Raw genomic sequence first — 55,791 nt, forward strand, 5'->3', positions numbered from 1 at the left:
TTTTCAGCGCCTTGCGATGGGGCTTGCCAGATTTTTAAAGAGCGCATGAGCTGCCTTACGACTCTAGTCCAAAAGTGCCTGAATGGGTACCCACAATGGCTTTTCCTGAAGTAAGCCCTCTCCTGCGGGCAGTGGATTGGGGCCGTAGAAGTATACGGTGGGAGGCGTCGGCAGCGGGTAGATGCGAATGTCGTCCTGTTTGTCGTGGATTTGTGCGCGCAGTTGTTCGACGCTTTGGTCCAGTTCGCGCCGGGTCAGACACGGGGCGAGAAACACGGAATACTGGATGGGCACGGCGATGCCGCTGACCAGGCGGTGCACGCGCCGCCAGCGGCGGGCATCGGCGATGTCGTAGGCGATCAGATAGCCGCGGGCATCGTATTCGGACATATCGAATTCTTGCGCACTCAAAATCCACGTTCGACATGCTCCGCCGCGCTGCGCAGCAGGTCGCTGATGCAGCGATGCAAAAGGCCGGTGATCTGTCCACGTTGATGCTCGAGTTCGTGGAGCGTCCACGGCCCGCCTGAGGACAGCGGACGGGTCTGGTCCGCCGCGCGCGCGTGGAACATGAGCAGGACAAGGCTGCGCAGGTCGGCAGCCAGCGGGGCACATCGGCCATCGTCGAGGATGTAGCGCGCACGGAGTCGTCGCTCCTGGATGCACTCGGCCACAAGACCGGCAATGGCAGCGGACAGCAGGGCGCGTTCCGGCGGCAACGGCGGCACAGACCGCAGGTGGTGGATGAATTGTCGTCGTAGCCGTTCGCGAGCCATGCGTGCTGCGCGTGATGACACGCCAGTCTCAACCTGGCTGAGCGCCAGGGCACGGGCGTGACGTAACCAGTCGTCGTAATAGGTGCCCGATACCGGCAGGGCGAAGAATTCATCGAGCAGGTCAGCGGGAGGGGCCGTAGCGGTCGTTTCAGGGAGGAGTTGTGCCCGTATTTGGCCTTGGTTATCGACAAAAACGATGGGATGGGCCTGAATCAGCGCTGCGCGCAGGGCGCCGGGGTCGAGCACGACGTGGGTCGAGTCCAGAATCAACCGGCTGACGCGGGCAAACGGGCAACGCGCCGGAGATCGATCCTGTAGCTTGACGAGGTAGGCCGTGGCATCAGCAGCAAGGGTAGCCGGCCCGGTGGGGAACAGGTACAGCGGCTGGGCATCGGGCGCACGCCGCACTGGAGCAGGGATGGCGTTCATGTGCCGTGCTCCGCGGTTGCGGTATGGGCACGCAGTATCCGCACCAGGGCGCGTGTGTAGCGACGCAGGCGACGGCTCCACTGAGCCGTGGCGGTTTCGTGGGCCTGGTAGAAGATCGCACGCCCGGCTTTACCGAGCAGGACGGCGCCGCCATCGCGCGAGAAGTGTTCGGCACGAAGCTGGCGCTCGGCAAACAGGCGCCAGACCCAGTGATCCACTTCGGCGCGCACGGGTTCGATGAGGTCGCAGGCCAGAGATTCCCGGCCATAGGCCAGATCGTGGAAGAAACCGAGGGAGGGGTCCAGTCCATGGGCATGGGCAAGACGCACGGCCTCGAAGTGCAGCAGGGTGTATGCGAGGGAAAGCACGGCGTTGACCGGGTCCCGAGGGGGACGGCGGTTGCGCTCCGTAAAGCCAAGTTCGGAGGCAAACAGTTGGGTGTACGCAGCAAAGTAAGCAGCGGCCGCAGCACCTTCGATACCCCGCAGGGTTTGAATTGATCGCGCATCCTCAGCCAGGCTCTGCCGAAGTCGGGCGAGCCGCTCCAGAGCCTGCGTCAGCGGATAGCGCAGATCGCCGCGCAGCGTCAGGGCGTGCCCAAGCACGATGCGGCAGCGCTGGATCTTGGCGCGCACCAATACGCGCGAAAGACGCAGGCAAAAGTCTGCGTCTTCGCAGGCGCGGTATTGAGCCAGTCTCACCGAGGCATCGGCATGCGGCAGTCCCAGCACCAGCGCGGTGCGGCGGGCGTGCCGGGGCGAGAGAATGAGGGTGGCCACCCCGGCTTCGGCCAGCGCTCCAAGCACGGTGCTGTCCAGGCGCACCTTGCTTTGAATCACAGCGCGTTCGAGCAGCGCCACGGGCAGGCGCTGCAGGCGCTCGCCCTGACGCTCGATGATCAGCGTATCCGCTTCGGCACGCAGCTCGAGGTCTTTTTGGTCCAGCCAGAGGGTGGCCATGGCTTCAGCCGAAATAGAAAAACTGCCCGGTCTGCGGCGGCTGGGCGCGCCCCAGGGTGAACACGCGTGCGCGCGGATCCAGATGCATCAGCAGCATGCGATCTTCTGCCGGGTCGAGCAGAACCGTGGAGTCGGCGATCAGTGCCTTGCGTTCGGCCTGGGAGAGCGGGCATTCGTGCACGGACTTCTGCCCGCCCAGCGAGTAAGCGCCAACACACTGTAAGACGCGATGGAGGCGCTCTGGATCGCGCACATCGTAGGCCACGAGGAACAGTTGACGGCTGATCACGATGCGGTCTGCTGTGCGGACTCCGTCTGTGCCACAATGCGGTAGCGGCCCAGGCCAAAGGTTGCGCCGCTACCGGCGTGGATGAGTTGACCCAGCCAGAGGTAAGGCCACAGGGCGGGGAGTTGCGCCCCGCGCAGGTCGAGCCGGCCGGCAAGCCCAAACCACGGCGCGTTGCGCCCGGGGCGTTGCAGGCGTCGCCTGCTCAGTTCGGCGTGCACCGAAATCCGCCGGGCGTCCTGCATGAGCGCGGCGAAGTCGGCGGTCCATTCGACGCCGCCATGGAAGTACGCCATCAAGGAAATACGGCGCAGCAGGTTGCCGAACAGATCGGCAAATTCGAAATGCTGCGGATCGGCATAGCGGCCCTGGTGCTTGACGCGCAGGGGCGCAAGCAGCTCGATGCGGCAGGCCGGCGGCGCCGGCGGAATCTGCGGCTCGATCAGAGGTGCCGGCGAGCGATGATGGGCCAAGGTGCCCCAGTGCGGCTCAGCATCCGCGGAAAAAGCCGTGGCGTGTTCCAGCGCGGCGAGCCGCGGGTGTTTCCGGGCATTGCGCGCAAGCGCCACCGCCGCCTGCTCGAGCGCGGCAATGAAAACGGCCAGAGTGTCATTGGCCTTGCCGATCAGCACGAATTCCACGGCAGCATCGCCGGCAGGATGCAGGACGTAAGGATGCGGCGCGGATTCGTACTTGCGCATGACCACGGCATCCCGCGGCGGCGGGGTGAACCAAAGGTATGCGAACGGGCATTCGTGATAGAGCGGGCAGGCCTTGCAGTTCGCAAGCCCGGTCACGCAGTACTGGCGCTTGAGCGCCGGACCTAGCGCGCGGCGCCAGGCATCGCCCGCGAGATCAGACTTGGCGCTGCCACGCACGACCGCTTCGGAAAAACGCGCCCGATAGCGTGCAAGGCGCAGAGAAATGCGGGTACCGAGGCCTGAGTCTGCCGTGTAGTCCATAAGACCATCCTGTCCGGGAAACCGGAAGTCCGGAGAGAACGGAAAGCTTGCCGAAAAGCGAGGTGCGCGGGGAATGCGCGTAGTCTGCGCCACGACCATCGAGCAACACGGATCGACAGAGGCATCGACATGAACCTGTATACGCAGATCTTCCGCGGCACGCTTGTGGCCTTTGCGCTGGCGCTGCCGATGCTCGCCCAAAGCGCGGGCAAGAAAGAACCGCTGATGCTGTTCGGCACGCCACTCAAGGACGCCACGCGCGCGCAGTTGCGCCAGACGCTGGCCAAGGCGGGCTTGGGTGTCCAGTCTGAAGATGATCGCGAACCCTGCGATCGATACAAGGTCAATGGCCAGCTCAGCGAGGCGAGCGAGTTGCTCGTGTGCTACACCAGAGGCGACAACCGCTTTGCATTCGCCACGTACACGCTGCCCTCGTTCATGGACGTTCAGCAGGTTCAACGGGTGATCGACCGCGTAAGCGCCAAGTACGGGCCGCCTTCCGAGCAGCATGGCACGGTAGCCGTGGGCGCGGTCACTGCGGTGTGGCATATGCCGGGAGGGACAGCGGTGGCAGTCACCCGCGACTGGCCGGACACGACGACAAAGCTCATACTCGCCGACACCGCAGCCACCAACAAGTTTTCCGCGCAAATCGAAGCCGAAGAAAAGAGCGAGCTCGAGCGGCAGGCCCTCAAGGAGGGTAACGCCTACTGAGCCCGGCCAAGCCGCATGATCCGGGCGTTGCCCTCGGCCCGCGCGCGGCGGAAAATCCCCGCCGGGAATCCGCAAGAGCGGACAGGGAGATGGCGCATCCTGCTCCAGAGAAGACCACTACGGGCGGCGCAAAGATTCATCGGCCACAGGCCGGGCAAGAGCCGGAGCGCCCCATCGCACCGCACGAGTATCCCCGGCGCGTGCTTTTGTGCCTGACGGGCCTGTCGCCTGCAGTGGTGACGGAAACGCTCTACGCCCTGCTCAGGCGCACGCCCGCGTTCGTGCCTACCGAGATCGTGCTGCTGACGACGAGCAAGGGCAAAAAACTGGCCGAGGAGGGGCTGGTCGGCGGTGCGCAGGACCGCATCCGCGCGGTGTTTGCCCAAAGTGTCCATGCCAACGCCGGCATGTATCCAGCCTCCGTGCAGATCCGCGTCCTGCCGGGCAGCGACCAGGCGCCACTGGAGGATATTCGCAATGCGGCCGACAGCGTCGCGGTTGGCGATTTCATCGTCGGTTGCGTGCGCGAGCTGGCCAGCGATCCGCGGTGCGCGATCCACGCCTCGCTCGCCGGCGGGCGCAAGACGATGGGCTATTACCTGGGTACGGCGATGGCGCTGTATGGCCGCGCTCAGGATAGCCTGAGCCATGTATTGATCAGCGCCCCCTTCGACACCTTGCCGGAGTTTTATTTTCCGCAACCCGGGTTAAAACTCGCCCTGCCCGGCGGCGGCACGGTGGATACCGGCAGCGCGCAGGTGGATCTGGTGGATCTGCCGTTCGTGCGCATGGGCGCGGATCCAAACGGCACGTCCAGGCGCACCCCACCGAGCTTCTCCGAAACCGTGGCGCGCCGCGCGCGCATGCTGGAGCCACGCCGACTGGAATTCGCACCGGAAGATGGCATGGTGCGTATCGGCCGATCGCGCCTGGAGCTGCACCTGCCGCCGCTGCAGCTTGCGCTGTACTGGCTGATCGCACGCCTCTGGAAGCGTGGGGATCCCATCCAACGCAAGAATCTGCCGCTCGATGAATTCCAGCGCTGCCTCAACGGGTGCAGCGCGCGCCATGCACCCTGCGGCACCGGCGTCCAGGATCCGCAGGATTTGATCAACCAGTTCGACCGCACCCTGGCACGCCTCAACGCTGCACTCGGCCGGATCCTGGACGAGGACTCGCCGTATCATGTGCGCCGACTCGAAAACCGCAGCGGGCGCTACGGTCTGGGGCTAGCCTCGCACGAGATCATCGAGCCGGAAGAGGCTGCTCAGCCGTTTTGATCGGGCTGGATAAGGACTGGATCCGGCATTTCCTTGCGCTCGATTTTCCCGATGATTCGATCCAGGGCCCGGCGCATCGAGGGTTCATCGAGCAGCGTCCGTTGCACCTCGCCGACGGTTCCCCGCGTGCCGTGAGCGAGCTGGTTGCGCAGGTTCTTCAGCAGGAAATAATCATCTTTGTCTTTCCTGCAAGCGGCCGCCTTGAGGGTTTCTTCGTATTCCCTGCGCTTGGCATCCCGCGCATCGAAATCTTCGATGCGGACTCCATGGATGCGGCAAACCGCCGTGATCACCGCTTCGAAGGCATAAAGCGTCGCGCGCAGATAATCGCGCCGCTCCAACGCAAGCCGCGCCAGACGGATCTGCTTTTCGGACTGGCTCTCTCCGTCGAGCCAGGCCAGGCGTTCGTCGATCGCCGGTAGCAGCAAGGCGCCCTCGGGCGCAAGCTGGGCCGTCTTAAGTGCGGAACGCGCGCGCCGCAGCTCACCCGTTGCGGCGGTAAGATTCAAGGTGTTTTCGTAATACGCCGCCTTGCGCAAGTTCTCGCAACTGTGCTCGGCCAATCCTGCCGAGCGCAGCAAGGGTTCGAGAATGCCGTAATCACCGTCTTTTTCGAAGCGGGCGAACGTTTGTATGGCGTCTGCGATTCTCAGCAGCCCAGACAGATCGAGCACCGGCGCATCTCCGGTGTCTGGATCAAAGCTGCCGTACCAGATGCCTTCGATGCGCGCCTTGCGCACCAGTTGCAGATGCAGGGCCGACAGCAAGGCGAGCATCGGCAAATGCCGAAAACCGTGGGTGACATCCAGATGCACGCAGTCTTGCTGGTTCACCTGCTCGGCCATCGCCTGCAGGATACCGGCCTGCTCGCCGAGATCGCGCGCGTAGGGAATGATGCGCAGACAGACCTGGCAGCCCCAGGCGTCGTTGAGCAACGGCGCCATGGCGTCGAGCTGGGACTGCGTCGCTTCCTGACGCTGAACCGCCTCGATAAGCGCCAGCCGCTGCGCCTCGCCCGCTTCGAGCGTGGTGTCCCGCTCGAACAAATGATCCCACATACTGCCCACGGTGCCGAGAACCACCACGCGCTGCGGACGCAGGCGCTGAACCAAAGCCCAACCCAAGAAGGCAACCGACTGCGTCGGTGAGCCGTCGGGGAAACGGTACGTCGTGGTGCGATAGCCTTTTTCGTCTCTGGGAGCGCGGCCCAGGAATGTAATCAATACGATGCCCATGGTTTGCATTACGCCTGGGGACGGCCTCTCAATTCATCCGCAGAGGTTCCAGCGGACCGAAATTCTGATAAGAGCCCTGCTCGAAGTGATAGAGCAGAACCCGTGGACCATTGGACAGTTCGGCACCGGCGATCATCGCCGAGACATCAGGGCCGGCATGAAAGCAGTGAATCACGTCCACGCCAGCATCCTGTAGCCGCCGTACGGCACTGCGCAGATCGCGGGCAAAATCGGCTGTGTGCTCCGGCATGAGCATCGAATCGCGTTTGACCACTTGTCTGCGATCGCTGGGAATCGCGGCCAGCGCCGGGTTGGAGGCGAGATAGCGCTCAACCGCAACGCGGACGTCGCGCCCGGCCAGTTGATCAATGATCAGCACTCCGGGACGCGCGCCCGGTGTTTGGGAGATTTCCCGTAGCCAGCGCCGACGCCGACGCTGGATACCGAACGTCACCTGCCACCATGTCCAGAAAATCGGCACGGCCACAACCAGCCCGACGACGATGCCGATGCGATCGACGAGAGTCCACCAAGATTCAACGCTCACGGAGAGTCCTCGATACCCTGCACAGGCTTCGGGGCATTGACGGAACGCACCTGATATTCCTCCAGCCGTGCCCCGCAGGCCTCGAGCTCCGCGACGGAAAGCTCACGTCCGCGCCAGGCTTCCGGGACATCCAGCGAGAGGTTGAAATACCGCGCGCCCCGGGCGCAGGCCTGGGCGATCAAATGCACCGGCAGCGTGCCGACGATCACATCGCCAGGCCGGATCTCATCGAGCTCCAGATGCGTCACATGCCGCGCATCCGCATATCCGTGCGCGGCGAGCCACTCAACCGCGCCGGAATGTCGGGAAACCAGCCAGGTGGTCATGACGTGCTTCGCAGCTTATTGAGCCCCAGTTTTTTGCGCTCGTCCTTGATATCAACCTGAACCACCTTGGGCAGCCATTCTTCGACCGCATCTGCCGCAGCACATCGGTCCTCGGTGGACCACCCTTGCGCAGCTTGGACAAGCCGGCGGGCGCGGTTGTGTTCCTCGCCATTGGGACGAACGGGCCTACCGCGCAATTGCTCGTAACGCTTTTGCATGTAATCGCAGAAGTCCTGGATGGCGCGCTGGGCCTCGGTCATCGCCGCGCACTGCGCCGCACGCGCCCGTTCATCAGCTTGCACCTTGCGTTCTGCCTCAGCCTCTTGATCACGCTGCATGGCGCCGTAACCCACCGCCGTCTTGGCACCAAACCCAAGCCACGCGAACGCGTGCCCGAACGCAGCTTCGAGCAGAACCTGCCAGCGCGGGCGGCCGTTCGTGATCTCCAGCAGATCGGGCGCATCACTTGTGCGGTTTTGGGTCAGCTGCTTAAGGTGTCGCATATCGCACACGACGTGAAAGGCAAAGCGCGAACCCGGCGGGACGGTAAGAAACGCGATCGGGGTTGGCTGCCCGGAGTCGTGGGGATTGACCGGAATGAGGCTGTCTCGGTGGTCTTTCTTCCACTGGTAATAGTGCGACTGGTGCGGGGTCATGATCTCGACCATAAGACTGTCGCCCTTGATGTCAGGAATGACGTCCCAGAAGGAAAGCACCCCGCGCACGGCGTTTGAGTCGCCCGAGAGCGGCTCGCGGCCAAAGAGGACATCCAGAACAGAAAGCCGGATACGGGATTTGTTTTTGCCCGATCCGATCTCGATTTCGTAAGCAGGCTGGTCAAACCCTCCCCAGCCGCGAGCGTTTTCCCACAGCCCTTGCGCAAGCTCTTGCGCCGCTCGGCGCAGCACGCCTTTGACCCCGCTGCCGGGCAGGTAGGGCAGACCATAGGGCCAGAGGAACGAGAAGCCGTTTTCCAGGGGGTGCTCGTTGCCCAGCCCGGTGGTGAAGGGGGCGGTGGCAGTCGCGTGGAGACAAAGCAGTGACTCGGGCTGACAGAATTGCACAAGCGCTGCCTGCCTCGCGGCGAGAGCAGAGAGCCGGTCTCGATCGGCTTTGCACAAGCATCTCGCATCGGTGAGCGCACTCGTCTTGTTTTCCACTTTGACCTCTCGCTCCTGCCGCGCCTGTCCTCGAACCTCGTAATCAAGATCATAGGTCTGCCAGAGCAGCGCGCGGGTGCGTCGGTTGATCCCCCAGAGCTTGAGGCACATCCCAAACCGCATCCCTGGCGAAGCATCCTTGAAATCCTGGCCCATGTAGGCGGGTACGGCAGCAATCGGCATGGCTAGACCCCTGTGTTACGTTGTCTTACATTCATGCGAAAGGAGATTGGTGCAATGTCCACGACCTTGACGATCCGGCTCGATGACAAGCTCGACGCAGAGCTCACCCGGCTGGCAAAAGAGACCCATCGCACGAAAAGCGATCTCGTGCGCGGTTTTATTCGACAGCAGATGGCCCGGGCTGAGCTGCGCCGCACGCAAGCGCTTCTGCGACCGTATGCCGAGCGTGCGGGATATCTGACCGATGAAGACTTCTTCCACGATTTCTCGTGAGGGTCTTTCTCGACACCAACGTGTGGCTTGCCGCACGTTTCGGGCGCGGGCTGTGCGCCGAGTTGCTGGAACTGCTCGTTGCCAACGAGGCAGAACTCCTCGTCGATGCACAGGTGCTGAGCGAGTTTCGCCGCATCGCGGCAAACAAGTTCGGTGTCCCCGAACCTGTCCTTCGCAAGGCCGAGCGTTTCTTTGCCGAGTTCGTCACGCTCGTGCCCTCTGCCCCGAGGCCGCTGGCCGGAGTCGCCGACCCTGATGACGCGCCCATCGTAGCCGCCGCGCTCGCCGCCAGCGCCGATCTTTTCGTCACCGGTGACAAGGCGCTCATCGCGCTGGGCGCCGTGGAGACCATGCCCATCGTCGAGCCGCGCGCGGCGTACCTCCGGCTGCGCGGGCTGGCTTGATGTCGTGATTCCCATCCCATTCACCCCAGGCGCGCGCTCGCCATCTGCCGCAGCCATTTGAGCCAGGCGAAGGCTTCGGCGGTGATCGTTTGGTAGGTTCGCGGGTCCGCTTTCATCAGCGCTTGCATGAAGGGTTCGAAGTCGGACGACGGGAGTGCGTTCGGGAAGCGGCGCGCAAGCCAGCGCTGGAGGTCTTCGGCCACACGGCCGTAGTGGAGGCCGGCTTCCTTCTGGCCTTTTTCGTGGCAGAACGCGAGAACCTGCATGAGGCCCGAGTTCATGATCAGGGCCGGCATACCTTTGGCAAACTTCGCGTGCTTCTCCGTGTAGTTGGCAGAGGCATTCCATGCATCCTGCGCGCGTCGTTGTTCCAGTGTGGCCATCTCAATCTCCTCCGACGACTTTCGCAACCACCAATCCCCGCCCCGTCGTGGCATCGCCGCCAATCTGCAGCAACCTGCCGCCGATGACGGTCTTGAGCTGGGTCATCACCGCCTCGGCCCGCAGCTCGTTGTCTTTGCCCTGCCCCGTCCGCGTTTGGCTCGTGAGCAACGGCGCAACGAGCAGCGACTCAGGCGGCAGGTTTTCGGTGTAGAACAACCCTCCGTCATCAGCGGTGCCGGTTTCGTCATTGATGCGCACGTGCGGCTCGACCAGCATCGCGTGCTCGGAAAAGTAGGCGAAGTCGGTGTCGGAGAGCACCACGAGGTCGGTCTTGAGTTTTTCGCGGAAGAAGGCGTAGGCCTTGTCTTCCGGCAGCGCGTGTTGGGCAAGCCACGCCCCGATTGCTTTGGCCGCCGCGCTGTCGTTGTCCTTCGCGGTGTATTCGAAGGCTTCGAGGTGCAGTACGGACACGTCTTTTGTTCGTACCGTCGCCAGCGCCGGGTTGGCCAGCAGGCAGTGGCCTTCCTCGACCGCAGGCAGGGCGGGCCAGTCGCATTTCAGGTTGATCAACTTCAACAGCCGCCGCGCGCGCTCGATGGCCGTGGGGCAGGTGGCGTACACATAGCCACCCTTGAGCGAGCGGACGGGCAGCAGAACGGTCTGTGCATCCCCGAAGCTGATGGCCCCTGCGTGCAGCTCTGTGCTGCCGGATTCAGGGCCGAATAGGCGCGTGAGGTGATCCTTGTCTCCACCGAGTGCCTCCCAGGCATGCCGCACCGCACCTTTGATGCCGGAGCCGGCAAAGCAGGGATGCCCGGTGTGGCGCTCGCGCTGGATGGGGTTGTCGATGACCCCGATGGCCTGACCGGCGCCCAAGTGCACGGGGCTGACGGCGTAGAGGAAGACGGCTGCATGCTTCTCAAACATGGTCTAGAATCTCCTGAACTTGGTCATGTTGTGGATCCGCTCGTCATGGAAATAGTCAATATTCACGAGGCGAAGGCCCATCTGTCCGAATACCTCGCCCGCGTGGAAGCCGGCGAGACGATCGTGATCGCGCGGCGCAACAAGCCGGTGGCGGAGCTGCGGCCCGCATCCAAGCCAGCGCCCGAAAAGCGGCGCCCGATCGGGCTGGCGAAGGGATTGATCGAAATCGCGCCTGACGCCTTTGCGCCCATGAGCGAGGAAGAACTGGCGGATTGGTACGAAATCCGGCCCGACGATCCGTTGCACCCGAACTGGAAGGGTTGACGCGCGCGATGTACTTGCTCGATACCTGCACGCTGCTGTGGTGGCTGGCCGAACCGGACCGCTTGCCGCCCAAGGTCCGGGACACCATCAGCGACCCCGCCATCGCCATCGTGGTCAGCGTGGTCACATTGTGGGAGGTTCTGGTCAAGGTGCGCCTCGGCAAAATCCGCATCCGTACCGAAGGCGATGAACCCTATGCCTTTCTGGTGAAGACTCTCGATGCTTCGGGCTTTGAAAGACGCCCCCTGCTGGAGCAGGACTTGCGACACTTGACCCATCTGCCTGTGCTGCACCGCGACCCCTTCGACCGCATGCTGATCTGCCAGGCGATCGAGGGCGCGCTGACGCTGGTGACGCCAGACCCCACCATCCAGCGCTATCCGATCCGAACGCTTTGGGTGTGAATGCATCGTGTTAGCTCCAGAGAGCAAGCGCTGCACGGTTGAAGCCTTCGGCGCGGCGCGGGTTCGTAGCGTGGTCTTCGTCCGTCCACAGGCCGAGATTGACAAGCTCGCGCAGGGCCTGTGCGGTGACGCCTTCGCCGAGTTCCAGCCAGTACACGCTGCCGGTGGGCGCCACGCGCTGTGCGGGCTTGGGCCGCCTGTGCGCAAGGTCCCAGCCGGAGACGACTTCGGCGCGGGGCACGGCGGCGCAGACGATGTGGCCGCGCACGCCGTGCAGTTCGAAGCGCACGCCGCTGTCCGACGCGTCGCCGGTACCGGTGGGCAGCCAGCCGCGCTCGAAGATGCCGGGGCTGACGAGCACCAAGCGGCAGCGGCGCGCTTGGGCGATGGCGTCGTAGTCAGGCTCGGGCCAGTGCAGTTGCACCGAGTGCAAAGCAGCGGCGCGGCCATCGCCGCCCAGCCGCACGGTGCCAGTGGTGGGCGGCTCGGCCCCTGCCACGCGGGCAACGAAGCCCACACCGGGCTTGAGCGCCACCGCCTGCATGGAAAATAGTTTGCCGTCCTCGGCACGGCGGCGCGCAGCGTCCAGCCCCACGCCGACGCGATGATCGAACGACCACAGCGCGCTCGACTTGACCAGGTCTTCGGCTGCCGGCGTTTCGCCGCGCAGGTATTTGCGCCAGCCGGATTCGGTGAGCCAATAGCCGCTTGCAGGCTTGCTGCGCTCGGCTTCGGCCAGCACCGGCAGCAGCGGCAACGGGGCCGAGCTCGCAATCCCCTCGCCCTTCGGGACAGAGGTGGGGGTAAGGGACTTGACTTGGATCGGGCCTTTCTCAGGCTCGCTGATGACCAGATCCGCCGGCGGTTGCATCAAGAGCTCCACCCGGCCATCGGCCGCGCGGCGCGCCACGTGAAAGGCGACCACGCTAAAAGGCCCCGGCTTTTGCGGGCTGCCCAGTGCCGGGTGTTCGACCTGCCCGCGCGCAAACGCCGCCAAATCCACGCCCGCATCGGCCAGCATGCGGCTGCGCAGCGCGCCAGCGGCCACCGACGGCCACGGCGGCACCAGCGCCTCGCCAAAGCTGCCCGGGTCGCCGAAGAGCTTGTTGCCGCGCAGGAACAGGACGTCCAGGGGTTCGAGAAAAAGGGCGCTCATGCTTGGCCTCCGCTGCGGGTCTCACGGGCTAAAAACTCGGCCACAGTCAAAAAGTTCTCCAGCCACTGCCGACCGTTGTGTGGCTGCGCCGCGGCCAGCCGGGCCAGTCGCTGGGCCAGAGAGGCTGCGCGCGGGTCGCTGCCCGACTGCCGCGCAAGTTGGTACGCCAGCAGACGCTCCAGCATCTCCGGGTTGCTTTGGGGCTCGGGCAAGTCGCGCAGCCATTCGAGCGTGTGATAGACGGCGCGGCGCGAGGTGTCCTCCGCGCGCAGGAAGGCGATCAGTTCGTTGAGGAGCGCCACCGGCTCGCCCCATTGGGCCGTGAGGTAGAGGGCCCCGCCCGAGCGCTTGAGCACGGTGATGGAAAACGCATCGCGCCCACCTTCGCCCTTGGCGCGTTTTTCTGCGCTGCGCAGCTCGCGCAGCACGGCCGAAAGTGGAGCCTGGTGGTGGGCGATGATGGCGCCGCAGGAGGCCGTGGCGTGCTCACCCATCATGCGCATGACCTGCAGCCGTTGCCTCTTCTTGAGTGCGGCAAAGCCCTGCTGCAGCGTCAATCCTTGCCATACACCGCCCTCATGGTCAGAATCGACACCGGAATACGCGTGGCGCAGCCGCTGCATGCACGACAGCAGGTCCGCCACCGGCAGCATGGCCAGCACATCGTCGCCACCGGCGTAGATGACGCGCCCCAGGTGTTCTTCTTCCACCACGTGGCGCACGACGGTTTGCGAGAAGTCGTTGAGCGCGCCGGAAATTGCAAGGTGGCGGTTGGGGGAGATGGGGCGCTTTTGATCGCCATACTGCCTGAGGAGCGGTTGCTGGGCGGCGCGTTGATCGAAGCCTTTCTGCACCTGGGGATGGAAGCTCGCGCGGAAGAGGATGGCGGTCTTTTCGTCGCCCGAGAGGATGGCGCCCATCCTGTCGCCGTCCATCATGAGCAGTGCGTAGTAGGTTTCGAGGCGGATTTTGTCCTTGCTGCCACGCCCGTGCGCGAGCGTGGCCTCGACAAGGCGCTTTGCGTTTTCGTAGGCCTTGTCGTCTTCGGCGTCCCGCGCGTCATCGAGCAGCGCAGGGATCCGCTTGGCATCGGCAAGCGCCGGGTTTGCAGCATGACGGCGCACAAGCCGCCGTGGCAGTGCGGCGGTCTCGGCCGGCTTGAGCCGGTTACTCAGACCCTCGGCGGTGAGGCCACCGCGTTCGAGCCACTGATCGAGCTGGTAGGCAAGCGCCATGGTGTGGGTGGAGACGACGAAGCGGCCGATGTCTTTTTTCTCCCCCTTCTCACCCGCCGCCAGTGCCCGGCCCACTTCTTCAGCGAAAACCGTCGGCCACAGGCGTTTGATGGCGGACAGCGCGCCGAGATGTTCGCCTTCTTTGGCCCAGGCGGGCTTGGCCTTGGCCACGCGTGTCCAGAGGGTGTCCTGGCGCTGCCCCGCGGGTTGTGTGAGTTGGCTGCGGTCGGTGGTGAGCCACTCGGCCTCACCGCTCAGGGAATCGCGCCAGCCTTCCTGTTTGATTTGTTCGAAGGGGCGCACCGCCTTGGCTGCGGCCAGCACGCGCTCGGCGAGGTCATACACCGCTGGGTACAGCACGCCCGGGTTGGGGACAAAAAACGTCGTGCCGTCGTTCCAGTCGATTTCTTTTTGCAGCACTTGCCATGCCGGCGTAGCAAGAAAGCCGCAGGGCTGGCCGGGCTCGACGCCGAAAAACGGTGCCATCGCTTCGGACAGACCGCCGATGTCGAGGTCGGTTTGCTTGTCCGGGTTGCCTGGTTTGATCAAGGCAAACGGCACGGATGCCCAGTGCACCTCGGGGAAGCCCGCAAGCTGCGCTTTCATCTGCTCGTAAGGAGTCGTCGTCGCCTCGACGTCGTAGCCTCCCGCGTGCAAGAGGCGCGAGACCACATCGCGCCCGAGGTCGTTCAGCCACTGTCGCACGGCGCGGGTGCAAGCCTCGGCGATGTCCTTGCCCTGTCTGGCGGGCACCACCGCCACGAAACGATTGGGAAGCGCCGCCGAAAACAGCGGATTGGCATCGGCGCCGCCCTGCATCCAGTCGCTGTCCGCGAAGAGGCTGTCCGGCAGGCCCATGCGGTCGCGCAGCCAAAGATCCACCTGCGGGATGCCACGCAGCCGCGGAAACAGAATGGCATCCGGCCCCAGCCGCTCGCACACCGGTTGCATCACCTCCCACGCCAGCCGGGAGAGCAAATGCGAGCCGGCCCACAAGTCGTCCATCTTGCGCGCGGCAGCAATGAAAGGCTGTACCGGCCCGATAGACAGCGCCAGCAAGGCCACCTCGCCCTGCGGGTCGGCGACGAAAGCACCTGCGAATGCCGAAGTCAGATCGAGATGGTCCCAGATCGAATGGTCCGGAATGCGTGTGTCGGCGGGCAGCAGCCCCCATAGGGCACCCAGTTTGCCGTTGTCGGCTTCTTCGGTCAGTTCCGGGCCGAAACGCCAGAACGCCAGCAGCAGCTTGCGCCAGTCGGGGCTGGTTTCCTCTTTTGCACCGAGTGCGGCTACGAGCCGTGAGAAATGATCGAAGCTGCGCTGCTTGATGTCCGCGATATCCGTATCCGACAAACCGCCGTGTTGGCCAAGGTCATACTGCGCGCCGGTCAGCGGATGCACGAGCACCGGATTCTTGGCCCAGCGCACTTGCGCCCAGTTGGCCACCGCCAGGGTTTTCTGCTCACCGGATTTCGTCGTGACGGTGATTTCCTGCAGCGGGAACTGCGGCCTATCGGCCGCCGCGGCCCACCAGTCGGCGCGCTGGATATGCCGGTACATCTCCAGCGGCAAGCCTTTTTTGAAGAGCGTTCTGACCAGCGCTTCGTCGTTGTCGGGGTCGATGTTCTCGGCCAGCCGATCGAAGCCGAGCAGCCGCCGGAGCGCGCGCGAAGTGCCGTTTTCGTGGCCCGCCGGGTCGCGCAGCAGCACCAGCGCCTTCTCCGCCGGATCGTGCAGCCGCGCGGCGAGTTTGGTTTGCCAGAGAAGTTCGTGGGTCATCGACTCACCCCGCCCGGTTCATTTTCGTATCGAGTTCTGCGGCAACCGAACGCCAGGCCAAACGCAGATCCTGGATACTCATTGAAGCTCCACTGTCTTTCGGCAGGGAATGCGGGAACGCAGCGGCCTGCAACACCAAGCCGGCTTTCGTTTTGAGCAGCTTCCAGCGCAGCGGGCTTGGCATGCGCCCGCCACCGGCAAAGCCGAGCGCCTCTCGCAGGTCTTTCTGTCGCTTGAGGCTGCCGCGCACCTCGCGCCGCCAGCGGGCGCTTTGTGCCATCGCTTCGTCCCAGGTTTTGAAGAAGGTGCGGCTTTGCCAAAGCATCAGCCCAACGTCATCGTTGCCCAGTGCTGCGGCCCAATCCCGTTCCAAACAGCTGTCGAGCGGCTGCGCGTATTGGCGTAACTCTTTAATGGTCAGTGCCTCGCAGCCTTCGATGTGCACCGAACCCCAGCCCCCACGTGAGCGACTGCCGAGCGTGGCGAAGCGGTGCATGAGCCGCAGCGTGCGCGCGATCATTTCGCCTTCGTTGTCAGGGTACGCCAGAGCCAGAACTCGAGCTTCTTCCGCTTCCAGCCGGTTGCGATCGGGTAGGCCGTTGCCTCGCTTGATCAGCCCAAACCGGGCGTGACTCGTGTCCAGATTGGCTTTGAGAGGCTCAACGCCAGTCTTGTTGCCTTTGCCCCAGACAGCCTCTGAGGTCTTGGGTACGGTACCCGGCGCTGGCAGCAACCGCAGCCGAACCCTGCTTTGGCGCGCAGCGACATTTTTTCCACGTTCGTCAAGGTCGCCCTCCAGCCACGCATGCCCGAACAGCAACCCCTCCTCCCGCCGCATGTCCGCAACGTTGATGTCGTAGCCACGATCGGCGGCATAGGCCACGCGCCACCACTCGCGCAGGGCGTGCTTGATCGGCGGCGTACGCCAGCGGGCGTTTTGTTCGGCATCACCCAAGAAGGCGGGTGTCAGAAATCGCAGGGTGTATTCCGCAGTCTGCATGGAGACATTACGAGTGGAAGCGGTCGAATTCATGGCGTGCACTATCTCCTGCTCGGGTGTCCAAGAACATGTTTGGCAAGCTTTCCGCCACCCAATCTCAAAGCGTGGGCTTTCTGTGGCAGTGAGCGAACAGGCAAAACCACCTGCCCTCCTTGCTAGCCGGCGCTCTGCTCAAACTATCAGCCGGATATGCACTCGTTGAGATCAGAGTGCCAACAACCGCACAGCTCGAACGAAACACGGCCCGGTTCAGGTGGATCAGAAACACCACGGCACGCCGGCACCGCCCGGCACAAGCCCATGCCGTAATCGAACCAGACGGATTCTTGCGAAGAATGGCGCGCGCAAGCCACGCAGGGACAATCGCCGTGGCTCGCGAATGAGGATACCGCTGGTGCCGAAGGAGAGACTCGAACTCTCACGAGGGGTTGCCTCGGCGGATTTTGAGTCCGCTGCGTCTACCGATTCCGCCACTTCGGCGCGGGCGCGCATTATACGGTGCGCAACGGCGCGCACGGGCAGCCACCCATGGCGCGAACCGCCGGTTCAGATCTTGAAATCGATGCGTAGGCCGGCGTGATAGCCGTAGATACGGGCCGAGTTCTGAGCGCGGAAGACCGTGCCGCCGCCGCCGATGCGCAGCTCCCATTCGTCGCCGACGTACAGCGGCAGATCGGCGTTGACACCGAAACTCACCCCGCCCAGCGACTCGGAGGCATTGGCGCGTTCGAGGTCGGTCTGGGCATACCCCACCGACGCGCTGACTTCGATCAAGTCGAACAGCACACCCGTGGGCACGAGATAAATGCCGTAGAAGCGATCGGTGCGGTATTCATCCGCATCGAGCGATTCGCTATCGGTGGTGCCGATGCCGAACTGCACCTCCGCGCCCATTTGGTCAAACAGGCGGATGCCGGCACGCAGACGGTACATGCCCGAATCGAGCTGGTCGCTGCCGAACGCAGTCTTGAGCGCGGTTTTGGAGAACGAGGCTGTGGTCCAGACGTAGTCGGCGCCCAGATACAGCGGTACCGGTTCGTCGGCAGATGCTCCGCCACCGGAGGTTTCAGCGGAACCGCCGACGTCGCTGGCCGCCGTCTCGGTGGCTTCGTCGGTAGCCATCGATGCGTCGGCCGCCGGCTCCGGGACTTCCGACACAGCAGTGTCGGACGATGAGTCGCTGGCCGCATCCGCAGCCGCCGTATCATCCGTGGCGATGCCGCCGGATGCGGCCTCGCTTGGTGTATCCCCGGCCATCTCCCCATCGGTGATCGCGGCGCCGGCAGGGTCTTCGGCATAGGCCCCGTTTCCATCGTCTTGTGCCTGCGCCGATGCCATGACCGCGGTCAGCAGGCATGCCATCCACACCACCGGTCGTTTTTTCATGTGCAGTCTCCCCAATTCGCGGCATGGTTGTGATTCGGCGCAGATGTTTACCGATTTTTCCACGCAAATCCACTTCAGCCGTTATAGTGCCGTGGCCATTTCCGAGCCCCCTATGCATGCCGAGATTCGCTACTGCAATGTCTGTGGTCAGCCGGTCGAGTTTCGCATTCCGCCGGGGGACCATTTGCCACGCCATGTGTGCACGCGCTGCGGACATGTGCAGTACCGCAATCCCAAAGTGATCGTCGGCGTGATCCCCGAGTGGGGGGATGGACGCGTGCTGATGTGCCGGCGCAACATCGAACCGCGGCTGGGATTGTGGACGTTCCCGGCGGGTTTCATGGAGCAAGGAGAAACCAGCGCGGCCGGTGCCGCACGTGAGGCGCGCGAGGAATCGCGCGCGGAGGTCGAAGTCGGGCCACTGCTGATGGTGATCAACGTGCCTTACGTGAGTCAGGTTTACATGATCCACCGCGGGCGCCTGCTGTCACCGCATTTCGGCCCGACGCCGGAAAGTTCGGAGGTCGTGTTGATGGCGGAGTCCGAAATTCCCTGGGACAAGATCGCGTTCCCGACCATCTGGCACGGTCTGCGTGCATTTTTCGAGGATCGTCGCCGCGGCGTGTGGACGACGCACGTGCTCGATCTGACCCAGCGCCCGCGCCCGCCGCGGCAAGCGGAAGTTCCCGGCGATGACCCGGTCGGCGATGCCTGACACAGGCAAGACCCCGCCGCGCGCAAGACAGGCGGAGACAACGCGTACAGGGGGATGCGCGCCCTCCATTCGGCGGAGATCGGTCCTGGCGATGATCGTTTAAACTACGGCGCCCGCCATGCCTCGATCACGAGTGTGTCATGACTTTCGTCGTCACCGAGAACTGCATCAAGTGCAAGTACACTGACTGTGTGGAAGTCTGCCCGGTGGATTGTTTCCACGAGGGGCCGAATTTTCTCGTGATCGATCCGGAAGAGTGCATTGACTGCACGCTGTGCGAGCCGGAATGCCCGGCCGAGGCGATTTTCGCCGAGGATGACTTGCCGCCCGAGCAGGCGCATTTCAAGGAACTCAATGCCGAGCTCAGCAAGCAGTGGCCGGTGATCACCGAGCGCAAGGAGCCGCCAGCAGACGCCAAGGACTGGGACGGCAAACCCAATAAACTGGCTTTGCTCGAACGCTGACCCGATCGGGGTAAAGGTACGTGGCACCCACGCAGCGGCGTGATCGCGTCCGGCCCGCTCATTCGCCGAGCTCGACCCAGCGCAGGTCCGGATTCTCAATCAGCGGCAGATACAGCGCCGCGCGCAGCGGCCGTTGCCGGTCGAGCTGGCGTAAGGCCGCGCAGTAGCCGAGGAGCTGCGCGCGGTAGCGTTGCAGTTCCTGGCGCACGAATGCGGCCGCATCCCCGCCCTCGTGCACGCTGGTCTTGAAGTCGACCACCCAGCGCACACCGTCGGCATCGACGAAACTGCGATCGACGACCAACCGGCGCAGCCGCCCGCCGAGCACCGTGCTCAGCGCAAGTTCGCTGACAGCATCGCGATGCGAGGGATCGAGCAGCCAGCGCCCGCGCGCATCGGTGAGGGTATTGCACAGCGCCTCTCGCACCCGTGCCGCGGCGGCGGCCACACGTGCGGCCGGCACACCCTCGCGGCGCAACTCCGCACGCAGGGCGGCGTCGAGGCTCGCGCAACGGGCCGGATCCCAGCGCGCAAGGCCATCCTCGGCGATGAACTGGATCCAGCGGTGAAAGACGATGCCGACACAGCGCGCCGTTTCGCCCGCCCAGTCGAAGCGCAGGGTTTCCCCGGCATCGCTGGCGATGGCCTCGGGCAGCGGCAAGCCCGGCGGCGGCTCAGGCGCTGACCAGTCCAGCAAACGCCGCAGCGGCGGCTCAGGCGGCGGCTCCGCCGCGGCATTTGCCGCCGGTGCACCGGCTGACAAGGCCTGCTGGAAGTCTTCGGCAAGCGCAGGCCACAAGCGGGCCAGCAGGCTACCGGACCGGGGCGGACGAACCTCTCCGCCGTCGGGCGCACGCGTAAGCTCGCCGAGCAAATGCAGATGGCGACGTGCGCGTGTGGTGGCGACATAGAGCAGCCGCGCATCCTCGAGCCGCTGTTTGTCGGCATCGAGAGTGCGCACGAATTCATAGATGGCATCGCGCTCATCGCCCGTGGCATGCACCGGCGCCAGCACGAGACGGACGTTGCCACCAACGTCGCTGAGCTGTGCCCAGATCACCGGTGGCTGTTCATCCACGCGCGTGCTGCGACCCAGCCCCGGCACGATGACGGTGTCGAACTCCAGCCCCTTCGATTTGTGGATGGTCATCAGCGTGACCGTTCCGGCAGCATCCGCATCCGGACTGGCCTTGAGCGCCTCAAGTGCGCGGTCGAGCGCGGCGAGATCATCGAGCTGTGCGCCGGGCGCCAACTGCTGCAGGCAATTAAAGAACGCTGCGGCATCGGCAAGCGCCGCCTCGCTCCCGACACAGGCCGGACCACCGAGCGCAAGCCAGGTGGATTCGACCCAGCGGCGCAGCGGCCATCGCCCCTGCTCGGCGACCGCGGCCTCGAGCACGCGCAGCACCGGAGCAAGGCGCGCGCGCCCATCCTCGCTCAGCCGCGTCCAACACTCATGGTCGCGCAGCGCCGCGAGCACCGGCCGGTGTTGCGGCCATTGCGCATACAGTGCGTGCAGGTCGGCGAGCGTTAAACCGCACCAGGGTGCACGCAGTAGCGCGAGCCAGGCCGTGCGCTCCATCGGATGCAGCAGCGCCCGGGTCAACGCACGCAAATCGTCGATCACCGGCCGCTCGGCCAGGCTTTCGATATCGACCGCGCGGTAAGCGATCCCGGCGGCACGCAGTGCCGGCACGATCTGCTCGAGATGGCCGCGGCTGCGTACGAGAATGGCGATGCTGGCCTGGGCATCGGCCGCATGCTGCGCGCGCACGATCTCGACCACGCGCGCAGCCTCGGCGTTGGCGTCGGCAAAAGCATGCAGCGTCACCGCCGGTGATGCATCGGCGCCACGGGTTGCGATGGCGGCGCTGTAAGGCACCGCGCTGCGATTGGGGTCGGCACGCTGCGGCAGCACGCGCGGAAAAACGGCGTTGACCCAGTCCACGATCCCAGCCTGCGAGCGGAAGTTGCAGCGCAGCGTCAGCGGCTCGAGGCGCAGCGGCCCGATGCCGTCACGCCATGCGCGCAGATACAGGCCGACGTCGGCCTCGCGGAACCGGTAGATGCTCTGCATGGGATCGCCGACGATGAACAGCGTGCGGCCATCGCCCGCGCTCCAGCCGGCGGTCAGCCGTAGCAGCAACTGCCATTGCAGCTCCGAGGTGTCCTGGAATTCGTCGATCAGCAGATGGCGCAGGCGATAATCGAGGCGCAGGGCCAGGTCGCTGGGCTCTGCGGGATCGCCGAGCGCAGCGACCGCCTGCATCGCAACTTCGGCGAAATCCACCTCGCCGCGCGTAGCGAAGACGATCCGCAGATGCGCAGCGGCCAGGCGCAGGGTTTCGAGCAGCGCCTGCAGCACCTCCCACTGCGCGTCCGCGTAGCGCGGCGCCGGCAACCTGCGCACGGCCTGGAGCGCCTCGAGCAGACCCGGGCATTGCGCCAGCTGTTCGATCAGCTCCAGATGCGCCTGCTTGCGCGCTCCGGCGTCGGCAGTGCCAGAAACAAAGCCTTGCCGCTTGTCGACCTTTTGCCGCCAGTTCCCCTGCTGGGTGCACACCAGATCGATCAGCGCAAGCCACTGGTGCAGGTAGGCAGCCCGCGGCTCTGGCCACCCCGCGCGGCGCACCCCGTGCAACGGATGTACCGCATCCCCGGGTGCAAGGACAGAAGCGACATACGCGGCCGATTCGCACCACCGCGCGGCGAGATCCGGCGGCACCAGATCGGCACACCGGTGCAGCGCATCGTCGATGATCCATTCGAGAGTCTCTTGCAGCACGTCGCGCGCGTGGTCGGCGCGGCCATCCTGCGTCACCAGGCGCAGCCACTGGTCGCGCCGCGCCAGCAGGCGCACGAGCTGCTGTTCGAGCACGCCCACGCGGTTGTCGAAGTGGCGCAGCACGCGCGCCAGGACCGGAGCATACGGGGGATCGTGTTCGAGCGATTGGATTAATGTGCGCGCGGCCTCGCGGTACAAAGGCTCGGCGAGTTCGGTGACCGTGATGCGTCCGCCAAAACCCGTGGTCAGCGGCGACTGCTGCGCGATCTGCGCGCACAGGGCATCGATCGTGAGAATACGCAGGCGCTGCGGGTTGTCCTCGAGCCGCCAGTTGCAGCGGCGCGAGCGCTCGAGCACCGCGCGTGCCAGCTCCCAGGTCAAGCGCTTGTGGGCGTCCTCTGGCGGCAGGTCGTCGAGCGCGCGGCGGATCGACGCAAACAGGCGCTGACGCATTTCCGCGGCCGCCTTGCGCGTGAACGTCATCGCGACGACCTCTTCGGGCTCATCGACACGGGCGAGCAGCACCAGCAGGCGCTGGGTGAGCAGCTCGGTCTTGCCCGAGCCGGCCGGCGCCTGGACGATGAAACTGCGCGCGGGATCGAGCGCTGCCGCGCGCTCGGCGGCGTCGGCAATGTCCATACTCATGGCGCGTCCTCGTCCTCGCCGACCGCTATCCCGAACCTCTCGCGGATGCGGCAGGCAGCATGCAGATGGCAGTCGCGGCAGGACTGGCGCGGATGCTTGGGCGTGACGCTGGCGTGCCCGCGCCGGATCTCGTCCGCGAGGTTTTCCAGCTCGCCGCGCCAGCGACCCAGCAGGGCGTCCCAGCTGCCCGCATCGCGCGTGTCGCGGCAGTCGCTGTAACGGCTGATGCCCGGCGCGATGCCATGATCGGCGGCAAGTCCCTCGAACTCGACGGCACCGGCGGCGATCCGCGCGTAGGCAAGAGCTGTAACGCCCGATTCGAGCAGCGCGTAGAGCAGAAGCTGCGGCTCCTCGGGCCGGCCGTCGTGCCAGGGCGGCGGCCTGCGCGCGCCGGTCTTGTAGTCGATGACGAGCCGGGAGCCGTCCTTAAGGCGGTCGATGCGATCAGGGCGAATGCGCAGGCGCAGCCCGGCAAAAGACACGGACGGCGGGTCCGGGTCCGGATCCGGTGAAGGAGTCTCGGCCGCTGCACCTTCGAGCTGCTCGACCGTGAACATCGGCCGCTCTCTCTCGATCTTCATCCACTGCTTGAGCAGCGCGCGCAGACGCTCGGCCTCGAGCCGGTGCAGCATCGGCGGCAGGCGTTGCGGAGCCTGCCGCGCGAGGTGTTCTAGCGCCTCATCGACCGCCGCGCCGATGCGCGCATCCAATTCAGATGGCACCAGCGCAAGAAGCGTGGCCTGGTCGCGCAGATCCCGCCAGAGCGTCTCGAGTGCGCGGTGCACGACAACGCCGCGGTCGATCGGCTTCGGCCCATAACCCGGCTCCTCGAGCGCACGCACGCCAAGCCGATGCGTGGCAAAGGCCCGGAATGGACAGCGCGCCTGGTCGCCGAGCAGGCGGGTGCCACCCGGGATCACCCGCGCTTTGTCAGGCGGTGGTGCATACGCATCGGGCAGGTGAACCTCGCGCCCGCACCGGGCGGCTGCACGCCAAGCCGGCGCAAAGATATCGACAGACCGCGCGGTTGCCTGTGCCGCCTCGGCATGAATCAGCGGGCTTGGCGCCAGCGCCCGATCCTCATCCATTGCCGGCCAGCTGAACACGACCTCGCGCGCGCAGCACCGCCAGCCCTGCGTCACGCGCTCGGCCCAGTGCAGCGCCACCGCGGCGCTGGCCCGCGGCATGCGCACACGGCGCTGCAATTCAAAGGGGATGAACGGATGCGGCCGACCTTGCGCCGGCCAGCGTTCGTCGTCGAGACCGACCACCCACAGTGCATCAAAATCCAGCCCGCGCGCCTCCAGCGCACCGAGCACGTGGATGTTGACCGGCGGGGTCTGCGGCTGGAACACGCGCTGGCGTGCGAGATGCTCGAGCTGGACATACGCCTCCGATGCGCTGATCGCACCGACGATGCCGCCGAACGTGCCGAGTGTACGCAGCAGTTCACGCCAGGCCTGGACTGCCTGATATTCGGCGCTGTCGAGCGGGCGCGCACCGGGCCAGCCGGCCACCTCGAGCCAGACGGAGAAGCGCTCCGCCCAGTCACCGGGATCGGCCTTGCCGTGTGCGCGGCATCGCGCGCAGAGCTGCTGCCAGCGCGCCTGCAGCGCTTCGTCGTGCAGCGTCAGCTGCTGCAGTAACGGCAGATCGACATGCAAATGCCCCTGCTCGCGCAAGCGCCGATCGATGTCGGCGCGGCGCAGATGCTCATCCTCGCTTGCGCCCCAGTACGGCGCGCACAGCAGCATACTGGCCTGGGCCCAGTCCAGCCCCTCGACGCACAGGCGCAGCAAAGCGAGCGCGGTGTGCACGAGCCCGATGTCGGCGAGTTGCGCCCCCAGCGTCAGATTGTAGGGCCGCTCGCCGTGTCGGGCCGGCAGTGCAGCAAGCGCAGGGCAGAGCGTTTCATCGAAGATGCGCAGCACGTCGGCGCGGCGCGCATCCAGATCGGGCACGATGACGCCCAGCCGCGCCTGCGGGTCGGTCCGTGCCCGCTCGGCAACCCACTGGGCAGCAGCGCGCAGCTCTTGATCAGCGGTTGGTGCAACGACGGCCTGTATCTGCGCCGCATGCGCCGGTGGATTCAGGCGCCGCAAGTGCACACCGGCGGCACGCAGCGCCTCGAACAGCCTGTACAACCACGGCAGAGGATCGTCGAAGCCGGCGAGCACGATGTCGGCAGGCACGGGCAGCTCGCCACGCTCGACCTGCTCGATGAGCTGGGCACGCTCTTCGGCGGCATCGATGCGCTGCAACCGCACACAGTGCTGCCGGTACGCCCCGGACCAGGCATTGAAGCGCTCGACATCGGGGCTGCTCGCGGGCAGCGGCAGGGGGAGACGGTAGTCGTGGCACAACTGCCAGGCCTCGGCGGCCAGCCGCGCCGCTTCGGCTTCGCGCAGCAGCGGCGCCTCGTGGCGCGTCTCGGCGACCACGCGTTGCCAGAGCAACTCGGATTCGGCCGCGCTCAGCACCGGCAGCAGCACCTGCCCCGCGAGCACGCGACAAGGACGTACGCGCTCGGCGAGTCTGCGCAGGAAAGCTTCGGGTGTGAGCACATCAGGGGTCGGCCAGACCGTGCAGCCATGCTGTGCCTGCCAGGCGGCATAGCGCTCGTGCAGGTGTTGGGCCAGACGTGCGCTCGCGCACAGTACGACCAGCTGCGGCATGACACCAGAACCGCCTGATGCAAGCTGCGAGAAGAGCGCATCGCGGTCGAGCGTCGGCAGATCGTCGAACATCATCGGCAGACAGGGGATGCCATCGGTGGCTGCAGTATCGCCGCACGCGGGCTCAGAATCCGAGCCCAAAACGACAAGACCCGCATCGAGGCGGGTCTTGTCACCATATCCGTGACTTCAGCCGCGGCTGGCCAGCCGCTCGGCGAGCACCGCGGCCGGCAGATAACCGTTCACGACCTCGCCGTCGGGTAGCACGAGCATCGGCGTGCCGCGCAGGCCGAGCTCGGCGCCGAGCATCCATTCGCGCTCGACGGGGTTGTCGCAATTCGCATCGCCGGTGACCGGCATGCCGGCCTTGGCCTGCGTCAAGGCCTGCTTGCGGTCGGCGGCGCACCAGACCGCTTGCGCCTTGCGGAACGACTCGGTGTCCGGACCGCTGCGCGGGTAGAAAACGTAGCGGATCTCGATGCCGCGCTTGGTGTACTCGTCGATCTCGCGGTGCAGTTTGCGGCAGTAGCCGCAGTCGATGTCGGTGAACACGGTCACCGCATACTTGGCTTTACCGTTCTGCGGTCCGAAGACGATCATGTTGTCTTCGCCCAGGGCCTCGAGCTTGGCGATGCGGTCGCGCTTGCGCTTGTTCTCGGTCAGGCTGACGCCCTTGGTGAGATCGATCAAATCGCCTTCGATCAGATAGCGGCCATCGGCCGTGACATAGCCGAACAGCGCGCCCTGCTGGATTTCGTAGAGCCCTGGCGCATCGGCCGGGCGGATGTCCTCGGCGCGGATGTTCGGCAGCACCACGCGCACGCGCTCGCGGATCGCCTCGATGCCCGCGTCCGCGACGGCACCGGCCTGCGGTGCCTGGCTCGGCTCGACGGTGGGTTTCTTCGGGTCGTATGGTGGGGCACATGCAGCCACGGCACTGGCCAGCACAGCGGCAAGGAGCGGATGGCGGATCGGATTCATGAACGGTCCTGCAAAGAATCGGAAGCGTGATTATGACAGCAGCGTGGGGCGCAGATTCCCTGCCCCGCCGGCGCGCTCAGGCGCGCGGATGATGCCGGGCATGGATCTCGCGCAGACGGGCGCGGGCAACGTGGGTGTAGATCTGGGTCGTCGACAGATCGGCATGGCCCAGCAGCGATTGCAGCACCCGCAGATCTGCACCGTGGTCGAGCAGGTGTGTCGCAAAGGCATGGCGCAGCGTATGCGGAGACAAGGGCGTGCGGATGCCGGCCGCTGCTGCGTAGCGTTTGATCAGGTGCCAGAAATTGTGCCGGGTCATGGCCTGCCCACGCGCGGTGAGAAACAGGGCATCGACGCTGCGGCCGTCGGCGAGCGCCGGACGGGCGCGCTGCACGTAGCGGCGCAACCAGTCGAGCGCGATCTCGCCGATCGGCACCAGACGCTCCTTGCCGCCCTTGCCGACCACCTGCACGACACCGGCGCGCAGATCGACGCTGGCCGCCTTGAGCCCGACCAGTTCGCTGACGCGCAGCCCGCTGGCATACATCAGTTCCAGCATCGCGCGGTCTCGCAATCCGAGATCCGTCGTCGCATCCGGCGCCGCGAGCAGGCGTTCGACCTCCTCCTCCGACAGATGCTTGGGCAGGCGCAGTCCGAGCCTGGGGGAGTCCAGACGCGCGGTCGGATCGTCCTGGCGCTGCTGGTCGGCATGCAGGTGGCGGTAAAACTGGCGCAGTGCCGACAGTAACCGCGCCTGCGACCGCGGCGCGAGGACGCGGGCAGCGAGATAGGCCTTGATCTCGACCTCTCCGGCCGTGGTCAGCGCAGTGCCGCGCACACGCAGCCAGCGCGCGAACAAGCGCAGGTCGGAGCGGTAGCTCGCCTGGGTATTGGCCGACAAGCCTCGCTCCAGCCACAAGCGATCGAGGAAGCGCTCGATCGCCGCATCATCCTCGGCGGACGGCCGCTCAGCCAGGGCATGGGGTAAATCCAGTGATTTCACGACAGGGGAGCTTACACGGCAGCCGGCGTTCCCGTGTGCATGACCGCACCGTGATAATACGCATATGCTCAGACGCCTGTTCGATGCGCTCTATGCGCCGCTCGCCACCCTCATCGTCGTCCCGGTCACCGTGCTTGTCTGTCTCATCGTCATTGCCGGACCGACGCTTCCGATCCGTCGCGAACTCGGCCGCGCCGGCGTGCGGCTGATGCTGGCGAGCATCGGCGTGCCGCTGCGGGTGCGTGGCCGCGAGCATCTGCCGCAAGGTCCGTGCATCGTCGTCGCCAACCACGCCAGCTATCTCGACGGGCTGGTGCTGACTGCGGCATTGCCGCGCACGTTCAGCTTCGTCGTCCAGGACGGCGCCGCGAACTGGCCGTTGATCGGCCTGACCCTGCGGCGCATGGGCGTGATCTTCGTCAACCGCGCATCGGCCCTGCAGAGCGCCCGCCTGACCCGGCAGCTGATCCGCCGCCTGCACGATGGCGAGCCACTCGCGATCTTCGCCGAGGGCACGTTCAGGGCAGAGCCCGGTTTGCTGCCGTTCAAGAACGGGGCCTTTCTGATCGCGGCGCGCACGCACACGCCGGTGGTGCCGGCCGGCATCCGCGGAACACGCCGGCTCTACGGCGGCGACCGCCGCCTGCCGCGCTGGAGTGCGGTCGAGATCGTATTCCGGCCACCTTTGCGCGCCACTGGCAGCGACCGCGAAGCGGCGCTACGCCTGCGCGACCTCACCCGCCAGCACGTCCTGGCACTGTGCGGAGAACCCGACCGGCATCTGGCGCCATCGGCGGCGGACGCCGACCTCTGAATCGGCTATCCTGCGCGCCCCGCGCATCGATCCGGACGGACCTGTGCGCGGCACGCCCACCGCAGCAGATCCACGGATGATTCTCAGCAGACGCCGTTCCCGCGGCTGGACCAACTGGTCCGGCACCGTGCGCTGCGAACCCTCGCACTGCGCACACCCGGTCACTGTCGAGCAAATCCAGGCCGAAGTGCTGCGCACCGCCGAGGAAGGCCAGCGTCTGCGGGTGATCGGCAGCGGCCATTCGTTCTCGCCGCTGTGCTGGACCGACGAGAACCACCTCGCGCTGGACCGCTTCACCGGAATCGAGTCCACCGACTTCGAACGCAAGCGCGTCTGGGTGCGTGCCGGCACCCGGCTCGGCCGTCTCGTCGAACATCTGGCCGACCGCGGTCTTGCGCTCGCAACCGTGCCCAGCCATCGCGGGATCACACTCGGCGGCGCGTTGGCGACCGGCACCCACGGGTCGGGGGCACACTTGGGCAATCTGGCCGCGCAGGTCACCGGGCTGCGTCTGATCTGCGCCGATGGCGCCGTGCGCACGGTCTCCTCCGATCAGGATCCCGACCTCTTCCATGCCGCCGCCGTATCGCTGGGCGCACTGGGCGTGATCACGCATGCCGAGCTGCAATGCGTCGATGATCACCGGCTTGCCGTCACCTGCGAGGCGATGACACTGGCGGAAATGCTCGAACGTCTCGATCAACTCCAGCGCGACCATCGCCACTGCGAGTTTCTCTGGTTTGTTCACACCGATACCGTCGTGCTGCGCCGTTTTGACGTGACGGATGCACTGCCGACGCTGCTTGCGCCGGTCAAACACGTGCTGCGCCGTGGCGCCCATGCGTTGATGTTCCGCGGCATGGCCGAGACCACGCGCCGGCTGCCCGCCCTGACCGGCGCGTTCGACCGTCTGACGGCGCGCATGATCCACGGCTGCACCGACGTACTGCATGCGCGCGATGTCGACTCGGATCTCTGGTGCGGCCGCTTCCAGCAGCTCGAATACGCGCTGCCGGCCACCGATCTCGCGCCGGTGCTGCGCGCATTGGCGATGCTGATCAAGGCGCTTGGCATCCGCGTGCATTTTCCGTTACAGGTGCGCTTCGTCGCCGCCGATGCGCATTGGCTGTCACCGCACTACGCGCGTAACAGCGCCTGCGTGGCCGTCCCCGCCTATCCGGACATGCGCTTTGACGATTACTTCGCTCCGATCGCCGAACTCTTCGAACGTCACGACGGCCGCCCGCACTGGGGCATGATCCACGAGCTATCCGCCGAGCAACTGCGCAGCCTGTATCCGCGCTTCGACGACTTCCGCGCGCTGCGGCGGCGCTGCGATCCGCGCGGGGTGTTCTTGAACCCCTACCTCGCCACGCTCTTTGACGAACGCCTACGCTGATGTCGCCAACGCCGCTACCGCCGCGACTGCGCTACGCACACGATCTTGCGCACGGTGGCTTCGTGCACGATGCCGCACAGGCACGGGCCGTCGAGGCCCTGCAACGGATCTATGACGCGCTGGCGGCGTCGCCGCCGCGGCGCCGTTTCGGCCTGGGCCCACGGCGCTGGACGCCGGTACGCGGCCTGTATCTGTGGGGCGGGGTCGGCCGCGGCAAGACTTATCTGATGGACGCGTTCTGCGAGTCGCTGCCGGCGCAGACACGACTGCGCACGCATTTTCACCGCTTCATGCTCGACGTGCACGAGCGCCGCCGCCGCTACCCGGACGCACGCGATCCGCTCAAACTCGTCGCCGCCGAATACGCACGCACGATACGTGTGCTCTGCTTCGACGAGTTCTTCGTCTCCGACATCGCCGACGCGATGATTCTCGCGCGTCTGTTCGAGAACCTGTTCGCCCACGGATTGACGCTGGTTGCGACCAGCAACATCCCGCCGCAACGGCTCTACGAGAACGGCCTGCAGCGCGCCAATTTCCTGCCGTTCATCGATGTGCTCCAGCGCCACGTCGATGTGCTCAATGTCGATGGCGGTATCGATTACCGCCTGCGCACACTGACCCGCGCCGAGATCTATCACAGCCCCTGTGACGCGCAGGCCGAGGCCAACCTGGAGCGCTGGTTCGCCGAGCTCGCACCGGAACCGGGCCGTCCGAACGAGGCGCTGTGCATCCACGGCCGCATCATCCGCAGCCGCCGGCTCGCCGACGGCGTGGCGTGGTTCGACTTCGCACAGCTCTGCGAGGGCCCGCGCGGAGCCGCCGACTACATCGAGATCGCACGCACCCACCATACGGTGCTGCTGTCGCGCGTCCCGCAGATGACGGTCCTGCACGAGGACGCGGCACGCCGCTTCATCACGCTGGTCGATGAGTTCTACGACCGCGGCGTCAAACTGATCATCGCCGCCGACGTGCCGCAGTCCGCGCTCTATGTCGGCGAGAAGTCGCGTTTTGAGTTCCAGCGCACGCAGTCACGGCTCACCGAGATGCAGTCGCAGGAATACCTGGCGCGGCCCCATCTGCCTTGATGCGCGCGATGCGCACCGGCGCGCGGGCGATCGTCGGTCACGGCAGTTGACGCGCGCGCTCGATGATGCGGGTGGTCGAGTAACCCTCGTGAAAATCGAGCACGACGACACGGCCGCCATGGGCAGTGACGATGTCGTGTCCGGCGATCTGTTCGATCCGGTAGTCCCCACCCTTGACCAACACGTCGGGGAGCACGCGCCCGATCAGCCGGGCTGGCGTGTCCTCGGAAAACGGCACCACCCAATCGACGCTGCGCAGGCCGGCGAGCACGCGCATGCGGTCGGCACAGGTGTTGAGCGGTCGCGTCGGGCCTTTGAGCCGGCGCACCGAATCATCATCGTTGACCGCGACGATCAGCACATCGCCGAGCCGGCGCGCCGCCTCCAGATAGCGGACATGACCGGCATGCAGCACGTCGAAACAGCCGTTGGTCATGACCACGGTCTCGCCGCGCGCGCGCGCAGCCGCTACCAGCCTCAGCAGCGTGTCTTCGTCGACGACGCCGGTGTCGGCATGCGGGTGATGCAGCGCTGCCTCGAGTTCCGCAGCGCTGACCGTGGCCGTGCCGAGCTTGCCGACGACGATGCCGGCAGCGACATTCGCAAGCCGGCAGGCCTGTGGCAATTCGACACCGGCGGCGAGCGCCGCGGCGAGCGTCGCGATGACGGTATCGCCGGCGCCGGTCACGTCGAAGACTTCACGGGCCTCGGCCGGCAGGTGCAGCGGTGGCTGCGCAGCGCGCAGCAGGCTCATGCCTTTTTCGCTGCGCGTCAGCAGCAACGCCTCGAGCCCGAGACGGGCGCGCAATGCCTCGGCGCGGGCGAGCAGATCGGCGTCGTCCACGGCCGTGCCGGCCACTGCTTCCAGTTCCGGCACGTTGGGGGTGAGCAGTGTCGCACCGGCGTAGCGCGCATAGTCGGTGCCTTTGGGATCGACCAGTACGGGTTTGCCGGCAGCGCGCGCCAGCCCGATCAGCGCGGCGACATCGACGAGCGTTCCCTTGCCGTAATCCGAGCAGACGACGATGTCGCAATCGGCGAGGCACTGGGCAAAACGCTGCCTGAGCGATGCGCGGTCAAAGCCGTCAGTGCAATCCAGGGATTCCTCGAAATCCAGCCGCAGCAGTTGCTGGTTGCGCGACAGCACGCGCAGCTTGGTGATCGTCGGCAAGCTCGGGCTTTCGATCCACTCGGCCTCGATGCCGCGCGCCTGCACCAGCGCGCGCAACTCGGCGCCGGCGGCATCGCGCCCGATCACGCCGAGCAGGCGCACCCGTGCCCCCAGTGCGGCGACGTTGAGCGCGACATTGGCTGCACCGCCGGCGCGTACCTGATCGGCGCGCACGCGCACCACCGGCACCGGCGCCTCTGGTGAGATCCGCTGCACCGGACCGGTCCAGTAGCGGTCGAGCATCACGTCGCCCACGATCAGCACGCGGGCATGGCCGAAACTGGTCAGCGCTGAATTCATCCGCTCGCTCCCGGGCCAGAGGTCATGGCACCGCCGATCGGGCGAACGCATGGTTCGCAAGATACGGCCCTCCCGGCCGGGCCCGACGCGCCCGGTCCGGATCCAGGCAAGCGGGGACGGCAACGGGCATCAGACGTGGGTCAGCCAGTGGGCATACCGCTCGCTACGGCCTCTGACCACATCGAGATAGGCTTTCTGCAGCCGCTCGGTGATCGGGCCGCGCGAGCCGCTGCCGATCGGCCGGTTGTCGATCTCGCGGATCGGCGTGACCTCGGCGGCGGTGCCGGTGAAGAACGCCTCGTCGCAAACATAGACTTCGTCGCGGGTGATGCGCCGTTCGCGCACCTCATAACCGAGATCCCGCGCCAGTTGCATGACCGAGCGGCGGGTGATGCCATCGAGCGCCGAGGTCACGTCCGGCGTGCTGATGACGCCGCCGGTGATGATGAAGATGTTCTCGGCGCTGCCTTCGGCGACATAGCCTTCGGGATCCAGCATCAGCGCCTCGTCGTAACCGTCGCGCAGGACCTCGTTGAGCGCCATCGACGAATTCAGATAATTGGCATTGGCCTTGGCCCGGCACAGCGAGGCATTGACGTAGTGACGCTGGAACGAGCTGGTCTTGACGCGGATGCCGCGCTCCATGTTGTCGGCGCCCAGATACGCACCCCACGGCCAGGCGGCGACGATCACGTGCGTCTGCAGACCGGTGGCACGCAATCCCATGCCTTCGGAACCGTAGAACACCATCGGCCGGATGTAAGCCTCCTCGAGCCGGTTGGCGCGCAACACCTCTTTTTGCGCCTCGTCGAGCTGCGCCGGCGTCCACGGCATCTTCATGCCAAGGATCTTGGCCGAGTTGAACAACCGCTGCGTGTGTTCCTGCAGGCGAAAGATCGCCGTGCCGCGCGGCGTCTTGTAGGCACGCACGCCCTCGAAGCAGCCGACACCGTAGTGCAGCGTGTAGGTCAGCACGTGGGTCGTGCACTCGCGCCAGGGTTTGAGCGCGCCGTCATACCAGATGTAGCCGTCGCGGTCGGCGAATGAAGTCATGGGAAATACCAGGAACAGTCGGGAATCGTGGAATTATAGGGGTTGCGCCCGGCTATCATAGGGCGCCCTATCGTTGACCACAGACCCGCGCACGTGACCGATCGCCCGGCTGAGCCTTCGCGCATCCTGATCGTGCGTCTGTCTGCGCTCGGGGATCTGGTGTTTTGCACCAGTCTGCTGGACGGACTGCGCCGACGTTTCCCCGATGCCCACATCGCCTGGCTCGCCCAGTCCGGCTTTGCCGGCGTGCTGCATGAGGATCCCCGTGTGGACGAGGTGATCGCCATCCCCAAAGACACGTTATCCTCGCCGTCCGCGCTGTTGCGGCTGCGGCACCGCCTGCATGCGCGGCGCTACGACTGGGTGATCGATGCCCAGGGGCTGGCCAAGTCGCGGCTGCTGGCGTCGCTCGCGGGCGGGCATCGCATCGGCTTTCGCTCCAAGGAGCCACTCGAGTGGCTGCTGCACGAGCGGATCGACAAAGGCGGCAATCCTGCCGACATCGCCTCGGAATATCGCTTTCTTGCGGAAATGCTGACCGGTGTGCGCGCCGGACCGCCGCAGCTGCCGGTGAGCGATCGAGCCGCCGCGCGGGTTGCGGCGGCGCTGCGCACGCATGGCCTTGCGCCGGGCTTCGTCGCGCTGTGTCCGTTTACGACACGGCCGCAGAAGCATTGGCCGGATACGCATTGGCCGGCGCTGGCACAAGCACTCGTCGCCGCAGGCTTGGGCCCCTGCGTGGTGTTCGGCGGCCCTGCGGAACGGGCGCGCGCCGAGCAACTGGTCGCGCAGATGCCGCCGGGCAGCGTCAACCTCGCCGGCTCAACTGCCCTGCCCGACCTCGCCGCGTGGCTTATGCAGGCACGGCTCGTCGTCGGGGTGGATACCGGGCTTACGCATATCGGCATCGCCGTACGCCGGCCGACGGTCGCGCTGTTTGGTTCGACCTGTCCTTATACCGGCGGCGCGGACACCCCGCTGGCCGTGCTCTACGATGCGCTTCCCTGCGCGCCGTGCAAACGCCGTCCGACCTGTGGCGGCGCCTGGACCTGCATGCGCCAGCTCACCCCCGAGCGGGTCGTCGCCGCGGCCCTGCGCCTGTGCGAGACCGGCACATGAAGATCCTGCACGTCGAAACCGGGATGCATTTGTACGGCGGCGCCCAGCAGGTTGCCTATCTGCTGGATGGTCTTGCCCGCCGCAAGATCGACAACATCCTGGTCTGTCCGCCGGGTGCGGCGATCGGACAGCGTTTTGCCGACAGCCCCGTCAAGGTCGTCGAAATCCCGTGCAGTGGCGACCTCGACCTGGGTTTCGTCATGCGGCTGCGGCGCAGCATCGCGCGCGAGCATCCCCAGCTCGTGCATCTGCATTCGCGCCGCGGCGCCGACGTGCTCGGTGGGTTCGCCGCGCATTTAGCCGGCGTGCCGGCGGTGCTGTCGCGCCGCGTCGACAATCCGGAGATCGGCTGGTGGGCGCGCTGGAAATACCGGCGCTATGCCCGCGTGATCTGCATTTCCGAGGGCATCGCCGCAGTCCTGCGCCGTGAAGGCGTCGAGCCGGAGCGCATCCGCGTCGTGCGCAGCGTCGTCGATGCGCGGGCGTGGATCGCACCGGCACCGCAGGCCGAGCTGCGCGCAGTCTTCGGCATCCCTGCGGGCCGACTCATCGCCGGGGTCGTCGCGCAGTTGATCGAGCGCAAGGGGCATAAGGTGCTGTTTCAGGCGCTCGCGCGCATGGCGGCGGACGAACGTCCTTTCGTGATCTGCTTCGGCCAGGGGCCACAACGCCGCCAGCTGGATGCGGACATCGCCCGACTGGGGCTTGCCGAAGACGTGCGCTTCGCCGGCTTCCGGGACGACCTGCCGCGCTGGATGGGCGCACTCGATCTGCTCGTACACCCGGCCTATATGGAAGGGCTCGGGGTGTCGCTGCTGCAGGCCGCGGCCGCTGGCGTGCCGATCATCGCCACGCGGGTCGGCGGCATTCCGGAAGCCGTGCGCGACGGCGAGAACGGGCTGCTGGTCGCGCCCGGGAACGTCGAGGCCCTGCTTGCGGCACTGCGCCGGCTCATCGGCGATGCGCCCCTGCGCGCGCGTCTTTCCGCCGGTGGCCGGGCGCTGATCGCCCGCGAGTTCTCGATCGACGCGATGGTCGAGGGCAATCTCGCCGTCTATCGCGAGCTCGTGGAACCCTGAGTAAAGCCCCGGCGCAGCAACTCGCCGTACAGCGACCGGTACGCGGCGATTGTCGCCGCCTCGCTGTAGCGCGCGGAAAAATGGGTGCGTCCCCGCTCGCCCAGCTCGGTACGCAGCGCCGGTGTTTCGAGCAACCGGCGCCAGTGGCGCGCCAGATCGCCCGGGTCGGCCACCGCGCACAGCAAACCGGTGACTCCTTCCTCGATGAGCTCAAGGCCACCTGCCGTGCGCGTGCTCAGCACCGGCAGCCCCTTGCTCCAGGCTTCGAGAATCACATTGCCCAGCGGCTCCTCGCGCGACGGGCAGATCATCACATCGCCCAGCGTCAGGGCCGGCACTGCGGCATCGATCCAGCCAGTGAAATGCACGCGGCGATCCAGCCCCAAGCGTTGAGCCTGCAACCCGAGTTCCGCGGCGAGCGGCCCGTCGCCCATCAACACCAGATGATGCGCCCGGCCGGCGATGCGCTCGGGCAGAAGAGCCATGCCGCGCAGCAAGTCCTGAAAACCTTTTTTGGGCACGAGGCGGCCAAAGGCGATGGTCACCAACGCATCGTCGGGGATCCCCAGATCCGCCCGCGACAACGGCGAGGGGCGCTCGTCGACGGGTACGAAATTGTCGATCCAGTGCACACGGCCTGGCGGGAAACCGCGGGCGATCAGCCAGTCGCGCAGACCACGGGTGTTGACGATCCAGGCATGGGCATGGCGGAAGTTGCGCGGGTTGTAATACCCCCCCAGGCGGGCGACGTGAATGATGCCGGCGGGCGCGCGCGTCAACCACGTCGCGCGACTCGCCCAGGTCTGGACGATCGGATAGGCGTGGCGGCGCAACAGGGCGCGGATGCGCAGCACGCTGCCCAGATCGAGCGCGTTGCGCATCGGCAACTCAAAACACTGCCGATGCCCCTCGAGCGCCACGTGCACTTGCGAGCCGGTACGCGTGACCGCATCCGCCGGCATGCCGGCGCGGGTGAGCGCCCGTACCAGGCGCACGAAGCTGTTTTCGGCACCACCCATGGTCTGACTGCCGATGATCTGCAGACTGCGCAGCGCCTCCGCCGCAAGCGTGTCTTGCCCTGCGGCGGAACTGGTTATTGCCCAGGCGCGTCGTCGCCGCTTGCTGTTCCACTCCCTGATCACAAAGCACCCCCAGATCGATGTGGTATCGGTATCTCTCCGCTCAGATCAATCCCAACAATTCCAGATAGCGCCGGGCGCTGATCTGGGCACGATAATCCGCGACCGCCTGTTGCAACTGTGCAGCCGGCAAGGGGTGATCCAGCACCTGGCGCATCGCCTGGGCCATCGCTGCCACGTCGCCGACTGCAACGAGCGGGCCGAAGCGGCCGCCGTCGAGAATCTCGCGCGGACCACTCGGACAGTCGGTGGAGACGCTGGGAATGCCCAGTGCGAGCGCTTCGGTCAGCGCATTGGGCGAACCCTCCCACGCCGAGGACAATACGAATAGATCGGCGCGGGCAAGCCAGGCATACGGATTGTTCTGGAACCCGGCCAGCAGGACGCGCTCGGCAATGCCCAATTCCGCCGCCAGACGCTGCAGCGCGTCGCGGTCCTTGCCCTCGCCGAGCACGATCAGACGGCTCGGGTGCGTCGCCTGGATCTGGGCGAACGCGCGCAGCAGAGTAGCGAAATCTTTTTGCCGTGTGAGCCGCCCCATGCCCATCACGACCGGTAGGGTCTTATCGCGCAGCCATGCATGCGGCGCCGGCTCGGCGGCCTGTGTGGCGAGCGCCGGCGTGATGACCGGGTTGCGGATCACATGCACGCGCTCTGGCGGCAGGCCGGTGACCGCGATCGTGTCCTGCCGGACGCCTTGCGAAACCGCGATGATGCCGCTGGCCAGCGGATACAAGCGCCGCATCGGCGCCATGCGCAGCCAGCGGCTGAGTGGATCCTTGCGCGCCAGCGCCGCCGACAAATTGGTACCCAGGCGAATGTAAACCGGTGTGTCCACACCGGATTTGATCTTGGCGCGCAGTGCCGCGCGTCCGGCGCGGTCTTTGGCGGCAAGCAAGGCATCCGGGCGCACCTTGCGCAGATAATCGGCGACCTCGCCGACACTGGTCCAGCTATGCCGGGCCCGAAGATCGATGCGGTGCACGGTTGCAGGAATGCGGCTCGCGTGTCCGCCGACCCCCTTGATCGGGAGCACATCGACATGGACCTGCCGTGCGAACTCCGCGCACAGATTGGTCACCATGCGCTCGACTCCGCCATCGCCGGAAAAGGAAATCAGCACCGCTAGGCGTTTCATGACACCGCTCCGGCGCGCGCTGGCAATGCAAACGCCTGCAGATAGGCATCCGTCGCCGCCTCGATTTCGTAGGGGCGCGCCGCGCGCTGCAGCAGATCGCGCGGCGGTGGATCATCGAGCAGTCGGGCGAGCGCCTCGGCGAGCGCGCCGTCATCGCCGACCGGCACGAGGGGGCCATAGCGCCCGTCGTCGAGGATTTCGCGCGGACCACTCGGACAGTTCGTGGCCACGCAAGGCGTACCGCAGGCCAGCGCCTCGATCAGCACAAAGCCGAGCCCCTCCCAGCGCGAGGTGAGCGCAAAGACTGCGGCATGTGCCATGAAGGCGTAGACGTCGCTACGGAAGCCCGGAAAATCGACATCCGCGTCCACGCCGAGCGCCTTTGCGAGCGCACGCAGCGCCTCCAGCCGCTTGCCACGGCCGACGATCACGAGCCGGCAGGCGCGCTGCGCGCGCAGGCGGGCAAAAGCGCGGATCAGCGTCTCGAAATCCTTGCGCGCGGACAGCTCGCCGACCCCGAGGATGACCGGCGGTGCGCCCGGCGCAAACCACGGATGATCCGGAGGTCGAGGGCGGGCATCGAACAACGCCGCCGGGACGACGGGGCTTGCCACCGGACGGATGTGCGCACGCGCAAGCCCGGTATAGGCCGCCATGTCGTCGGCGACATCCGCGCAGGTGACGATGACCAGATCGGCATACCGGTATAGCCGACCCATCGACGTGCGCTGCAGCCAGCGCTCGAACGCGCCGCGATGCTGCAGATCCACCGAGATCGTCGTTCCCGAGCTGAGCACGAGTCGCGTGTCGCTGGCGCCGGCGAGCCAGCGCGCGAGCAGCGCGGTGCGGTTGACCTTGTCCTTGTCGGCGAGCAGCACGGCCGGGCGCGCGCGGCGCAGGTAGCGGACCAGGGCGAATAAGGCGAGATACGTCGTGCTTGCGCCGGTGTCGAGCACACGCACGCCGGGCGGCACGTCGGTCAGGTTCGGTCCATGGCCGCGCACCTTGAGCAAATCCACGGCGTAGCCGCGCCGCGCCAGCGCAGGGATCAGGTGTTTCATCGCCCGGTCGACTCCGCTGTGCCCGGACGTGGATAGAAAGATGGCGATGCGCCGGCGGTCTATGCGATCCATGCGAGCGGATCCTCCTCGGCCGACGGCACCGCGCCGTGGCCGTCGATGAACAGACGGTGCCAGATCGCAAACTGCAACAGGCTGAAGACCTCGCGCGTGACGTCGCCGCGCGCCTGCTGGCGCGCAAGCAAGGCCTCGACCGCCGGCAACCGGCACCAGGCGCGGATCGCGGCGCTCTGCGGCAGCTTCTGCGCCAGCGCCGCGACGAACGGCCCACGCAGCCACTCGCCGACCGGCACATGAAATCCGCGCTTGTGCTGCCACAAATGCGCACGCGGGATGAAGGACTCGGCCCAGCGCTTGAGAAAGACCTTGCCCGCATCGCGCTGAATTTTCAGCTCATCGGGTAGCGACAAACCGAATTCGACGACACGGTGGTCGAGAAACGGCACACGCCCCTCGACGCTGAAGCTCATCAGCATGCGGTCGGCCTTGACCAGCAGGTCATCCGGCAGATTGGTGGACAGATCGACATACTGGCGGCGCTGCAAATGGCTCCAGTCCCTGGGCGTCTGCGCCCATGCCCGCACGACCGGCTCGCGGTAGGCGGCGAGCGCCGGCTGCAAGGCCGGAACGAACAGGCGCGCAACCCAGCGCGGGTCGAGCTCCGGGCGCACGCGAAACCCGCCGCTGCCGGGATAGCGCAGGGATTTGAACGTGCGTTCGAACAGATCCGGGCGATAGCGTCCGTAACCCGCGAACACCTCGTCGCCACCCTCGCCGCTGAACACCACCTTGAGCTCACGCCCGGCGGCCTCGGCGAGTGCCAGCGTCGGCAGGCAGGCGTAATCGCGCATCAGGTCGTCGGCCGCCCAGACCGCACGGGGCAGCCGGCGGAACACCGCCGCGGCGTCCATGCGGATCGGCGTGTGCTCGGCCTCGAACAGACGCGCCATCGCCGCCGCCTCATCGAGCTCGTCGCGCTGGCGCGCATCCGCCCAGCCGATCGAGAACGTGCGCACCGCTTGCGTGTGCAGACGTCTGAGCTGGCCGAGCAGCACCGCGGAATCGACGCCGCCGGAGAGGAACACACCATAAGGAACATCCGCCCGCATGTGCTCGCGCATGACCTGCGCAAACAGCGTCTCCCATTCGGCGACGGCGTCGGCATACGTCAGCCCACGACGCGGCCGCACGTCGAGTGCCGACCAGTACCGGTGCACCCGCACCGAAAGATCCGGACCGATGCGTAGCGCACAGCCCGCGGGCACGCGCTCGACGCCGTCGATGACCGTCTGCGCGCCGGTCGAGAACTGGTTCTGGAAAAACTGCGCGAGGGCATCCGCATGCACCGTGCGCCGTGGCATCAGCGGCAGCAGCGCCTTGAGTTCGGAGGCGAACAGCAGCCGATCCGGCAGACGCGCGATGTACAGCGGCTTGATGCCCAGGCGGTCGCGCACCAGCCAGAGTTCTTCGGCGGTGTGATCGTAGAGTGCATAGGCATACATGCCGTGCAGGCGTTTAAACGACGCAGGGCCCCAGTGCGCAAAACCGTGCAGGGCGACTTCCGAATCCGAATGCGTCAACGGCCGCGCACCGGCGGCCTCCAGTTCCGCACGCAGCTCGACGTAGTTGTAGATCTCGCCGTTGCAGACCAGCGCATAGCGCCGATGCGCATCAAACAGCGGCTGGTGCCCACCCGCAAGATCGATGATCGCCAGGCGCGTATGCGCGATACCGAAACGCCCCGCGATGTATGTTCCCTGATCCTCGGGCCCGCGGTGGGTCAGCGTCCCCGCCATGCGCGCGAGCTCGGCCTCGGCCACACGGCCTTCGCGCAGGACGATGCCAGCAATGCCGCACATCGCCTCACACCGGGTCGAAGCGGTAGCCGAGCAGCTCGATGTCGCGGGCAAAATGCTTGCCGACGAGCTCGGCAAGATCGTCGCTGTAGTAGCTGCGGTAATCCTTCTTGCGATCCGTCGCCTGCCGCTTGTGGGGCAGCTCGATCGGCGGCACACCAATGATCTTGCAGATGTGCGCGAAATCCTCGTGGAGGGTCTCGTAGCGGCCGATGAAATCGGTCAGGATCCGGCCGTGCAGGTCGATCAGATAATCGGTCTGCAACGTGATCGAGGTATCGAGGTGATACTGGTACGGCCGCTGCGGATCGAGTTTCCAGCGCGTGAAGGCTTCGAAAGATTCATGCCCGGCCAGCAGATGCGGGCGTTCGCGCTTGAGATGGTGATAACTGGACACCTGCAGATCCCAGGGATTGCGCACGAAGGCGAACTTGAACAGCCCGTCGAAGAACTCCTTGGGCAGCATCTCCTGGGCGCAGATGATCTTGGCGTGGCGCGGCAGCTTCGCGGCGATGCGATGCCCGGTCATGTGCGACAGCCGCGAGCAGATGAATTGGGCGAGATAGTACGGGTCCTTCCACTGCAATCGGCGCAGAGCGGCGCGCACGCTGGTGCCGCCGGTCTTGGCAATGTGGACGTACAGAAAGTTGTAGCGGTTGGAGAGAATCATGGGCTTACGCCGCTGCGCAGTGGACGCGGCGGCGTAGGATAACCGAGCGGCATGACGATCATGGACGACGTGCCGAGCCGCGGTCGGCGATCGCCAGCCGATACACCGCGAGCGTCTGCCGCGCGGTCTCGATCCAGGTCTTGGTCTGCGCATACGCCAGCGCCGCTTCGCGCCGAGCCTGCGGCATCGCCAGCACCTCCCGGATGCCGCGGGCGATGTCGTCCACGCAGAGCGGATCCACCAGCACGGCATGGCCGCCGGCGACTTCCGGGCAGGCCCCGCCCGTGCTCGTCAGCACCGGTGTGCCGCACGCCATGGCCTCGAGAATCGGCAGACCAAAACCCTCATAGGTGGATGGGAACAGAAAAGCGCTCGCCGCCGCATACAGCAAGGGCACGTCGGCATCCGGCACATAGCCGGGCACCAGCACGCGCCCGGACAGCCCGAGCGCGGCCACGTCTTCGAGAAAGCGCTGGCGGTCGGCATCGCGCATCGGACCGGCCACCATGAGCCGATAGTCCGCCGCTACCCCGGAACGCGCATAAGCCTGCAACAGACGGGGGATGTTCTTGTTCTCTGCCCGCGAACCGAACACGAGCAGAAACGGATCCGGCACAGCGTAACGGGCACGTATGGACGCCAGCACCGACGGCGGCCGTGGCTGCAGCTCGGTGTCGATCCCGTGGTGAATGACATGGGTGCGTGCGGGATCAAAATCGAAATGCCGCAGAAAATCCCGCCGCGTGTTCTCGCTCACGCAGATCACACGATCGGCACGCGCTGCGAGCTCGCGGTAGCGCGCAAGCTGCCGCTCGCGCTCAACCGGTGCGTGGTAATTGATGCCGACGGCGGCATAGACGTCGTGGACGGTCACGACCTTGGCGCAGCCGTCCCAGCGCGGCAGCCGGTGGGCCGTCGCATGGACGACATCGTAGCGGCGCTGCAGCGGCCAGATACCGTCCACCCACGCCTGCTGCGCCAGACCCACACCCGTGCGCAGCAAATGCCGCCGCCGCCAGCGCGAAAGCCGCCACAGTTGCACCAGCTCCAATGGCGTATCATCCCCACGCAGCGCCTGCAGACCACCGAGCAGGCCGGTAACATAGCGCGCGATGCCGGATGGCCGCGCGTTGAGCACGTTGGACACCTCGATTGCACAGCGAAGCGGGCGCGGTGAGCGATCAGACATATGGAAATGGGATGCGGATGGGCTGCGCAGAGCGCTTGTCCATCATCGCAGAATCTGCGCCCATCCACGAAACAGCTTGAACCGCGCGGCCCGAACTGCCCACCGCCTATGCCCACCGCCTGCGTCGTCGTTCCCCTGTACCGCACCACGCTGACGAAGAATGAGCGTATCGCCCTCATCCAGTGCGACCGTCTCCTCGCGGCACATCCGCGGGTCTTCGCCAAGCCCCGCTCGCTCGATGCAACGGCGCTGCTGCGCGAATTCCCGGGGTTTGGCACTGTCGATCTCGACGACGGCGCCCTCGCCAGCGTGCGCAGCTACAACGCGCTGATGCTCTCGGCCGACTTTTACCGCAGGTTCGCCCAGTACGAATACATCCTCATCCACCAGCTCGACGCACTGGTCTTCCACGATGCCCTCGCCGAGTGGTGCGCACAGGGCTATGATTACATCGGCGCGCCCTGGATCAAGCCGCGCACCCTGCGCTCGCCGCTGGCGTATGCGCGCGCACGCATCAAGAAACGGATCTACGACTGGCTCGATCGCACCAAGCCGGACAGCGTGATCCCGCACAGCGCACGCATCCATTTCTGTGTCGGCAACGGTGGTTTTTCGCTGCGGCGTGTGGGTGCATTCATCGACGTAACCGAGCGCTTCGCCGATGCGATCCGCGACTTTTTGCAGGCCGTCCCGGCCCTCAACGAGGACATCTTTTTCTCGCTCGGCATCAACGGCCACTCCACCGGACTGCGCATTCCTGATTTCCGCACCGCCGTGCGCTTCGCCGTCGAGGCAGCGCCGCGCGAGGTGCTGGCCCGCTACACCGGTGGCGAGCTACCGTTTGGCTGTCACGCATGGGAAAAAATGGATCTGGCGTTCTGGCAATCCGTCCTGCGCCGGTACGGTCACGAAATTTGATGGATATCTGCAATGGCCAAGGTTGACGTGTTAGTCGTGGGCGCCGGTTTCGCCGGCGCAGTCGTGGCCGAACGGCTGGCGCACGCCGGACGCCAGGTACTGGTCATCGATCGTCGGGAACATATCGCCGGTAACGCCTACGACGAATTCGATGCCCATGGCGTGCTCATCCACCGTTATGGCCCGCATCTGTTCCATACCAACGCCGAACGCATCGTCGATTATCTGTCCCGTTTTACCGAGTGGCATCCGTACGAACACCGCGTGCGTGCCTGGGTCGAGGGGCGGCTGTATCCGATCCCAATCAACCGCGACACCATCAACCAGCTTTATGGACTGAATCTCGATGAAGAAGGCGTCAAGGCTTTCTTCGAACGCGTGCGCGAACCCCGCGAGCCGGTCCGCACGAGCGAGGATGTCGTCCTCAACACCGTTGGCCGTGACCTCTACGAAAAGTTTTTCCGCGGCTATACCCGCAAGCAGTGGGGAGTGGACGCATCCGAGCTCGCTGCCAGCGTGACGGCACGCATTCCTGTACGCACCAACTCGGACGACCGTTACTTCTCCGACCGTTTCCAGGCCATGCCCAAGGCCGGTTATACGGCCATGTTCCGTAATCTCCTCGATCATCCGCGCATCCGGGTCGAGCTGGGCACGGACTTTGCAGCAGTGCGCGGGCAAATCTCCGCCCGGCACACGGTTTACACCGGTCCGATCGATGCGTACTTCGGGTATTGCTACGGCCGCCTACCCTACCGCTCCCTGCGCTTCGAGCACGAGCACTTTGCCGACATCGAGCGTTATCAGCCGGTGGCGACGGTCAATTACCCGAACGATCATGCCTACACGCGCATCACCGAGTTCAAGCACGCAACCGGACAACGGCACCCCGGCACATCGATCGTGCGCGAATATCCGCAGGCCGAGGGCGATCCGTATTACCCCGTTCCGCGGCCGGACAACGAAGCGCTCTACAAACGCTATGCCGAGCTGGCCAAGCGTGAGACCACGGTGACGTTTGTCGGGCGCTTGGCGCAATACCGCTACTACAACATGGACCAGGTCGTCGGTGCGGCATTGACTGCGGCGCGCACCATTCTCGGAGAATCCGAATAATGGCCCGCATCAATTTTGTCGTGCCGCGTCTGCACAAACATCAGTTCAGCGGCGGACTGCTGTGCGTGATGCACTACGCCCATGGGCTTGCACGCCGCGGCCACACCGTCAGCTTGATTCCGATCGCCCCATCCGAAACACCGGCGTGGTTCACACCGCTCGATGCCCGCGTCTGCACCCGATCCAAGCACGACTACCGGCGCGCCATGCGCCGCGCGCTCGGAACCTGGCTGCAAACCCTGTTCGCACCGGCTGGCAAACGGGAGCGCAACCATGCACGTGCGCGTCTGTTCGCCAACCTCGCCGTTGCACATACGTCGAAGTGGCCCAGCGAGATCAAACTCGGCACACGCCTGTACCTGGCGCGCGAACACATGCCAGAAGCGGACGTCACCGTCGCCACGGGATTCGAGACCGCACTGCCGACTGCTCTCTATGGCACCGGCCGGCTTTACTATTTCGCACAACACTTCGAGCCCTATTTCAAGGACGAAATGGCCGACCCCGAGGCGGCCCGGCGCGAGGCCGAGCTGAGTTACCGCCTGGGGCTGCGCCTGATCGCCAACTCGCCGTGGCTGCAGCAACTGCTGCGCGAGTTCTCCGGCTGCGATGTCGCACGCTGCCCGAATGCGATCGACCATGAGATTTTCCGGGGGGAAGCGGAGCCGCGCTCACTCGGCAGTGAAGTCCGGATCATCAGCTACGGCGGGCGCAATGCGCGCTGGAAGGGTTTTGCCGAAATGGCCGAGGCCATGCGCATCGCGCGCAGCCGTCTGCCGGACAAAAATCTGCGCTGGCTGGTCTACGGCGATTCGTTGCTGCCACCGGACAACCCCGTGGCGCCGTACGAGGCGCTCGGTTTCCTGCAACCGCCACAGCTCGCGCGTGCCTACGCCGAGGCCGACATCCTTCTCAGCGCCTCGTGGTATGAGAGCTTCCCGCTGTTCCCGCTGGAAGCGATGGCGTGCGGCAAGCCGGTGATCACGACCGCAACCGGCACCGAGGATTACGCACATGCCGGCCTCACCGCCGAAATCGTGCCGGCGCGGGATCCCGCGGGGATCGCCGAAGGCATCGTGCGCCTGATCCGCGACGATGCTTATCGCAATGCAATCGCAGCGCGCGGGCGGCAAATGGCGCTGAGCTTCACGTGGGAGCGCTCCGTCCAGACGATGGAAGCGCTCCTGCTCGATGATGCGGCGTGGACGCAGTCCGCGCGCACTCACGCTCCAGCACCGAGATAGCGCGACCACAGCCGCGTAACGGCGGCACGCTCGTCGGCAAACCGTTGTGCCTCGCACAGCAGTGGAGCGTTCTGCAGCGCCTGCGCGTGCGCCCAGGTGCGGTAACGCCGGTAGCAGTCGATCAGCGTGCGCACGTCCGCCGCACCGATGCTGCCGGCGCGCTCCAGCGCTTCGAGCTGGCGCCAGTTGTCGCTCCACTGCACGATGCCGGCATCCTTGTGCGCGTCGCGCAGCACCAGATACTGGGTGATGAACTCGATGTCCACCAATCCGCCCTGCCCCTGCTTGATGTCCCAGACCTCAGACGTCGATTTGTCGAGGTTGGCGCGCATCTTGGCACGCATGTCGAGGATCTCGCGGCGCAGGGTTTCGGTGTCGCGCACACGCATCAGCACGTCGCGACGGACCGCATCGAAGGCAGCGCCGATTTGTGGCGAACCGGCAACCCAGCGTGCACGCGTCAGCGCCTGGTGTTCCCAGGTCCAGGCTTCGTTCTTCTGGTAGTCGGCGAAACGGGACAGGCTGCTCACGAGCAGTCCGGAACGGCCGTTGGGTCGCAGCTCCATGTCGACCTCATAGGCGCGTCCGGCCGCCGTCTGCGTCGACAGCCAGTTGATCAGCCGTTGTGCAAGACGCGCGAGGTAGGTGCCGTTGTCGATGCGGCGTGCCCCGCCGACGCTGTCCGCATCGAGCTGGTCGCAGTCGTGCAGGAATACGAGATCCAGATCGGATCCGTAGCCGAGTTCGATGCCGCCGAATTTGCCGTAGGCGATGACGGCGAAACCGGCCGCCGTACCGTCGCGTCTGAGCGGTGTGCCGTACTGGGCTTGCATCTCCATCCAGGCAAACCGCAGGGCCTGATCGACGATCGACTCGGCGAGCCAGGTCAGCCGGTCACTGACCTTGACCAGGGGCAGCGCCTCGACGAGATCCGCCGCCGCGATACGCAGAGTGATCTCGCGCTGGTAATGGCGCAGCAAATCCATCGCCTGCTCGGTGTCGGCCGGCGGCCGCAAGGCTTCGGCACGGCGGCGCAGCTCGGCGAACAGTTCCTCGCGGTCTGGCGGTGCATAGAGCGAGCGCGGGTCGAGCAGGCTGTCGAGCACGATCGGCGCACGCGCGATGAAGTCGGTGAGCCAGGGACTGGCGGCGCACAACCGCACCAGCGCAGCGCGCGCCGGCTGCGATTCCCGCAGCAGGGTCAGGTAGGTACTGCGCCCGGCGACGGCCTCGACCACGCGCAGCGTGCGGATCAATGCGCTTTCCGGATCGCGCTGCGTGAGTGCCTCGGCAAACAGCAAGGCAAGCAGCATGCGCAGCCGCTGCACCGCATCCTCGCGCATCGCGCGGACCAGGCGCACCTCACGCAGGGATTCGATCTGCGCCAACACTGCCTGTGGGCGCTGGCGGAATCCGATGTCGCAGAGGGCATCGAGTGCAGCATCGCCGGATACGCTGCCCGCCCACAGTGCGTCGACCAGCGCCTGGTGCGGGCTCGCTGCGGTCTCCGGCGCGGTGGCAAACACGCGCGCGAACTGACGCTCGACTTCCGCGCGCACGGCATCCACACGCTGCAGCAACGCCGGCCAGTCGGCAAAGCCGAGCGCCGCCACCAGTGCCGCCCGCGCCTCGTCCGTCTCCGGCAACGTGTGCGTCTGCTGATCCGCGTACATCTGGATCGCGTTCTCGAGCCGGCGCAGGAACACGTAGGCGGCATCCAGGCGCGCGGCGTCGTCGGGATCGAGATAGCCGTTCTCGCCCAGATACCGCAGCACCGGGCGCAGACGGGTGTCGCGCAGCGCGGCGACGCTGCCGCCGCGCACGAGCTGGAAGGACTGCACGATGAACTCGATTTCGCGGATCCCACCGGCGCCGAGCTTGATGTTGTTCGCAAGCCCTTTGCGCGCGACCTCGCTCTCGATCAACCTCTTGAGCTCGCGCAACGCACCGATCGCGTTGTAGTCGAGATAGCGCCGATACACGAAGGGCCGCAAGGTTTGCAGCAGACGCTGCCCGGCCGCGAGATCACCGGCGACCGGCCGCGCCTTGATCAGCGCGTAGCGTTCCCACTCACGGCCATGCACCTGGTAATAGTCCTCCAGTGCCGGGAAGGAAGCCGACAGTGCGCCGGCGGAACCGAACGGGCGCAGCATGGTATCGACGCGGAACACGAAACCGTCGGCAGTCGGCGCGACCAGCCATTTGGTCGTCTCCTGCGCGAGCCGGGCGAAGTATTCGTCCGAGCTCAGCACCTTCGGGCCGTCGGTTTCGCCGCTGTCGGTGTGGCAGAAGATCAGATCGATGTCGGAAGAAAAATTCAGCTCGCGGCCGCCGAGTTTGCCCATGCCGAGCACGACCGGCCGGATCACCTCGCCAGCGGCGTTGCGTGGTATGCCATGACGGGCCTGCAGTCGCTGCTCGACGGCGCGCAACGCCGATCCAAGGCAGGCATCGGCGAGATCGGAGAGATCGCCCAGCGTCTCATCGAGCGATGCGAGATTGGCCAGATCGCGCACGGCGATCCGCACCATGTACCGGCGGCGCAGCCGCCGCAGCTTCTGCATGGCCAGAGCCGGATCGTCGACACCGGCGAGCGCCGCATCGACCGCGGCGGCGAGTTCACCCGCGGCCAGCGACCGTGACCAGTCGGCGAAATCCTCGCCAGCGTCGATCAGCACGGGCAGCGCCGCGCGCACGAAACGGCTCGCCGTGAGCACACGCGGCAGTTCGCTGGCAAGCACAGGCGCGCGCTCGCGCAATTGGGCGATGAGGCTGTCGTCAGCCGTCATATCGCAGGCTCGCGTGCGATCCAGGTCTGCCGGCTGTATCCGACGCAGCGACCATCGCTGCCGAACAGTGCCGTGCCGGTATGGTGCTTGCGCCCTTCCACACCGAGCGGCCAACCGATGACCACGCAGCGCTCACCGACGCCGACACGGCCGTCGAAGCGCGCGGTCATGCGTCCGAGCAGCATCACGGGACGCATCTGTTGGCTGCCGACCGCGGCCCAGTATCCGGCGCAGTCGATCGCAGCCCAGAGAATGGACAGCGGTATCGTGTCATCCGGCGCAACGAGCGCAGCATCGGGCTGCCACGGTGCGGCGACGATGCCGTCGCGCCAGGATCCGCTGAAGATGCGCAAGCCGTCGCCTTGCGCGCGCTGCGGCCCACAGACGAAACAGGTGGGATAGTCGTGCGCGTGCAGACCCGCGTAGCGCTGCGCGACCGCGGTGGCTGCATCGAAATCGGGGGCTGGCGGCACCGCCAGCTCCAGCGTCGCCGGCCGCGCCTGCGCGATCAATTGACCGTCTTCGCGCAGCAAGTGCACGCCGGTCTCGGCTCGATCGATACGCAGAATCACACCCAGCGGTGGCGGGGCTTTCAGCGTCACTTCGACGGCACCGTCCGGATGACCGTCCAGATGCTGCGCGAGCACGCCGCCGGTATAGCCGCCGTTGCCGGACGAAGGCGGCCCGCAATAGCGCGGATCGATGATCACGTTCATAACGCAGGCCGGCGCTGGGCCCAGGGCCGCGCCTGTTCGAGCTGCGCGGCGAGCCGCAGCAGGACATCCTCGCCGCCGAACCGGGCGATGAACTGCACGCCGACGGGCAACCCGTCGGCGGTCCAGTGCAGGGGCACGGACATCGCCGGCGTCCCGGTCAGGTTGGCGAGCTGGGTGAACGGCACCTTGGCCAGGTTCTCGCGCGCCAGCTGCTCGACCACCCCGCTGCGGTGCAGGAACCGACCGGCGCCCGCTGCGAGCACGAGGGACTGCGCGATGCGCAGCCAGCGCGGCGGCGCGAGCTCGCCGATGCGCACGGGCGGCTGCGCCAGCGTCGGGGTCATGTACAGACTGTAACGCTCGTGGAAGCGGCCGAGGGCGCGCGCGTAATCGTTCCAGCGCCGCCGGGCGAGGATGTATTCGTGCGCCGGCAAAGTGCGTCCGAGCAGCCCCAGGGCGCGGGTGTCCGGTTCGAAATCGGTTTCGCGCGCCCCTGCGACGGCCGCCCAGTGGGCGATATCGGCCGCCACCTGCCCCATGTACATCGTCAGAAAATCCTGCGCGAGACGCTCGCCGTCGATCTCGGGCTCGGCTTCCTCGACGTGATGCCCGAGATCCTCGAGCAGCCGCGCCGCATCGATCACCGCCCGCACGCATTCCGCATGAACTTCAGTGCCGATCGGCGAACGCGTCGAGAATGCGATCCGCAGCCGACCCGGCGGTTGTTGCAGCTCGTCCAGATAAGGACGCTGCGGCGGGCGAATCTCGAATGGTGCGCCGACATCGGCGCCATGCACGGCATCGAGCATGGCGGCGCTGTCGCGCACGCTGCGGGAGACGACGAGATCGGACGACGCGCCTTCCCAGACTTCACCGATACGCGGCCCCAGCGGCACGCGCCCGCGCGATGGCCGCAAACCGAACAGGCCGCAGCAGGCAGCGGGAATCCGGATCGAACCGCCGCCGTCGTTGGCACCGGCCATCGGCACGATGCCGGCAGCGACCGCAGCCGCCGCGCCGCCGCTCGATCCCCCTGGCGTGCGTTCGAGATCCCAGGGATTGCGCGTCGGCCCCCAGCGTGCGGGTTCGGTGATGCCCTTGAGCGCCAGCTCGGGCGTGTTGGTCTTGCCGAAGATGACGACGCCGCTGCGCAGGAAGCGCTCGGTGATTTCCGCATGCGTTGGGGGTACGTAATCGATCGCGCGACTGCCGGCCGTCGTCGGCACACCGGCGTAATCCTGGACCACGTCTTTGATCAAGAACGGCACGCCCGCGAACGGCCCCACGAGGTGGCCGCGCGCGCGTTCGCGCGCGATCTCGTGCATCGGGATCACGATCGCGTTGATCTGCGGGTTGATGCGCTCGGCGCAGGCGATTGCAGCCTCCAGGAGCTCTGTCGGCGTCACCTCGCCGGCACGCACCAATGCTGCGAGCCCTAAACCGTCATACCGCTGGTAATCGGCGACGGAGATCATCTGTGCTGCTCCACAAAGACGGTCGGGCGGCATAGAGTAGCCGGACCGGACGACATTCTGGAGACCGCGATGAGCCGCGACTCTGCGATTGCTTCAGGCCATGCGATTCCCGCCCATGCCCCGGCGTGGGCGGCGGCGATGCGGCGTTTCACGAACTGGCTGGTCTACGACTTCGGCGGCGGGCCGCGTCCGTGGAAGTTCTCCTGGGTGATCAACTTTCAGAAAGCCGGAACCTTCGTGTTCCTCGGCGCCTTGATCGCCTACTACGGAAACACCTCGACCGCGGCCTGGATCTATCTCGCGATGCACGGCAGTTATGGCCTGGTCTGGATCATCAAGGACCTCGCCTTTCCGGATCCGAACTGGCAGGTGCGGATCACAATCGGCGGCGGCATCAATGCCTTCCTCGGTGTGCTCGGCTGGTACTGGGTCTTCGGCTGGCTGCTGATCTCCGGCACCAGCCAGCCGGACTATCCATTGCCCGATTACGCCTGGTTCTGCCTGTGCATCAGCCTGTGCATGCTCGGCTGCGTGATCATGATCGCCGCCGACGCGCAGAAATATTTCACCCTGCGCGTCAAGCGCGGCCTGATCACCGACGGCATGCACCGCTACATCCGGCATCCGAACTATCTGGGCGAGATGATGATCTACGGCAGCTTCGCCCTGATGGTCTGGCACTGGCTGCCGGTACTCGTGCTCGCCTGGGTCTGGATCGGGCTGTTTGCGGTCAACATGGTGATGAAAGAGGCGAGCCTGTCACGCTACCCGGAGTGGGCGGCCTATAAACAGCGTAGCTGGTGGTTATTCCCTGGCATCCTGTGAGGGCCGGGCAGCGCGTGCCCGCAGGCGGCGGCCGTACCCGCGCCGTGACGCTTCCAGAGTTTTTCGTGGATGTGATAGGCCAGAGTGTTGACGCAGGGTTCGATCAACGCGACGGCGCCACCGGTCATCCAGTCGCCGGTCATCAGCCACACGACGGCGAACGCAACCGTCACGTGCATCGCACCAAAGCTGAGGGTTTTGATCATCGCCGTTCTCCACGCTGCTGCTGCTAGGAATGATAAGTATTCTCATGTTTATTTCTAGACAATCGTTTTCATGGCGAGCATTGAATTTCGCTATCGCTCTTGCGGCACTGACCGGCTGCGCGAATGAACACGTCCTCGATCAGCCCGTGGAGTGGCGCAGCGGCGCCGCAGTTCCGGTGGATCTCGCGGTGCCGCATCTGGCCGGGGCCGTCGGCGAGCGCATCACCGTGATCGGTGTCCCACGCCAGCGCGAAGGACGCTGCAGCGGTGTACAACCCCTGACACCCCAGGACTGGATGCTGACCGGCGAGCGGCACTGCCTGTGGGTCAGCGGCCTCACCGACCAGGTGCGGCTCCTCGACCTGCGCCCGGGTTTGAGTGATGACCCGGTGACGGTCACCGGCCGGCTGCTGCGCACCGAGCAAGGCGTTTATGTGCTCAGAATCGAGCGTTGAGCTTTTTAGCTGCGGAAGACGAAATAAACCGCGCCGATCATGCACAGCGCCGCCCACAGATAGTCCCACTTCAGTTCCTGCTTCATGTACAGCAGCACGAAGGGAACGAACACCGACAAGGTGATGACCTCCTGCAGGATTTTGAGCTGCGGCAACGACAGCGCCGTATAGCCGATCCGGTTGGCCGGCACCTGCAGCAGATACTCGAACAGCGCGATCCCCCAGCTCACCAGTGCAGCGACAATCCAGGGTTTATCGCGCAGATCGCGCAGGTGGGCATACCAGGCCAGCGTCATGAACACGTTGGATGCGATCAAAAGTCCCGTCGTCTGTGCCAGAACGATCCAGTTCATAGGGTTCATCCCAAGAAAAAGCCCCGCCGGCGGGGCGGGGCTCGCGCAAAACCGATGCGCTATCGCTCACTCGTCGCCGGATGCAAATCCGAACAGATGCAGCAGGCTGGTGAACAGGTTGTAGATCGACACGTACAGCGACACCGTGGCCAGCACGTAGTTGGTCTCGCCGCCGTTCACGATCTCACCGGTCTGGTAGAGAATCAACCCGCACATCAGTAGGGCGAACATCGCCGAGATCGCGAGCGCCAGCGGCTGCAGATCGACGCCGAACAGCGACGCGACCAGCACGCCAAGGCTCAGCACGAAAGCAAGCAGGATGCCGCTGAACAGAAAGCCGCGCATGAAGCTGAAGTCACGCCGGGTCCTGACGGCATAGGCCGACAAGCCGACAAAAATCGCGCCGGTCAGACCAAAAGCCATCGCCACGACCTGCGCGCCGTTGGCGAGGGCTTTCAGGTACAGGCTGATGACCGGACCCAGGCCGAAGCCGAGCAAGCCCGTGACCGCGAACACGACCCAGATCCCGGCCTCGGAATTCGCCGTGCGCGGCAGAACGAACCATAGCAACCCCAGCGATACCAGCGAGCACACCAGGCCCAGACCATAGGGGGCACCGACGGCCATCGACACGGTCGCCATCGCGGCGCTGAACAGCAGCGTCATCGACAGCAGCAGGTAGGTGTTGCGCAAGACCTTGTTCGCGCTAGAGACAGCGACGTCGCGGGAGGGCGCGGACGGGATCGCGGCGCCCTCGTGGACGCGGACAGGGACGGGACGCAGGTTCTCGTTCCAGCTCATCGAAACACTCCGTATCAGGGACGCTTGGATGGTGATTCTAGGCGCTTTGACCGGCGCGCGTGCAGGCGGTTCCGTGGTCGCGCAGGCAGGACTGAATCCAGCCGCAGCAACCGATGCGCCGGCTCAGAGCGGCACAAGCGAGCGCTGGCGCGTGTAATGGATATACCCGAGGCTGGCGCCGGCGCGCAGGCCGACGCCGGTGCGGATCGGAGCCAGCACGATGTTGCCGCTGCGCTGGTAATTCACGCTGGCGCCGGCAATGACGTAGAGGCTGCCATCGACCGCCGGGAAGCGCTGGAACAGCTCATAGGTATCATGCAGGTTGTAAACCAGGGTGAATACCTTGGAGGCGCTGCCGCCGAAATCCCAGCCGATGCTGGGGCCCTGCCAGTACACCTTCATGCTGCCGCCCCCTTTGTACTGCAGGATGCCCTCGCCATAGCGGACACCAACGACAGCCGCGCCACCGCCTTCCTGGCCGAAGATATAGGCCGTTGGCCGGCCATAGTCGGAGAACGTGCGCTCGATCGCCTTGGCGATGCCCTCGCTGGCCTCGCCGAAGAACTGGGAAGCCGCACGCGTGATTTCCTCGGCCGAATAGGTCTGGTCCGGCTGTGGCTGCGGCACTGGCTCCTCGGCTGCGGCAACGCTGGCAGTCGGCGGCGACTCCACGAGAATCGCGCGCGGCGGCTCGGCCGAATCGGCGCGCAGCGGCTGCGCCCCGCAGGCCGCAAGCACAGCCGTCAACCCCAGAAGTAGAACCCTCGCCATACCCAACTCCATCGGTGGACTAGGAAAACCGCGGCGCCGCACCGCGGCCGCATGCCCCGTCAAGCTGACCCGCACTGGCTGAATCCGTGCTGACCCTCACCCGCTACCCTGCTCCACAGCCTGCGCCTTCAGGCGCGCGCGCACGAAGTCTGCATGCGGGACAAACAACAGCCCGGCGAGCTGACGGATACATGCCTCCTCGCGCGGATCGACGGATCCGTCCGCATGGGCAATCTGCCACAGGCGTTCGATCAGCTCGCGTTTGGCCGCCGCATCGAGTTCAGCGTTGAGGGTCTGCAGGAACTCATGCAGAGACACGGCCTGCCGGGATTGCACGAATGCACGCTCGACCAGCGCCTCGGCCTCATCGCGCCCAAGATCGAGTGCAGCGACGAGCTGATCGCACATGGCAGCGCGCTCGGCCGGCCCGGCGTCGAAATCCGCACGCGCCGTCTCCACCAACAGCACCGCCATCGCGAGCTGGCGGCGCGCCGGCTCGGGCGCACCCGCCGGTTGCCGCCACCACCGCGTGAGCCGTTCGAGCATACGCCTAGAACGACAGCCCGAGGCGCAAGGTGTAGCTGTTGTGGTCACCCTGGCGCTCGTAGGCTGGCGTCATCTCCAGCAATCCCAGGCTCAGACGCACCCCCGCGAACACGCGCTCGTTGTCCGCATCGACCTTGCGCAGGTTTGCCGGCGCCTGGGTGAGCGCTCCGGACGGCGTCGCCGTCGCCCAGACATAGCCGGCGCCGACATACGGGGTCACGAAGGCAAAACCCTTGGACAAGGACACATCCGCGCTCCAGGCTTCGTAATCGAAATCATCGATGCCGCTCGCCGTCGTATAGGCGCCGCGCACCGCCAGCGCCGGCTGCGCGACGCCGCCTTCGAGAAGCGCATAGCGCAGCTCCGCGCCGTAAAACTTCACGCCGCTGGCACCCGGAACCGTTGCATAAAACGCTCCGACGTCGATGCCCAGCGGCAAGCCCTTGCTCGCGACGAGGCCGGCCATGCCGACTGCATCGACCTTCTCGCCATTGGTCAAGGTCCGCCAGGCCGCCTCGTTCTCGACCGGGGTGTAATTGACGAAAGCCCCCACTCCGAAGCCGGTGATTCCCCCGGCCTCGGCAGGCGCCAGGACCTTGTAGTTGAGTGCCGCACCGATGTCCTCGACGACATCCTCGAAAGCCGGCTGACAGTTGGTGCAATCGACATCGAAATCGACATCGGCGAAAACACCCGGCGCAAATGCGAGCAGCGACACCACCAGGATTTTGCGATGCATAGGACGCTCCCTTGTTGAAGCCCGTGGATGAGCAGCCGCAGCATAACAGAGCGCACCGCCACTGCCGCGCGGATGCGCGGGCAATCGACTGACAATCCTTGCCTAAGTCACGTGCCGTTGCAGAAACGGCAGCACGATGCCGCCGAGTTCGGTCAGCCGGCCGTGGAAGAAGTGGCCAGCCCCCTGCATCGTCACCAGCTCCGGCGGAGGAACGTAGGTATCGAGCACGGCCTTGGTCTGCCCATAGTCCACGACGTCGTCGTCGCTGCCGTGGACCACCAGCCAGGGACATGGCGGCCGCTCCGGCACGGTCTGGTCGCCGACGTACTTGCCGAAAGGAGGA

At 65.9% G+C, this 55,791-nt stretch carries 55 protein-coding genes and 1 tRNA gene (1 of these 56 only partly in view); 18 read left to right on the forward strand and 38 right to left on the reverse strand.

The window, feature by feature from the left end; genetic code table 11:
• Positions 1-63 precede the first annotated feature (63 nt).
• From cas2 to cas6, 5 genes are read right to left on the reverse strand one after another with little or no spacing between them, the layout of a single operon-like run.
• A complete protein-coding gene (cas2, locus tag BMZ48_RS12990; RefSeq protein ID WP_159431101.1) occupies positions 64-390 on the reverse strand; it encodes a CRISPR-associated endonuclease Cas2 in 327 nt (108 codons plus the stop codon).
• Positions 391-407: 17 nt separating this feature from the next.
• Positions 408-1,184: a hypothetical protein gene (locus BMZ48_RS12995; protein ID WP_234981550.1), complete on the reverse strand. Its 777-nt coding sequence runs from the start codon at positions 1,182-1,184 to the stop codon at positions 408-410.
• A 17-nt stretch (positions 1,185-1,201) separates the two neighbouring features.
• On the reverse strand, positions 1,202-2,164 hold the full coding sequence (gene cas1, locus BMZ48_RS06435; protein WP_091533104.1) for a CRISPR-associated endonuclease Cas1: 963 nt from the start codon (positions 2,162-2,164) through the stop codon (positions 1,202-1,204).
• Positions 2,165-2,168: 4 nt separating this feature from the next.
• On the reverse strand, positions 2,169-2,453 hold the full coding sequence (locus BMZ48_RS06440) for a CRISPR-associated endonuclease Cas2 (protein ID WP_091533106.1): 285 nt from the start codon (positions 2,451-2,453) through the stop codon (positions 2,169-2,171).
• Positions 2,450-3,412 carry a CRISPR system precrRNA processing endoribonuclease RAMP protein Cas6 gene (gene cas6, locus BMZ48_RS13000; protein ID WP_159431103.1) on the reverse strand — a complete coding sequence of 321 codons (963 nt, stop codon included), beginning with the start codon at positions 3,410-3,412 and terminating at the stop codon, positions 2,450-2,452. Before cas6 ends, BMZ48_RS06440 begins: the two co-directional genes overlap by 4 nt.
• Positions 3,413-3,541: 129 nt before the next feature.
• On the opposite strand from cas6, the gene BMZ48_RS13005 reads away from it, so the two are divergent.
• Together BMZ48_RS13005 and csm6 are read left to right on the forward strand one after the other, a co-directional pair.
• Entirely contained in the window at positions 3,542-4,126 is a 585-nt protein-coding gene (locus tag BMZ48_RS13005) for a hypothetical protein (RefSeq protein ID WP_159431104.1), read from the forward strand.
• A gap of 89 nt (positions 4,127-4,215) precedes the next feature.
• Entirely contained in the window at positions 4,216-5,406 is a 1,191-nt protein-coding gene (csm6, locus tag BMZ48_RS06450) for a CRISPR-associated ring nuclease Csm6 (RefSeq protein WP_091533110.1), read from the forward strand.
• Here the strand turns inward: csm6 and csx2 are convergent.
• The 4 genes from csx2 to cmr6 are packed head-to-tail and all read right to left on the reverse strand — an operon-like array spanning position 5,394 to position 8,857.
• Positions 5,394-6,641 (reverse strand): TIGR02221 family CRISPR-associated protein, encoded by a 1,248-nt coding sequence (gene csx2 / locus BMZ48_RS06455; protein ID WP_159431106.1) that lies wholly within the window; start codon positions 6,639-6,641, stop codon positions 5,394-5,396. The genes csm6 and csx2 overlap by 13 nt on opposite strands.
• Positions 6,642-6,669: 28 nt before the next feature.
• Positions 6,670-7,188, reverse strand: a complete 519-nt coding sequence (locus BMZ48_RS06460; protein ID WP_091533114.1) for a hypothetical protein — start codon at positions 7,186-7,188, stop codon at positions 6,670-6,672.
• Positions 7,185-7,514 (reverse strand): CRISPR-associated protein Csx16, encoded by a 330-nt coding sequence (gene csx16, locus BMZ48_RS06465; protein ID WP_091533115.1) that lies wholly within the window; start codon positions 7,512-7,514, stop codon positions 7,185-7,187. Before csx16 ends, BMZ48_RS06460 begins: the two co-directional genes overlap by 4 nt.
• Positions 7,511-8,857, reverse strand: a complete 1,347-nt coding sequence (cmr6, locus tag BMZ48_RS06470) for a type III-B CRISPR module RAMP protein Cmr6 (RefSeq protein WP_143383644.1) — start codon at positions 8,855-8,857, stop codon at positions 7,511-7,513. Before cmr6 ends, csx16 begins: the two co-directional genes overlap by 4 nt.
• 54 nt (positions 8,858-8,911) lie before the next feature.
• Between cmr6 and BMZ48_RS06475 the strand changes: the two genes are divergently transcribed.
• Positions 8,912-9,130 (forward strand): CopG family ribbon-helix-helix protein, encoded by a 219-nt coding sequence (locus BMZ48_RS06475; protein ID WP_159431107.1) that lies wholly within the window; start codon positions 8,912-8,914, stop codon positions 9,128-9,130.
• A complete protein-coding gene (locus tag BMZ48_RS06480) occupies positions 9,127-9,534 on the forward strand; it encodes a putative toxin-antitoxin system toxin component, PIN family (RefSeq protein ID WP_091533119.1) in 408 nt (135 codons plus the stop codon). The genes BMZ48_RS06475 and BMZ48_RS06480 overlap by 4 nt, the downstream gene beginning before the upstream one ends.
• Before the next feature lie 20 nt (positions 9,535-9,554).
• On the opposite strand, the gene cmr5 is transcribed toward BMZ48_RS06480, so the two are convergent.
• Entirely contained in the window at positions 9,555-9,917 is a 363-nt protein-coding gene (gene cmr5 / locus BMZ48_RS06485; protein WP_091533121.1) for a type III-B CRISPR module-associated protein Cmr5, read from the reverse strand.
• Between the two features lies 1 nt (position 9,918).
• Positions 9,919-10,800 carry a type III-B CRISPR module RAMP protein Cmr4 gene (cmr4, locus tag BMZ48_RS06490; RefSeq protein WP_234981551.1) on the reverse strand — a complete coding sequence of 294 codons (882 nt, stop codon included), beginning with the start codon at positions 10,798-10,800 and terminating at the stop codon, positions 9,919-9,921.
• Here cmr4 and BMZ48_RS13175 point away from each other — a divergent pair.
• Together BMZ48_RS13175 and BMZ48_RS06500 are read left to right on the forward strand one after the other, a co-directional pair.
• The gene (locus BMZ48_RS13175; protein ID WP_234981552.1) at positions 10,687-11,169 is read left to right on the forward strand and encodes a type II toxin-antitoxin system Phd/YefM family antitoxin; all 483 of its coding nucleotides are present in this window, start codon (positions 10,687-10,689) and stop codon (positions 11,167-11,169) included. The two genes, cmr4 and BMZ48_RS13175, sit on opposite strands and share 114 nt — an antisense overlap.
• Before the next feature lie 8 nt (positions 11,170-11,177).
• Positions 11,178-11,573 (forward strand): type II toxin-antitoxin system VapC family toxin, encoded by a 396-nt coding sequence (locus BMZ48_RS06500; protein WP_091533124.1) that lies wholly within the window; start codon positions 11,178-11,180, stop codon positions 11,571-11,573.
• Positions 11,574-11,583: 10 nt separating this feature from the next.
• Here BMZ48_RS06500 and BMZ48_RS06505 read toward each other — a convergent pair whose 3' ends face one another.
• From BMZ48_RS06505 to BMZ48_RS06525, 5 genes are all read right to left on the reverse strand, one after another.
• Complete coding sequence (locus BMZ48_RS06505; protein ID WP_091533126.1) at positions 11,584-12,729, reverse strand: type III-B CRISPR module-associated protein Cmr3; 1,146 nt, start codon at positions 12,727-12,729, stop codon at positions 11,584-11,586.
• Entirely contained in the window at positions 12,726-15,743 is a 3,018-nt protein-coding gene (gene cas10 / locus BMZ48_RS06510) for a type III-B CRISPR-associated protein Cas10/Cmr2 (RefSeq protein WP_091533128.1), read from the reverse strand. Before cas10 ends, BMZ48_RS06505 begins: the two co-directional genes overlap by 4 nt.
• A gap of 4 nt (positions 15,744-15,747) precedes the next feature.
• The gene (locus BMZ48_RS06515) at positions 15,748-16,776 is read right to left on the reverse strand and encodes an RAMP superfamily CRISPR-associated protein (protein WP_143383645.1); all 1,029 of its coding nucleotides are present in this window, start codon (positions 16,774-16,776) and stop codon (positions 15,748-15,750) included.
• Positions 16,777-17,135: 359 nt separating this feature from the next.
• Positions 17,136-17,223 (reverse strand) — tRNA-Leu (locus BMZ48_RS06520).
• A 66-nt stretch (positions 17,224-17,289) separates the two neighbouring features.
• The gene (locus tag BMZ48_RS06525; protein ID WP_091533132.1) at positions 17,290-18,129 is read right to left on the reverse strand and encodes an outer membrane beta-barrel protein; all 840 of its coding nucleotides are present in this window, start codon (positions 18,127-18,129) and stop codon (positions 17,290-17,292) included.
• Between the two features lie 112 nt (positions 18,130-18,241).
• On the opposite strand from BMZ48_RS06525, the gene BMZ48_RS06530 reads away from it, so the two are divergent.
• Both BMZ48_RS06530 and fdxA read left to right on the forward strand, forming a co-directional pair.
• Positions 18,242-18,844, forward strand: coding sequence for an NUDIX hydrolase (locus BMZ48_RS06530; protein WP_200769549.1), 603 nt, complete (start codon positions 18,242-18,244; stop codon positions 18,842-18,844).
• A 140-nt stretch (positions 18,845-18,984) separates the two neighbouring features.
• Positions 18,985-19,308, forward strand: a complete 324-nt coding sequence (gene fdxA, locus BMZ48_RS06535; RefSeq protein WP_091533134.1) for a ferredoxin FdxA — start codon at positions 18,985-18,987, stop codon at positions 19,306-19,308.
• Positions 19,309-19,366: 58 nt separating this feature from the next.
• Here the strand turns inward: fdxA and BMZ48_RS06540 are convergent, their stop codons facing one another.
• The 4 genes from BMZ48_RS06540 to xerD form a co-directional block, all read right to left on the reverse strand.
• Positions 19,367-22,738, reverse strand: a complete 3,372-nt coding sequence (locus BMZ48_RS06540; protein ID WP_091533136.1) for a UvrD-helicase domain-containing protein — start codon at positions 22,736-22,738, stop codon at positions 19,367-19,369.
• The gene (locus BMZ48_RS06545; protein WP_091533138.1) at positions 22,735-25,488 is read right to left on the reverse strand and encodes a PD-(D/E)XK nuclease family protein; all 2,754 of its coding nucleotides are present in this window, start codon (positions 25,486-25,488) and stop codon (positions 22,735-22,737) included. The genes BMZ48_RS06540 and BMZ48_RS06545 overlap by 4 nt, the downstream gene beginning before the upstream one ends.
• 114 nt (positions 25,489-25,602) lie before the next feature.
• Complete coding sequence (locus tag BMZ48_RS06550) at positions 25,603-26,394, reverse strand: DsbC family protein (RefSeq protein WP_091533139.1); 792 nt, start codon at positions 26,392-26,394, stop codon at positions 25,603-25,605.
• A 76-nt stretch (positions 26,395-26,470) separates the two neighbouring features.
• Complete coding sequence (gene xerD, locus BMZ48_RS06555) at positions 26,471-27,388, reverse strand: site-specific tyrosine recombinase XerD (protein WP_091533410.1); 918 nt, start codon at positions 27,386-27,388, stop codon at positions 26,471-26,473.
• A gap of 73 nt (positions 27,389-27,461) precedes the next feature.
• Here xerD and BMZ48_RS06560 point away from each other — a divergent pair, with 73 nt between their 5' ends.
• The 3 genes from BMZ48_RS06560 to zapE all read left to right on the forward strand — a co-directional run bounded on the left by BMZ48_RS06560 (position 27,462) and on the right by zapE (position 30,701).
• Entirely contained in the window at positions 27,462-28,211 is a 750-nt protein-coding gene (locus BMZ48_RS06560; protein ID WP_091533141.1) for a lysophospholipid acyltransferase family protein, read from the forward strand.
• Between the two features lie 76 nt (positions 28,212-28,287).
• Entirely contained in the window at positions 28,288-29,610 is a 1,323-nt protein-coding gene (locus BMZ48_RS06565) for a D-arabinono-1,4-lactone oxidase (protein ID WP_091533143.1), read from the forward strand.
• On the forward strand, positions 29,610-30,701 hold the full coding sequence (zapE, locus tag BMZ48_RS06570; protein ID WP_091533145.1) for a cell division protein ZapE: 1,092 nt from the start codon (positions 29,610-29,612) through the stop codon (positions 30,699-30,701). The genes BMZ48_RS06565 and zapE overlap by 1 nt, the downstream gene beginning before the upstream one ends.
• 37 nt (positions 30,702-30,738) lie before the next feature.
• On the opposite strand, the gene hldE is transcribed toward zapE, so the two are convergent.
• Both hldE and BMZ48_RS06580 read right to left on the reverse strand, forming a co-directional pair.
• Positions 30,739-32,172 carry a bifunctional D-glycero-beta-D-manno-heptose-7-phosphate kinase/D-glycero-beta-D-manno-heptose 1-phosphate adenylyltransferase HldE gene (gene hldE / locus BMZ48_RS06575; RefSeq protein WP_091533147.1) on the reverse strand — a complete coding sequence of 478 codons (1,434 nt, stop codon included), beginning with the start codon at positions 32,170-32,172 and terminating at the stop codon, positions 30,739-30,741.
• A gap of 129 nt (positions 32,173-32,301) precedes the next feature.
• Positions 32,302-33,225: a branched-chain amino acid transaminase gene (locus tag BMZ48_RS06580; RefSeq protein WP_091533149.1), complete on the reverse strand. Its 924-nt coding sequence runs from the start codon at positions 33,223-33,225 to the stop codon at positions 32,302-32,304.
• A gap of 93 nt (positions 33,226-33,318) precedes the next feature.
• Between BMZ48_RS06580 and BMZ48_RS06585 the strand changes: the two genes are divergently transcribed.
• Positions 33,319-34,344: a glycosyltransferase family 9 protein gene (locus tag BMZ48_RS06585; RefSeq protein WP_091533151.1), complete on the forward strand. Its 1,026-nt coding sequence runs from the start codon at positions 33,319-33,321 to the stop codon at positions 34,342-34,344.
• Complete coding sequence (locus BMZ48_RS06590) at positions 34,341-35,423, forward strand: glycosyltransferase (protein WP_091533153.1); 1,083 nt, start codon at positions 34,341-34,343, stop codon at positions 35,421-35,423. The genes BMZ48_RS06585 and BMZ48_RS06590 overlap by 4 nt, the downstream gene beginning before the upstream one ends.
• Here BMZ48_RS06590 and BMZ48_RS06595 read toward each other — a convergent pair.
• The 6 genes from BMZ48_RS06595 to BMZ48_RS06620 all read right to left on the reverse strand — a co-directional run bounded on the left by BMZ48_RS06595 (position 35,399) and on the right by BMZ48_RS06620 (position 42,452).
• Complete coding sequence (locus BMZ48_RS06595) at positions 35,399-36,442, reverse strand: glycosyltransferase (protein WP_091533155.1); 1,044 nt, start codon at positions 36,440-36,442, stop codon at positions 35,399-35,401. The two genes, BMZ48_RS06590 and BMZ48_RS06595, sit on opposite strands and share 25 nt — an antisense overlap.
• A 163-nt stretch (positions 36,443-36,605) precedes the next feature.
• Entirely contained in the window at positions 36,606-37,700 is a 1,095-nt protein-coding gene (locus BMZ48_RS06600; RefSeq protein ID WP_091533157.1) for a glycosyltransferase, read from the reverse strand.
• The gene (locus BMZ48_RS06605; protein WP_091533159.1) at positions 37,697-38,833 is read right to left on the reverse strand and encodes a glycosyltransferase; all 1,137 of its coding nucleotides are present in this window, start codon (positions 38,831-38,833) and stop codon (positions 37,697-37,699) included. The genes BMZ48_RS06600 and BMZ48_RS06605 overlap by 4 nt, the downstream gene beginning before the upstream one ends.
• Positions 38,821-40,638: an asparagine synthase (glutamine-hydrolyzing) gene (gene asnB, locus BMZ48_RS06610; protein WP_091533161.1), complete on the reverse strand. Its 1,818-nt coding sequence runs from the start codon at positions 40,636-40,638 to the stop codon at positions 38,821-38,823. The genes BMZ48_RS06605 and asnB overlap by 13 nt, the downstream gene beginning before the upstream one ends.
• A gap of 4 nt (positions 40,639-40,642) precedes the next feature.
• The gene (locus BMZ48_RS06615; protein WP_091533163.1) at positions 40,643-41,305 is read right to left on the reverse strand and encodes a sulfotransferase family 2 domain-containing protein; all 663 of its coding nucleotides are present in this window, start codon (positions 41,303-41,305) and stop codon (positions 40,643-40,645) included.
• 58 nt (positions 41,306-41,363) lie between these two features.
• Positions 41,364-42,452 (reverse strand): glycosyltransferase family 4 protein, encoded by a 1,089-nt coding sequence (locus tag BMZ48_RS06620; protein WP_143383646.1) that lies wholly within the window; start codon positions 42,450-42,452, stop codon positions 41,364-41,366.
• A gap of 150 nt (positions 42,453-42,602) precedes the next feature.
• Here BMZ48_RS06620 and BMZ48_RS06625 point away from each other — a divergent pair, with 150 nt between their 5' ends.
• Genes BMZ48_RS06625 through BMZ48_RS06635 form a run of 3 tightly spaced genes read left to right on the forward strand, consistent with a single transcriptional unit; the run spans position 42,603 to position 45,772 of the window.
• Entirely contained in the window at positions 42,603-43,412 is an 810-nt protein-coding gene (locus tag BMZ48_RS06625; RefSeq protein WP_091533168.1) for a DUF5672 family protein, read from the forward strand.
• Between the two features lie 12 nt (positions 43,413-43,424).
• The gene (glf, locus tag BMZ48_RS06630; protein WP_091533170.1) at positions 43,425-44,528 is read left to right on the forward strand and encodes a UDP-galactopyranose mutase; all 1,104 of its coding nucleotides are present in this window, start codon (positions 43,425-43,427) and stop codon (positions 44,526-44,528) included.
• Complete coding sequence (locus tag BMZ48_RS06635; RefSeq protein ID WP_091533172.1) at positions 44,528-45,772, forward strand: glycosyltransferase family 4 protein; 1,245 nt, start codon at positions 44,528-44,530, stop codon at positions 45,770-45,772. The genes glf and BMZ48_RS06635 overlap by 1 nt, the downstream gene beginning before the upstream one ends.
• On the opposite strand, the gene glnE is transcribed toward BMZ48_RS06635, so the two are convergent.
• Genes glnE through BMZ48_RS06650 form a run of 3 tightly spaced genes read right to left on the reverse strand, consistent with a single transcriptional unit; the run spans position 45,751 to position 50,752 of the window.
• On the reverse strand, positions 45,751-48,561 hold the full coding sequence (glnE, locus tag BMZ48_RS06640) for a bifunctional [glutamate--ammonia ligase]-adenylyl-L-tyrosine phosphorylase/[glutamate--ammonia-ligase] adenylyltransferase (protein ID WP_091533175.1): 2,811 nt from the start codon (positions 48,559-48,561) through the stop codon (positions 45,751-45,753). The two genes, BMZ48_RS06635 and glnE, sit on opposite strands and share 22 nt — an antisense overlap.
• Complete coding sequence (locus BMZ48_RS06645) at positions 48,558-49,277, reverse strand: hypothetical protein (RefSeq protein ID WP_091533176.1); 720 nt, start codon at positions 49,275-49,277, stop codon at positions 48,558-48,560. Before BMZ48_RS06645 ends, glnE begins: the two co-directional genes overlap by 4 nt.
• Complete coding sequence (locus BMZ48_RS06650) at positions 49,274-50,752, reverse strand: amidase (RefSeq protein WP_091533178.1); 1,479 nt, start codon at positions 50,750-50,752, stop codon at positions 49,274-49,276. Before BMZ48_RS06650 ends, BMZ48_RS06645 begins: the two co-directional genes overlap by 4 nt.
• Before the next feature lie 69 nt (positions 50,753-50,821).
• On the opposite strand from BMZ48_RS06650, the gene BMZ48_RS06655 reads away from it, so the two are divergent.
• Entirely contained in the window at positions 50,822-51,577 is a 756-nt protein-coding gene (locus tag BMZ48_RS06655) for a methyltransferase family protein (protein ID WP_200769551.1), read from the forward strand.
• On the opposite strand, the gene BMZ48_RS06660 is transcribed toward BMZ48_RS06655, so the two are convergent.
• Positions 51,535-51,783: a DUF2061 domain-containing protein gene (locus BMZ48_RS06660; protein WP_091533181.1), complete on the reverse strand. Its 249-nt coding sequence runs from the start codon at positions 51,781-51,783 to the stop codon at positions 51,535-51,537. The genes BMZ48_RS06655 and BMZ48_RS06660 overlap by 43 nt on opposite strands.
• A gap of 80 nt (positions 51,784-51,863) precedes the next feature.
• Between BMZ48_RS06660 and BMZ48_RS06665 the strand changes: the two genes are divergently transcribed.
• The gene (locus BMZ48_RS06665) at positions 51,864-52,238 is read left to right on the forward strand and encodes a hypothetical protein (RefSeq protein ID WP_091533183.1); all 375 of its coding nucleotides are present in this window, start codon (positions 51,864-51,866) and stop codon (positions 52,236-52,238) included.
• A gap of 5 nt (positions 52,239-52,243) precedes the next feature.
• Here the strand turns inward: BMZ48_RS06665 and BMZ48_RS06670 are convergent, their stop codons facing one another.
• The 6 genes from BMZ48_RS06670 to BMZ48_RS06695 all read right to left on the reverse strand — a co-directional run.
• On the reverse strand, positions 52,244-52,591 hold the full coding sequence (locus tag BMZ48_RS06670) for a DMT family protein (protein ID WP_234981553.1): 348 nt from the start codon (positions 52,589-52,591) through the stop codon (positions 52,244-52,246).
• A 66-nt stretch (positions 52,592-52,657) separates the two neighbouring features.
• Positions 52,658-53,392 (reverse strand): Bax inhibitor-1/YccA family protein, encoded by a 735-nt coding sequence (locus BMZ48_RS06675; protein ID WP_091533187.1) that lies wholly within the window; start codon positions 53,390-53,392, stop codon positions 52,658-52,660.
• Positions 53,393-53,515: 123 nt separating this feature from the next.
• A complete protein-coding gene (locus BMZ48_RS06680; protein WP_091533188.1) occupies positions 53,516-54,163 on the reverse strand; it encodes a DUF1134 domain-containing protein in 648 nt (215 codons plus the stop codon).
• Positions 54,164-54,259: 96 nt separating this feature from the next.
• On the reverse strand, positions 54,260-54,709 hold the full coding sequence (locus BMZ48_RS06685) for a tellurite resistance TerB family protein (protein WP_091533190.1): 450 nt from the start codon (positions 54,707-54,709) through the stop codon (positions 54,260-54,262).
• Between the two features lie 4 nt (positions 54,710-54,713).
• Positions 54,714-55,448, reverse strand: coding sequence for a hypothetical protein (locus tag BMZ48_RS06690; RefSeq protein ID WP_091533192.1), 735 nt, complete (start codon positions 55,446-55,448; stop codon positions 54,714-54,716).
• A gap of 102 nt (positions 55,449-55,550) precedes the next feature.
• Positions 55,551-55,791, reverse strand: the end of a protein-coding gene (locus BMZ48_RS06695) for an alpha/beta hydrolase (RefSeq protein ID WP_091533194.1). The gene runs 434 nt beyond the window's last position; only the last 241 of its 675 coding nucleotides appear in the window; its start codon lies off the right edge, out of view — the gene reads right to left on this strand; it ends in the stop codon at positions 55,551-55,553.

The sequence above is a fragment of the Fontimonas thermophila genome (assembly GCF_900113085.1).
GTDB classification, from domain to species: Bacteria; Pseudomonadota; Gammaproteobacteria; order Nevskiales; family Nevskiaceae; genus Solimonas; species Solimonas thermophila.

Coding starts and splice junctions, on each gene's coding strand:
- cas2 (WP_159431101.1), bottom strand. CDS start 390: ATGTCCGAATACGATGCCCGCGGCTATCTGATCGCCTACGACATCGCC.
- cas1 (WP_091533104.1), bottom strand. CDS start 2,164: ATGGCCACCCTCTGGCTGGACCAAAAAGACCTCGAGCTGCGTGCCGAA.
- cas6 (WP_159431103.1), bottom strand. CDS start 3,412: ATGGACTACACGGCAGACTCAGGCCTCGGTACCCGCATTTCTCTGCGC.
- BMZ48_RS13005 (WP_159431104.1), top strand. CDS start 3,542: ATGAACCTGTATACGCAGATCTTCCGCGGCACGCTTGTGGCCTTTGCG.
- csm6 (WP_091533110.1), top strand. CDS start 4,216: ATGGCGCATCCTGCTCCAGAGAAGACCACTACGGGCGGCGCAAAGATT.
- csx2 (WP_159431106.1), bottom strand. CDS start 6,641: ATGGGCATCGTATTGATTACATTCCTGGGCCGCGCTCCCAGAGACGAA.
- csx16 (WP_091533115.1), bottom strand. CDS start 7,514: ATGACCACCTGGCTGGTTTCCCGACATTCCGGCGCGGTTGAGTGGCTC.
- cmr6 (WP_143383644.1), bottom strand. CDS start 8,857: ATGCCGATTGCTGCCGTACCCGCCTACATGGGCCAGGATTTCAAGGAT.
- BMZ48_RS06475 (WP_159431107.1), top strand. CDS start 8,912: ATGTCCACGACCTTGACGATCCGGCTCGATGACAAGCTCGACGCAGAG.
- cmr5 (WP_091533121.1), bottom strand. CDS start 9,917: ATGGCCACACTGGAACAACGACGCGCGCAGGATGCATGGAATGCCTCT.
- BMZ48_RS13175 (WP_234981552.1), top strand. CDS start 10,687: ATGCCGCACCGCACCTTTGATGCCGGAGCCGGCAAAGCAGGGATGCCC.
- BMZ48_RS06500 (WP_091533124.1), top strand. CDS start 11,178: ATGTACTTGCTCGATACCTGCACGCTGCTGTGGTGGCTGGCCGAACCG.
- BMZ48_RS06505 (WP_091533126.1), bottom strand. CDS start 12,729: ATGAGCGCCCTTTTTCTCGAACCCCTGGACGTCCTGTTCCTGCGCGGC.
- cas10 (WP_091533128.1), bottom strand. CDS start 15,743: ATGACCCACGAACTTCTCTGGCAAACCAAACTCGCCGCGCGGCTGCAC.
- BMZ48_RS06515 (WP_143383645.1), bottom strand. CDS start 16,776: ATGAATTCGACCGCTTCCACTCGTAATGTCTCCATGCAGACTGCGGAA.
- BMZ48_RS06525 (WP_091533132.1), bottom strand. CDS start 18,129: ATGAAAAAACGACCGGTGGTGTGGATGGCATGCCTGCTGACCGCGGTC.
- BMZ48_RS06530 (WP_200769549.1), top strand. CDS start 18,242: ATGCATGCCGAGATTCGCTACTGCAATGTCTGTGGTCAGCCGGTCGAG.
- fdxA (WP_091533134.1), top strand. CDS start 18,985: ATGACTTTCGTCGTCACCGAGAACTGCATCAAGTGCAAGTACACTGAC.
- BMZ48_RS06540 (WP_091533136.1), bottom strand. CDS start 22,738: ATGAGTATGGACATTGCCGACGCCGCCGAGCGCGCGGCAGCGCTCGAT.
- BMZ48_RS06545 (WP_091533138.1), bottom strand. CDS start 25,488: ATGATGTTCGACGATCTGCCGACGCTCGACCGCGATGCGCTCTTCTCG.
- BMZ48_RS06550 (WP_091533139.1), bottom strand. CDS start 26,394: ATGAATCCGATCCGCCATCCGCTCCTTGCCGCTGTGCTGGCCAGTGCC.
- BMZ48_RS06560 (WP_091533141.1), top strand. CDS start 27,462: ATGCTCAGACGCCTGTTCGATGCGCTCTATGCGCCGCTCGCCACCCTC.
- BMZ48_RS06565 (WP_091533143.1), top strand. CDS start 28,288: ATGATTCTCAGCAGACGCCGTTCCCGCGGCTGGACCAACTGGTCCGGC.
- zapE (WP_091533145.1), top strand. CDS start 29,610: ATGTCGCCAACGCCGCTACCGCCGCGACTGCGCTACGCACACGATCTT.
- hldE (WP_091533147.1), bottom strand. CDS start 32,172: ATGAATTCAGCGCTGACCAGTTTCGGCCATGCCCGCGTGCTGATCGTG.
- BMZ48_RS06580 (WP_091533149.1), bottom strand. CDS start 33,225: ATGACTTCATTCGCCGACCGCGACGGCTACATCTGGTATGACGGCGCG.
- BMZ48_RS06590 (WP_091533153.1), top strand. CDS start 34,341: ATGAAGATCCTGCACGTCGAAACCGGGATGCATTTGTACGGCGGCGCC.
- BMZ48_RS06595 (WP_091533155.1), bottom strand. CDS start 36,442: ATGGGTGGTGCCGAAAACAGCTTCGTGCGCCTGGTACGGGCGCTCACC.
- BMZ48_RS06600 (WP_091533157.1), bottom strand. CDS start 37,700: ATGAAACGCCTAGCGGTGCTGATTTCCTTTTCCGGCGATGGCGGAGTC.
- BMZ48_RS06605 (WP_091533159.1), bottom strand. CDS start 38,833: ATGGATCGCATAGACCGCCGGCGCATCGCCATCTTTCTATCCACGTCC.
- asnB (WP_091533161.1), bottom strand. CDS start 40,638: ATGTGCGGCATTGCTGGCATCGTCCTGCGCGAAGGCCGTGTGGCCGAG.
- BMZ48_RS06615 (WP_091533163.1), bottom strand. CDS start 41,305: ATGATTCTCTCCAACCGCTACAACTTTCTGTACGTCCACATTGCCAAG.
- BMZ48_RS06625 (WP_091533168.1), top strand. CDS start 42,603: ATGCCCACCGCCTGCGTCGTCGTTCCCCTGTACCGCACCACGCTGACG.
- glf (WP_091533170.1), top strand. CDS start 43,425: ATGGCCAAGGTTGACGTGTTAGTCGTGGGCGCCGGTTTCGCCGGCGCA.
- BMZ48_RS06635 (WP_091533172.1), top strand. CDS start 44,528: ATGGCCCGCATCAATTTTGTCGTGCCGCGTCTGCACAAACATCAGTTC.
- glnE (WP_091533175.1), bottom strand. CDS start 48,561: ATGACGGCTGACGACAGCCTCATCGCCCAATTGCGCGAGCGCGCGCCT.
- BMZ48_RS06645 (WP_091533176.1), bottom strand. CDS start 49,277: ATGAACGTGATCATCGATCCGCGCTATTGCGGGCCGCCTTCGTCCGGC.
- BMZ48_RS06650 (WP_091533178.1), bottom strand. CDS start 50,752: ATGATCTCCGTCGCCGATTACCAGCGGTATGACGGTTTAGGGCTCGCA.
- BMZ48_RS06655 (WP_200769551.1), top strand. CDS start 50,822: ATGAGCCGCGACTCTGCGATTGCTTCAGGCCATGCGATTCCCGCCCAT.
- BMZ48_RS06660 (WP_091533181.1), bottom strand. CDS start 51,783: ATGATCAAAACCCTCAGCTTTGGTGCGATGCACGTGACGGTTGCGTTC.
- BMZ48_RS06670 (WP_234981553.1), bottom strand. CDS start 52,591: ATGAACTGGATCGTTCTGGCACAGACGACGGGACTTTTGATCGCATCC.
- BMZ48_RS06675 (WP_091533187.1), bottom strand. CDS start 53,392: ATGAGCTGGAACGAGAACCTGCGTCCCGTCCCTGTCCGCGTCCACGAG.
- BMZ48_RS06680 (WP_091533188.1), bottom strand. CDS start 54,163: ATGGCGAGGGTTCTACTTCTGGGGTTGACGGCTGTGCTTGCGGCCTGC.
- BMZ48_RS06685 (WP_091533190.1), bottom strand. CDS start 54,709: ATGCTCGAACGGCTCACGCGGTGGTGGCGGCAACCGGCGGGTGCGCCC.
- BMZ48_RS06690 (WP_091533192.1), bottom strand. CDS start 55,448: ATGCATCGCAAAATCCTGGTGGTGTCGCTGCTCGCATTTGCGCCGGGT.